Source organism: Marinovum sp. PR37, assembly GCF_028807375.1.
Classification (GTDB): Bacteria; Pseudomonadota; Alphaproteobacteria; order Rhodobacterales; family Rhodobacteraceae; genus Marinovum; species Marinovum algicola.
In genome coordinates this window covers 1-54,819 of the sequence record NZ_JARAML010000031.1, presented here as the reverse complement: position 1 = coordinate 54,819, position 54,819 = coordinate 1, and the positions used below count along the sequence as shown (strand labels likewise).

49 protein-coding genes and 1 tRNA gene are annotated in these 54,819 nt (G+C 65.5%); 29 read left to right on the top strand and 21 right to left on the bottom strand.

The features are described 5' to 3' along the window. Positions 1 to 148: 148 nt before the first annotated feature. The 4 genes from PVW49_RS20635 to PVW49_RS20620 form a co-directional block, all read right to left on the bottom strand. On the bottom strand, positions 149 to 1,000 hold the full coding sequence (locus PVW49_RS20635; protein WP_074837526.1) for an SMP-30/gluconolactonase/LRE family protein: 852 nt from the start codon (positions 998 to 1,000) through the stop codon (positions 149 to 151). 186 nt (positions 1,001 to 1,186) lie between these two features. After that, positions 1,187 to 2,026 carry a fumarylacetoacetate hydrolase family protein gene (locus tag PVW49_RS20630; RefSeq protein WP_274591443.1) on the bottom strand — a complete coding sequence of 280 codons (840 nt, stop codon included), beginning with the start codon at positions 2,024 to 2,026 and terminating at the stop codon, positions 1,187 to 1,189. 126 nt (positions 2,027 to 2,152) lie between these two features. After that, positions 2,153 to 2,887 carry an SDR family oxidoreductase gene (locus PVW49_RS20625; RefSeq protein WP_074837524.1) on the bottom strand — a complete coding sequence of 245 codons (735 nt, stop codon included), beginning with the start codon at positions 2,885 to 2,887 and terminating at the stop codon, positions 2,153 to 2,155. Positions 2,888 to 2,952: 65 nt separating this feature from the next. Then, positions 2,953 to 4,734 carry an IlvD/Edd family dehydratase gene (locus PVW49_RS20620; protein ID WP_274591442.1) on the bottom strand — a complete coding sequence of 594 codons (1,782 nt, stop codon included), beginning with the start codon at positions 4,732 to 4,734 and terminating at the stop codon, positions 2,953 to 2,955. A 155-nt stretch (positions 4,735 to 4,889) separates the two neighbouring features. Here PVW49_RS20620 and PVW49_RS20615 point away from each other — a divergent pair, with 155 nt between their 5' ends. Both PVW49_RS20615 and PVW49_RS20610 read left to right on the top strand, forming a co-directional pair. Continuing rightward, entirely contained in the window at positions 4,890 to 6,269 is a 1,380-nt protein-coding gene (locus PVW49_RS20615; RefSeq protein WP_274591441.1) for an FAD-binding oxidoreductase, read from the top strand. A 194-nt stretch (positions 6,270 to 6,463) separates the two neighbouring features. Then, positions 6,464 to 7,381: a sugar kinase gene (locus PVW49_RS20610; RefSeq protein WP_074837521.1), complete on the top strand. Its 918-nt coding sequence runs from the start codon at positions 6,464 to 6,466 to the stop codon at positions 7,379 to 7,381. Between the two features lie 33 nt (positions 7,382 to 7,414). Here the strand turns inward: PVW49_RS20610 and PVW49_RS20605 are convergent, their stop codons facing one another. The 5 genes from PVW49_RS20605 to PVW49_RS20585 form a co-directional block, all read right to left on the bottom strand. Next, complete coding sequence (locus PVW49_RS20605; protein WP_274591440.1) at positions 7,415 to 8,353, bottom strand: 2-hydroxyacid dehydrogenase; 939 nt, start codon at positions 8,351 to 8,353, stop codon at positions 7,415 to 7,417. Positions 8,354 to 8,375: 22 nt separating this feature from the next. Next, positions 8,376 to 9,479 carry a THUMP domain-containing class I SAM-dependent RNA methyltransferase gene (locus PVW49_RS20600; RefSeq protein ID WP_074837520.1) on the bottom strand — a complete coding sequence of 368 codons (1,104 nt, stop codon included), beginning with the start codon at positions 9,477 to 9,479 and terminating at the stop codon, positions 8,376 to 8,378. Between the two features lie 102 nt (positions 9,480 to 9,581). Further along, on the bottom strand, positions 9,582 to 10,061 hold the full coding sequence (locus PVW49_RS20595; protein WP_048529173.1) for a DUF2948 family protein: 480 nt from the start codon (positions 10,059 to 10,061) through the stop codon (positions 9,582 to 9,584). After that, positions 10,058 to 11,326 carry a UDP-N-acetylglucosamine 1-carboxyvinyltransferase gene (murA, locus tag PVW49_RS20590; protein ID WP_048529171.1) on the bottom strand — a complete coding sequence of 423 codons (1,269 nt, stop codon included), beginning with the start codon at positions 11,324 to 11,326 and terminating at the stop codon, positions 10,058 to 10,060. The genes PVW49_RS20595 and murA overlap by 4 nt, the downstream gene beginning before the upstream one ends. A gap of 4 nt (positions 11,327 to 11,330) precedes the next feature. After that, entirely contained in the window at positions 11,331 to 11,504 is a 174-nt protein-coding gene (locus tag PVW49_RS20585) for a hypothetical protein (RefSeq protein ID WP_170850568.1), read from the bottom strand. A gap of 108 nt (positions 11,505 to 11,612) precedes the next feature. Between PVW49_RS20585 and PVW49_RS20580 the strand changes: the two genes are divergently transcribed. Further along, a tRNA-Thr gene (locus PVW49_RS20580) sits at positions 11,613 to 11,687 on the top strand. Between the two features lie 299 nt (positions 11,688 to 11,986). Beyond that, positions 11,987 to 13,303, top strand: coding sequence for an MFS transporter (locus PVW49_RS20575; protein WP_274591439.1), 1,317 nt, complete (start codon positions 11,987 to 11,989; stop codon positions 13,301 to 13,303). A 3-nt stretch (positions 13,304 to 13,306) separates the two neighbouring features. Here PVW49_RS20575 and kduD read toward each other — a convergent pair whose 3' ends face one another. Together kduD and kduI are read right to left on the bottom strand one after the other, a co-directional pair. After that, complete coding sequence (gene kduD, locus PVW49_RS20570; protein ID WP_274591438.1) at positions 13,307 to 14,053, bottom strand: 2-dehydro-3-deoxy-D-gluconate 5-dehydrogenase KduD; 747 nt, start codon at positions 14,051 to 14,053, stop codon at positions 13,307 to 13,309. Further along, positions 14,050 to 14,871 carry a 5-dehydro-4-deoxy-D-glucuronate isomerase gene (kduI, locus tag PVW49_RS20565; protein WP_274591437.1) on the bottom strand — a complete coding sequence of 274 codons (822 nt, stop codon included), beginning with the start codon at positions 14,869 to 14,871 and terminating at the stop codon, positions 14,050 to 14,052. Before kduI ends, kduD begins: the two co-directional genes overlap by 4 nt. Before the next feature lie 247 nt (positions 14,872 to 15,118). Between kduI and PVW49_RS20560 the strand changes: the two genes are divergently transcribed. The 5 genes from PVW49_RS20560 to PVW49_RS20540 all read left to right on the top strand — a co-directional run bounded on the left by PVW49_RS20560 (position 15,119) and on the right by PVW49_RS20540 (position 18,525). Further along, positions 15,119 to 15,739: a TIGR02466 family protein gene (locus PVW49_RS20560; RefSeq protein ID WP_074837505.1), complete on the top strand. Its 621-nt coding sequence runs from the start codon at positions 15,119 to 15,121 to the stop codon at positions 15,737 to 15,739. 73 nt (positions 15,740 to 15,812) lie between these two features. Then, a complete protein-coding gene (locus tag PVW49_RS20555) occupies positions 15,813 to 15,995 on the top strand; it encodes a hypothetical protein (RefSeq protein ID WP_048529165.1) in 183 nt (60 codons plus the stop codon). Between the two features lie 94 nt (positions 15,996 to 16,089). Then, on the top strand, positions 16,090 to 17,016 hold the full coding sequence (locus PVW49_RS20550; protein ID WP_074837504.1) for a bifunctional riboflavin kinase/FAD synthetase: 927 nt from the start codon (positions 16,090 to 16,092) through the stop codon (positions 17,014 to 17,016). Continuing rightward, a complete protein-coding gene (locus PVW49_RS20545; RefSeq protein WP_274566102.1) occupies positions 17,013 to 17,483 on the top strand; it encodes a YcgN family cysteine cluster protein in 471 nt (156 codons plus the stop codon). The genes PVW49_RS20550 and PVW49_RS20545 overlap by 4 nt, the downstream gene beginning before the upstream one ends. A gap of 1 nt (position 17,484) precedes the next feature. Continuing rightward, on the top strand, positions 17,485 to 18,525 hold the full coding sequence (locus tag PVW49_RS20540; RefSeq protein WP_274591436.1) for a threonine aldolase family protein: 1,041 nt from the start codon (positions 17,485 to 17,487) through the stop codon (positions 18,523 to 18,525). 39 nt (positions 18,526 to 18,564) lie between these two features. On the opposite strand, the gene PVW49_RS20535 is transcribed toward PVW49_RS20540, so the two are convergent. From PVW49_RS20535 to PVW49_RS20520, 4 genes are all read right to left on the bottom strand, one after another. Next, positions 18,565 to 19,935 (bottom strand): glutamate--cysteine ligase, encoded by a 1,371-nt coding sequence (locus PVW49_RS20535; protein ID WP_074837501.1) that lies wholly within the window; start codon positions 19,933 to 19,935, stop codon positions 18,565 to 18,567. A gap of 62 nt (positions 19,936 to 19,997) precedes the next feature. After that, complete coding sequence (locus PVW49_RS20530) at positions 19,998 to 20,519, bottom strand: hypothetical protein (RefSeq protein WP_274591435.1); 522 nt, start codon at positions 20,517 to 20,519, stop codon at positions 19,998 to 20,000. Further along, on the bottom strand, positions 20,516 to 21,370 hold the full coding sequence (locus PVW49_RS20525) for a GNAT family N-acetyltransferase (RefSeq protein WP_274591434.1): 855 nt from the start codon (positions 21,368 to 21,370) through the stop codon (positions 20,516 to 20,518). Before PVW49_RS20525 ends, PVW49_RS20530 begins: the two co-directional genes overlap by 4 nt. Then, on the bottom strand, positions 21,367 to 22,107 hold the full coding sequence (locus PVW49_RS20520; RefSeq protein ID WP_274591433.1) for a 16S rRNA (uracil(1498)-N(3))-methyltransferase: 741 nt from the start codon (positions 22,105 to 22,107) through the stop codon (positions 21,367 to 21,369). The genes PVW49_RS20525 and PVW49_RS20520 overlap by 4 nt, the downstream gene beginning before the upstream one ends. 12 nt (positions 22,108 to 22,119) lie before the next feature. Here PVW49_RS20520 and ubiA point away from each other — a divergent pair, with 12 nt between their 5' ends. Genes ubiA through PVW49_RS20505 form a run of 3 tightly spaced genes read left to right on the top strand, consistent with a single transcriptional unit; the run spans position 22,120 to position 25,384 of the window. Beyond that, positions 22,120 to 23,094 carry a 4-hydroxybenzoate octaprenyltransferase gene (gene ubiA, locus PVW49_RS20515; RefSeq protein ID WP_274566106.1) on the top strand — a complete coding sequence of 325 codons (975 nt, stop codon included), beginning with the start codon at positions 22,120 to 22,122 and terminating at the stop codon, positions 23,092 to 23,094. A 60-nt stretch (positions 23,095 to 23,154) separates the two neighbouring features. Continuing rightward, on the top strand, positions 23,155 to 25,059 hold the full coding sequence (locus PVW49_RS20510; protein WP_274566107.1) for an OmpA family protein: 1,905 nt from the start codon (positions 23,155 to 23,157) through the stop codon (positions 25,057 to 25,059). Continuing rightward, complete coding sequence (locus tag PVW49_RS20505; protein WP_048529148.1) at positions 25,052 to 25,384, top strand: hypothetical protein; 333 nt, start codon at positions 25,052 to 25,054, stop codon at positions 25,382 to 25,384. The genes PVW49_RS20510 and PVW49_RS20505 overlap by 8 nt, the downstream gene beginning before the upstream one ends. A 170-nt stretch (positions 25,385 to 25,554) precedes the next feature. On the opposite strand, the gene PVW49_RS20500 is transcribed toward PVW49_RS20505, so the two are convergent. Continuing rightward, a complete protein-coding gene (locus PVW49_RS20500) occupies positions 25,555 to 28,059 on the bottom strand; it encodes a GcvT family protein (protein WP_274591432.1) in 2,505 nt (834 codons plus the stop codon). 502 nt (positions 28,060 to 28,561) lie between these two features. On the opposite strand from PVW49_RS20500, the gene PVW49_RS20495 reads away from it, so the two are divergent. The 6 genes from PVW49_RS20495 to PVW49_RS20470 all read left to right on the top strand — a co-directional run bounded on the left by PVW49_RS20495 (position 28,562) and on the right by PVW49_RS20470 (position 35,180). Next, positions 28,562 to 29,608, top strand: coding sequence for a rod shape-determining protein (locus PVW49_RS20495; protein WP_048529144.1), 1,047 nt, complete (start codon positions 28,562 to 28,564; stop codon positions 29,606 to 29,608). Positions 29,609 to 29,719: 111 nt separating this feature from the next. After that, positions 29,720 to 30,640: a rod shape-determining protein MreC gene (gene mreC, locus PVW49_RS20490; RefSeq protein WP_274591431.1), complete on the top strand. Its 921-nt coding sequence runs from the start codon at positions 29,720 to 29,722 to the stop codon at positions 30,638 to 30,640. Further along, entirely contained in the window at positions 30,633 to 31,169 is a 537-nt protein-coding gene (locus tag PVW49_RS20485; protein ID WP_048529142.1) for a hypothetical protein, read from the top strand. Before mreC ends, PVW49_RS20485 begins: the two co-directional genes overlap by 8 nt. After that, on the top strand, positions 31,166 to 33,106 hold the full coding sequence (gene mrdA / locus PVW49_RS20480) for a penicillin-binding protein 2 (RefSeq protein ID WP_274591430.1): 1,941 nt from the start codon (positions 31,166 to 31,168) through the stop codon (positions 33,104 to 33,106). Before PVW49_RS20485 ends, mrdA begins: the two co-directional genes overlap by 4 nt. Beyond that, complete coding sequence (rodA, locus tag PVW49_RS20475) at positions 33,106 to 34,254, top strand: rod shape-determining protein RodA (protein WP_048529139.1); 1,149 nt, start codon at positions 33,106 to 33,108, stop codon at positions 34,252 to 34,254. The genes mrdA and rodA overlap by 1 nt, the downstream gene beginning before the upstream one ends. Further along, positions 34,251 to 35,180, top strand: a complete 930-nt coding sequence (locus PVW49_RS20470) for a 2-hydroxyacid dehydrogenase (RefSeq protein ID WP_274591429.1) — start codon at positions 34,251 to 34,253, stop codon at positions 35,178 to 35,180. Before rodA ends, PVW49_RS20470 begins: the two co-directional genes overlap by 4 nt. A gap of 70 nt (positions 35,181 to 35,250) precedes the next feature. On the opposite strand, the gene PVW49_RS20465 is transcribed toward PVW49_RS20470, so the two are convergent. Next, the gene (locus PVW49_RS20465) at positions 35,251 to 37,032 is read right to left on the bottom strand and encodes a capsule biosynthesis protein (RefSeq protein ID WP_274566109.1); all 1,782 of its coding nucleotides are present in this window, start codon (positions 37,030 to 37,032) and stop codon (positions 35,251 to 35,253) included. Next, positions 37,010 to 37,669 carry an ABC transporter ATP-binding protein gene (locus PVW49_RS20460; RefSeq protein ID WP_048529134.1) on the bottom strand — a complete coding sequence of 220 codons (660 nt, stop codon included), beginning with the start codon at positions 37,667 to 37,669 and terminating at the stop codon, positions 37,010 to 37,012. Before PVW49_RS20460 ends, PVW49_RS20465 begins: the two co-directional genes overlap by 23 nt. A 194-nt stretch (positions 37,670 to 37,863) precedes the next feature. Between PVW49_RS20460 and PVW49_RS20455 the strand changes: the two genes are divergently transcribed. Further along, complete coding sequence (locus PVW49_RS20455) at positions 37,864 to 39,507, top strand: hypothetical protein (protein WP_048529132.1); 1,644 nt, start codon at positions 37,864 to 37,866, stop codon at positions 39,505 to 39,507. Positions 39,508 to 39,559: 52 nt separating this feature from the next. Here the strand turns inward: PVW49_RS20455 and PVW49_RS20450 are convergent, their stop codons facing one another. Further along, complete coding sequence (locus tag PVW49_RS20450; RefSeq protein ID WP_074837489.1) at positions 39,560 to 40,942, bottom strand: Na+/H+ antiporter NhaA; 1,383 nt, start codon at positions 40,940 to 40,942, stop codon at positions 39,560 to 39,562. Positions 40,943 to 41,107: 165 nt separating this feature from the next. After that, positions 41,108 to 41,767, bottom strand: a complete 660-nt coding sequence (locus PVW49_RS20445; RefSeq protein WP_274591428.1) for a GntR family transcriptional regulator — start codon at positions 41,765 to 41,767, stop codon at positions 41,108 to 41,110. A gap of 172 nt (positions 41,768 to 41,939) precedes the next feature. Here PVW49_RS20445 and PVW49_RS20440 point away from each other — a divergent pair, with 172 nt between their 5' ends. Both PVW49_RS20440 and PVW49_RS20435 read left to right on the top strand, forming a co-directional pair. Further along, entirely contained in the window at positions 41,940 to 43,199 is a 1,260-nt protein-coding gene (locus PVW49_RS20440; protein ID WP_274591427.1) for a malonyl-CoA decarboxylase, read from the top strand. Between the two features lie 3 nt (positions 43,200 to 43,202). Continuing rightward, positions 43,203 to 44,717 (top strand): malonate--CoA ligase, encoded by a 1,515-nt coding sequence (locus PVW49_RS20435; RefSeq protein ID WP_274591426.1) that lies wholly within the window; start codon positions 43,203 to 43,205, stop codon positions 44,715 to 44,717. 22 nt (positions 44,718 to 44,739) lie between these two features. Here the strand turns inward: PVW49_RS20435 and PVW49_RS20430 are convergent, their stop codons facing one another. Continuing rightward, complete coding sequence (locus PVW49_RS20430) at positions 44,740 to 45,504, bottom strand: DeoR/GlpR family DNA-binding transcription regulator (protein WP_274566113.1); 765 nt, start codon at positions 45,502 to 45,504, stop codon at positions 44,740 to 44,742. Between the two features lie 260 nt (positions 45,505 to 45,764). On the opposite strand from PVW49_RS20430, the gene glpD reads away from it, so the two are divergent. The 8 genes from glpD to PVW49_RS20390 form a co-directional block, all read left to right on the top strand. Then, on the top strand, positions 45,765 to 47,360 hold the full coding sequence (gene glpD, locus PVW49_RS20425; RefSeq protein ID WP_274591425.1) for a glycerol-3-phosphate dehydrogenase: 1,596 nt from the start codon (positions 45,765 to 45,767) through the stop codon (positions 47,358 to 47,360). Between the two features lie 122 nt (positions 47,361 to 47,482). Further along, complete coding sequence (locus PVW49_RS20420) at positions 47,483 to 48,571, top strand: ABC transporter ATP-binding protein (RefSeq protein ID WP_048529119.1); 1,089 nt, start codon at positions 47,483 to 47,485, stop codon at positions 48,569 to 48,571. 12 nt (positions 48,572 to 48,583) lie between these two features. Further along, a complete protein-coding gene (locus PVW49_RS20415; protein ID WP_274566115.1) occupies positions 48,584 to 49,660 on the top strand; it encodes an ABC transporter ATP-binding protein in 1,077 nt (358 codons plus the stop codon). Then, positions 49,660 to 50,529 carry a carbohydrate ABC transporter permease gene (locus PVW49_RS20410; protein ID WP_048529116.1) on the top strand — a complete coding sequence of 290 codons (870 nt, stop codon included), beginning with the start codon at positions 49,660 to 49,662 and terminating at the stop codon, positions 50,527 to 50,529. Before PVW49_RS20415 ends, PVW49_RS20410 begins: the two co-directional genes overlap by 1 nt. 115 nt (positions 50,530 to 50,644) lie before the next feature. Next, positions 50,645 to 51,532, top strand: a complete 888-nt coding sequence (locus tag PVW49_RS20405; protein WP_074837483.1) for a carbohydrate ABC transporter permease — start codon at positions 50,645 to 50,647, stop codon at positions 51,530 to 51,532. Positions 51,533 to 51,671: 139 nt separating this feature from the next. Then, the gene (locus tag PVW49_RS20400) at positions 51,672 to 51,944 is read left to right on the top strand and encodes a DUF2160 domain-containing protein (RefSeq protein WP_048529114.1); all 273 of its coding nucleotides are present in this window, start codon (positions 51,672 to 51,674) and stop codon (positions 51,942 to 51,944) included. 91 nt (positions 51,945 to 52,035) lie between these two features. Beyond that, a complete protein-coding gene (locus PVW49_RS20395) occupies positions 52,036 to 53,757 on the top strand; it encodes an ABC transporter substrate-binding protein (protein WP_274566116.1) in 1,722 nt (573 codons plus the stop codon). A 711-nt stretch (positions 53,758 to 54,468) separates the two neighbouring features. After that, a partial coding sequence (locus PVW49_RS20390; RefSeq protein WP_274591424.1) for a hypothetical protein occupies positions 54,469 to 54,819 on the top strand: 351 nt, incomplete at its 3' end.

Below are 54,819 nucleotides of genomic sequence, written 5' to 3'. Positions count from 1 at the left end.
TTCTAACACATATACAAAAAATGACACAAAATCATAAGGTTACTGTTACAAAAATCGGCAAGATTTTTGCCGGACAGCGCTTTCCTTGGCGGTCCGGGCCGCCGGATTCCCCGGATTTCACCGGAAAACCCGACTCGCCCCCCGCGATTCACCCCAAAATCACCCGCGATTCAGCCTGTCCGGCGATTCCGGGCCGGGTTTCGAAGGTGGTTCCCTGGTGATCCTCCGGACTGGAGAGGCCCTCAGCGGCACTTGTGACGAACATTTTCTCGAGATTCGCGCCACCAAAGGCCGGACAGGTGGTCTGACGGCCGGAAATCGCGATCGCCCGGTCGAATCTGCCGTCGGAATCGTAGCACGCCACCCGGCCCGCGCCCCATTGCGCATTCCAGAGGCCGCCGGCGCTGTCGACAACCGACCCGTCGGGGTTGAGCCCTTCATCGCGCAGGTCGACAAAGACTTCGGGCTTGCCCGCAGGCCATCCCTCGCGGTCGAGCGCCTGTACCATGATCTGGCGGGTCGGGGTGTCGGCATAATAGGCATGACGCCCGTCGGGGGCGAAACAGATCGAATTGGAAATGCTGATTTCGGGAAAGAGCACCTCGAGCGCGCCCCGGTAGTAGCGATAGATCGCCCCTGCCCCGGGTTCGGCCTCAATCCCCATGGTGCCGATCCAGAAACCGCCGGCCGGGTCGGCGCGTCCGTCGTTCGACCGGGTCAACCCGTTGTCGGCCTCGAGCGGCAGGATCACCTCATGATCGCCGCTGGGGATGTCGAAGCGCAGCAGCGCGCTCTGCGAGGCGATCATCAGGGTGTCGCGGTCGATCCAGCCGGCAGCCGAGACATATTCATCGAACTCCCAGGCCAGGGCGGTGTCGCCATCGCGGCTCATCAGCCGCTTGCCGAGGATGTCGAACCAGAAGAGCTGCTGCCGCTCGGGGTGCCAGAGCGGCCCCTCTCCAAGCTGGCAGGCGCGGGCGTCATATATGTCTGTGGTCATGTCAGGGTCTTTCTTGCTGGCAGAGACAAGACGCGCAGGTCCATCACACTGCGCGCCGCCTGGAGGCCTGTCGGGTCTGGCGATTTGATCCCATCCGCCATGCCCATGCGTCAAGCAAAGATCGGGGCCGGCGGCGCGGCCCGCCCCGATCATAAAAAAGGGGCGCCCGATGAGCGCCCCCTTCCGTTATTCTGCGGCCACCGCCTCTTGCCGCTGGCTGCCAAGCCCCGCGACCGTCACCTCCATGACGTCGCCGGGCCGCAGGAAGCGTTGCGGCGACATCCCCATGCCGACGCCGGCCGGGGTGCCGGTGGCAATGATGTCGCCGGGCTGAAGCTTCATGAACTGGCTCATGTAAGACACGATCTCGCGCACCGAAAAGATCATGTCGGAGGTGTTCGAGGATTGCACCGTCTCGCCATTGAGCGCCAGGCTCACATCCAGCGCCTGCGGATCGGGCACTTCGTCGGCGGTCACCAGCCAGGGGCCGATCGGGGCAAAGCTCGGTGCCGACTTGCCCTTGATCCACTGACCCAGCCGTTCGATCTGATAGGCCCGCTCGGACACGTCATTGACGGTACAATAGCCCGCGACATGCTCCAGCGCCGTTTCCTCCGAGACATAATGCGCCTCGCGGCCGATCACGACGCCCAGTTCGACCTCCCAATCGGTCTTTTCCGAGCCGCGCGGGATGATCACCGGGTCGAAGGGACCGGACAGGGCCGAGGTCGCCTTGGAAAACAGAACCGGTTCGCTGGGCGCGTCGAGACCGGATTCCTTGGCGTGCAGCGCATAGTTCAGCCCGACGCAAAAGAAGTTCGGCACCGACGACAGGCAGGCGCCGATCCGCCCCGGCGCGGCGACCAGCGGCAGCTGCGCCGGGTCGATCCCGCGCAGCTCGTCCAGGGTGGCCAGCGCCGCGCCCGACAGATCGGGCAGATGCGCGCTCAGATCGCGGACATTGCCCTTGGCGTCGAGCATACCGGTCTTTTCGGCGCCGATCTCGCCGTATCGCAGGAGTTTCATCTCACATCATCCTTCTTGCCTGAAAATGGGTCTTTTGCCCCGGCGCCCGCACCGCCATCGCCAATCGCGGGCCGGCCGGAGCTTTGTCTTCGGGTCACATATGTCTTGCGACGGAGGGGCCGCGCCTCAGCCCCGTCCGATATAAGGCATGCCGCTGGCCATCACCGTCATGAATTGCACATTCGCCGCCAGCGGCAGCCCGGCCATGTGCAGCACCGACTCCGCCACATGCGCCACGTCCATCACCGGCTCCACCGCGATTTCGCCATCGGCCTGGGGCACGCCCCGCGTCATCTTTTCGGCCATCTCGGTCAGCGCATTGCCGACGTCGATCTGGCCGCAGGCGATGTTGTAGGGCCGCCCGTCCAGCGAGATCGACCGCGTCAGCCCGGTGATCGCATGTTTCGAGGCAGTATAGGGTGCCGAGCCCCAGCGCGGCACATATGCCGAAACCGAACCGTTGTTGATGATCCGGCCGCCCTGCGGATCCTGCGCCTTCATCCGGGCAAAGGCGGCGCGGGCGCAGATGAAGCTGCCCGTGACATTGATGTCGATGCAGCGTCGCCAGTCGGCAACCGGGACGGCGTCGATAGTGGCCCCCAGCGCCGAAACACCGGCGTTGTTGAACAACACGTCGATCTGGCCCCAGGCCTCCTGCGCGGCGTCAAAAGCCGCGTCGACCGCCACCTCGTCGGTCACGTCGCAGGGCAGCGCCAGCACCCCGTCGTATCGGTCGGCCAGCGCCTCCAGCGGCTCCGGCCGGCGCCCGATCACCGCGACCCGCCAGCCCGCCTCGGCGAACGTTTCGGCGCAGGCCTTGCCAATGCCGGCGCCCCCGCCGGTGATGATGATGCTCTTCATGGTCTCTCCCTCCCCTGCGGCGCGACCGAAGTCGTCAAGCCCACTCGGCCGGGCTGGCCGAACCGTCAGTGATTGTCGCGCGGCAGGTCTTTCCTGATCCGCTGATAGGCCGTCGCCAGCTCCAGACAGCCGCCCTCGGCCAATTGCCCGACGTGCCGGCGATAGATTTCCTGCCACGGTGTCTGGCTGCGGATCTCCGGCGCCTCCCAGGCGTCGCGCCGCGCCTGCCACTCGGCTTCGTCAACCAGCGCGTCCATCCGCGAGGCATTGAGATCGAGCCGCACCCGGTCGCCGGTCTGCAAGAGCGCCAGCCCGCCGCCCACCACGGCCTCGGGCGAGGCATTGAGGATCGAGGGGCTTTCGGATGTGCCCGATTGCCGGCCGTCGCCGACGGTGGGCAGATGGTTGATCCCCTGTTTCAAGAGCGCATCGGGCGGCTGCATGTTCACCACCTCGGCCGAACCGGGGTAACCGACACAGCCGACATTGCGGACAAAGAGAATGCTGCGCTCGTCGATCTCGAGCCCGGCATCGTTGATCCGGTCGTGATAATCCTCGGGGCCTTCAAAGACCACGGCGCGCGCCTCGTAGATGCCTTCCTGGCCGGGCTCGGACAGGAAGCGCTGGCGGAAATCCTCGGAAATCACGCTGGTCTTCATCAGCGCCGAGTCAAACAGATTGCCCGACAGCACCTTGAACCCGGCCTGCTCGCGCAGCGGCCGGTCATACGGACGGATCACATCCGTATCGACGCTTTCCACCCCGGCGAGATTGACGCCCATGGTGTTGCCGGTCGCCGTCATCGCGGCCTCGTGCAGCTTTCCGGCCTTGAGCAGCTCGCCCATGACCGCCGGCACCCCGCCGGCGCGGAAAAAGCTCTCGCCCAGGTATTCGCCGGCGGGCTGCATGTTGACCAGCAGCGGCACGTCAAAGCCGATGGTTTCCCAATCGGTCACATCCAGCGCCACCTCGGCATGACGGGCAATCGCCTGAAGATGCGGCGGCGCATTGGTGCTGCCACCGATGGCGCCATTGACGATGATGGCGTTCTCAAAGGCCGCGCGGCTCAGGATGTCGGAGGGTTTCAGATCGTCATAGGTCATCCGAACGATGTGCTTGCCGGTCTCATAGGCCATCGCCATGCGCTCGCGGAACGGCGCGGGGATGGCGGAACTGCCGGTCAGGGTCATGCCCAGCGCCTCGGCCATGGCGTTCATGGTCGAGGCGGTGCCCATGGTGTTGCAATGCCCGAGCGACGGCGCCGAGGAACAGACCCGGCTCATGAACTCCTCGTAATCGATCTTGCCTTCCGCCAGCAGACGGCGGCTCTCCCAGACGATGGTGCCCGATCCGGCCCGCTCGCCCTTCCACCAGCCATCCAGCATCGGCCCACCGTTGAGCGCGATTGCCGGCAGATCCACCGTCGCCGCGCCCATCAGCATGGCGGGTGTGGTCTTGTCGCAGCCGGTGGTCAGCACCACGCCGTCAATCGGATAGCCGTGCAGCACCTCGACAAGGCTCAGGTAGGCGAGGTTGCGGTCCAGCGCGGCGGTGGGCCGCTTGCCGGTCTCCTGAATCGGATGCACCGGAAATTCCATCGGAATGCCGCCGGCGGCGCGGATGCCGGCCTTGATCCGGTCCATCAGAAAGACGTGGATCTTGTTGCAGGGGGCCAGATCGCTGCCGGTGTTGGCGATGCCGATCACCGGCTTGCCGCCCTGAAGCTCTTCGCGGGTGTATTCCTGGTTCTGATAGCGCTCGAGGTAGAGTGCGGTCATGCCCGGGTTGTTGGGGTTGTCGAACCACTCCTGCGACCGGAATTGCTTGTTGGCACGCGTGTCACTCATGGCTGTCTCCGGCTGTTGTCCCGCCTCTGGGTCAGCGTTGGAATGGCACAGCGCGGACCCGAGGGCAATCACCGAGGCCCCGGCCCCCATGGTACCGCTCCCAAAAGCGCGATACGACAGGAGCCAGACATCAGGCCGGGCAAGGGAGAGATCGCATGGCACATGAGGCTGCAATCGAGGCGCTGCGCGCGCTGCTGGGCGACAGGCTCGCCACCTCCGACAGCCACCGCGAGCTGCATGCGCAGAACGAGGCCTATTTCGCGCGCGCGCTGCCGGATGCCGTGGCCTATCCCGAGACCACCGAGGAAGTCTCGCGCATTCTGGCGATCTGCCACGAGGCGCGTTGCCCGGTCACGCCCTTTGCCGCCGCCTCCTCGCTCGAGGGCCAGCATCTGCCGATTGCGGGCGGCGTCAGTCTCGACATGGGCCGAATGACCCGGGTGCTGGCGGTCAATGCCGAGGATCTCAACTGCACCGTCCAGCCCGGCCTGACCCGCGAGGCGCTCAACACCGAACTGCGCGCCACCGGGCTGTTCTTTCCAATCGATCCCGGCGCCAATGCCTCGATCGGCGGCATGGCCGCGACCCGCGCCAGCGGCACCATGGCGGTGCGATACGGTACCATGCGCGAGGCGGTGCTGGCGCTCGAGGTGGTGATGGCCGACGGCACCGTCATCCGCACCGGCAGCCAGGCACGCAAATCCGCGACCGGCTATGACCTGACCCATCTCATTGTCGGATCCGAAGGCACGTTGGGCGTGATCACCGAGGTCACCCTGCGGCTTTATGGCCAGCCCGAAGCGATCAGCGCCGCCACCTGCCGATTCGAAAGCGTCGAGGATGCAGTCAACTGCGTGATCCTGACCATCCAGTCCGGCCTGCCGATGGCACGGATCGAGCTGGTGGACGAGATGATGGTGCGCGGCTTCAACCTGTCGGGCGATGCCGGCCTGCCGGAAAAGCCGCATCTCTTCCTCGAATTTCACGGCACCCCGGCCGGCGTTGCCGAACAGGCGGCGACCTTCGCCGAAATCGCCGAGGATTTCGGCGCAACCGGCTTTGCCAAGGCCGACAGGCCCGAGGACCGATCCCGGCTCTGGGCCCTGCGCCACGGCGCGCATTACGCCAATTCCGCGCTCGAGCCGGGCAAGCGGACGCTGGCCACCGATGTCTGTGTCCCGATCTCGAAACTCGCCGAGGCGGTGACCGCCGCGCAGCGCAAATCCCGCGATCTGGGCCTGACCTGCACCATCGTCGGCCATGTCGGCGACGGCAACTTTCACTGCGGCGTGCGGGTCGCTCCGGAAGACGCCGACGAGCTGAAAACGGTCAAGGGCTTCGTCAACGAGCTCAATGACCTGGCCCTGTCGCTGGGCGGCACGGTGTCGGGCGAACATGGCATCGGCATCGGCAAACAGGCCTATATGACGCGCGAGCACGGCGCGGCGCTGGGTTACATGCGGGCGCTGAAACAGGCCTATGATCCGCGCGGCATCCTCAACCCCGGCAAGCTGCTGCCGCCCGAGGAGGCCTGACCCGCGGCACTGCCTGGGTTCTGTACCTTTCGCCGCCCAGCGCATATTAACATACCAGCTCGCCGCCGGCCACGTTCCGGCCGGCCCCGGGCCACACAACATGAGGACGATACCGTGACCACCCCAGCTCTCGCGCCACGCGCAGCTCAGACCGCCTTGCCCCGCGCCCATGCGGCACAGGGAGGGCTGCGCTGATGCCCGATTTCCTCGCGCTCGGAGAATGCATGGTCGAGATCGGCCCGGTCGAGAATGGAAAATGCCGCCGGGGCTTTGCCGGCGACACCTTCAACACCGCATGGTACGCCCGCAGATTGCTGCCCGAGAGCTGGACCGTGGGCTATGGCTCCTGCATCGGCAATGACGCGATCTCCGAAGAGATGGCCGCCTATATGGAAAGCCACGGCATCGACACCAGCGCCATGCGCCGGCTCGCGGATCGCACCGTCGGGCTCTACATGATCTCGCTCCAGGACGGCGAGCGCAGCTTTTCCTACTGGCGCGGGCAATCCGCCGCCCGGGCGATGGCCGAAGACCCGGAGTGGCTGGAAGAAATCACCAGCGGCCGCGACATCATCCATTTTTCCGGCATCACCCTAGCGATCCTGCCGCCCGAACAACGCCAGACCTTCTGTGACGTGCTGAGCCGTGCCCGCGACGGCGGCGCGCAGGTGGCTTTCGACACCAACCTGCGGCCCAAGCTCTGGGGCAGCGAAGAGGCGATGCGCGCCGGGCTCACGCTCGGCGCCTCGGTGGCCGATGTGGTGCTGCCCTCGTTCGACGAGGAAACCGCGCTGTTTGGCGATGCCACGCCGGAAGACACGATCCGGCGCTACCGCGACGGCGGCGCAAAGCTGATCGCGGTCAAGGATGGCGGCGGGCCGCTGACGGTCTGGACCAAGGACAGCGGCAGCGCCACGCTGCAACCGCAAAAGGTCACCCCGGTCGACACCACCGCCGCCGGCGACAGCTTTGCCGCCGGCCTGCTGGCCTCGCTGGCCACCGGGCATGATCTGGAAGCGGCCGCCACCCGCGCCATGGCGCTGGCGGCCGAGGTGATCCAGGCGCCCGGCGCACTGGTGCCGGAGATCTTCGAAAACGGCCGCTTTGCCTGACGGGCCCCGGCGGCGACGACGCCGCCGGGCTGCTCAGTTCACCGGCGTCAGAAGAGCGGCGCCGGAAAGATGCGCCGCCAGGTTGTCGCGCTGAAGCCGGGCCATGGCGGCGCGGGTTTCCACCGAGCCGGAGCCCTGATGCGGCTGGATCACCACATTGGGCAGGGCGTAGAACCGCGGATCGATCTGCGGCTCGTTCAGGAACACGTCGAGCCCCGCTCCGGCCAGCTCTCCGGCCTCGAGCGCGTCGAGCATCGCCGCCTCGTCGATCGTCGAGCCGCGCGAGATGTTGATGATCACGCCGCGTGGCCCGAGTGCCGCGATCACCTCTTTCGAGACATACCCCTCGGTCGCCGGCCCGCCGACCAGCGCGATGAAAAGGACATCCACCGCCTCTGCCAGCGCCACCGGATCGGCGTGATAGCGCCAGCCCGGCGTCTCCTTTTCCGACCGCGCGTGGTAATGCAGCTCGCATTTGAAGGCAGCAAGCCGGTCGGCGATCTCGCGCCCGATGCGGCCGAGGCCGACGATGCCGACGCGGGCACCGCTGAGCTTGCGGTTGCGGCGGTACTCGCCCTCCTGCGCCCACCGCCCGGACCGCGCCCAGGCCGAGGCCTGCTCCATCTCGCGCCCCTGCATCAGCCAGAGCGCGATGGCCAGATCGGCCACATCGTCATTGAGCACATCCGGCGTATTGGTCACCGTGATGCCGCGTGCGCTGGCAGCCTCGATGTCGATCGAATCGTAGCCCACACCGTAATTCGCCACGAGCCGCAGGTTCGGCAGATGCGCCATCTCTGCGGCGCCGAATCCCTGATGGCCCTTGTAGGCGACACCGGTAATCTCCGCGCGCAGCGGGTGCGGCAGGTTGGCGATCTCGCGCTCATCGGCCAACGGGTGACACTCGAACGCCGCCGCCAGCGCCGCGCCTTCCTCTTCGGTATAGGCCCCGATGGCCAGAACTTTCGTCACAACACTTTCTCCTAACAAATTGTCAGCCGGCAATCCGGCCCTGATAAAGCCGCACGCGAATGCCGCCGTGATCGACCACCGGGCCGGGCTCGAGCTTGAGCCCGGTGGCCCGCGCCAAGCCGGCCTCGCTGGTCACGACGCCGACATGCCAGCCGGCGAATCGCTGTTTCAGCACCTGCCCGAAGCTGCCGTACAGCCCGTAGAGCAGCTTCTTGTTGCCGATCCGGCCGCCATACGGCGGATTGGCGATGACCAACCCCTTGGGTCCGTCGGGCGGGGTCAGGTCGCTGATCGCGTGATGGCGGAACCGGGCGATCTGATCGACGCCGGCGCGCGCGGCGTTTTCGCGGGCGTTGGCGATCGCGCCTTCATTGCGGTCGGAGCCGTGAAAGATCAGCGGGGTCTCGCGCGGCGTGACCGCCGCGCGCATCGCGGCCCAGGCGTCGGCGTCGAAACTGGCGAGCCGTTCGAAGGCAAAGCTGCGGCCACGACCGGGCGCGAGACCCATGGCCATTTCCGCCGCCTCGATCACGAAGGTGCCCGAGCCGCACATCGGATCGACCACCGGCGCACTGCCATCAAAGCCCGCGCCGCGCAGGAACAGCGCCGCCAGCGTCTCGCGCATCGGCGCCTTGCCGGTGCCGGTCTTGAACCCGCGTTTGTGCAGCAGCGCGCCGGAGGTATCGACGCTGAAGGTGCAGAGATCGTCCTCGATCCGCACCCGAAGCACCAGCTCGGCCTCGGCGCCGAGGGCAATGCCCGCCGCCTCCAGCGCGCCCTCGACCCGCTGGGTCGCGGCCTTGGCATGGTAGATCCGCGATTTGCGGCAGGTCGCCTCGACCTTGACCGGCACATCGGCGCGCAACACCGCGCGCCAGTCCATCTTGCGCGCGCGCTTGTCGAGCTGCGCCAGATGCAGGGCGCGAAATTCGCCGATCCGGGCCAGCACCCGGCTGGCGCCGCGCAGGACGAGGTTGGCGCGCCAGACTTCGGGCCAGCCGCCGCGGAAGGTGACGCCGCCGGGGGTGCAGACCGGCGCGGCAAACCCGGCCTCGCGGGCCTCGTCACGCAGCAGCGGTTCCAGACCCGGAGGACAGGCGAGGAAAATCTCGAAACTATCGGACATTTCGGCTCCGTCCGGGCTGGCGCGCGGGAATTGAGTGGGGGCATTGGCGGGCGTGGCCCCCGGACCCCCGGTGTTGATCGGGCAGGTTGAAGCAGGCGCGCATCACTCCGGATGCTTGGGCACCTTGCGCGAAGGCGCCGCATAGGGCCGCGTAACATCCTTGAGGGTGACCTCCAGCGCCTCGACCTCGAGCCGGACGGCGCCATCGCCGGCCAGCGTCAGCAGCACCTCGCCGGTGCCGTCCTCACCGGGGGTGAAGCTGACGGCGAGAAGCGAAAGGATCAGATCGCTGTCACTGCGGTCGATGCCCTGGCTCGCCACCTTGAGAACATTGTCGATCACCAGCAGCGATTGCACCCGCTCCGGGGTCCGCTGCCGGCGTTCGGCGGCGGTCAGGTCTTCCCAGCGGAAGCGGTTGGCCAGCAGGGCAAAGCGGCGGGCCCTGGGCTGCCAGCGCATTTCGGTGATCGGAAACACCGCGTCCTGCGCCAGCGCCGAGAGGATTTGCAGATCGTCGGGATCGAGCGCCGCCAGGTAGAGCGGCGCCTCGCGGCCCTCTTCGAAGGTTGCGTCCTGGCTCATGCCTCCTTGACCCTCTCGATCCTGGCGCCGACGGCGCTCAGCTTGTTCACCACGTTTTCATAGCCCCGATCCAGGTGGTAGACCCGGCTGACCCGGGTTTCGCCCTCGGCGGCCAGTCCGGCCAGGATCAGCGACACCGAGGCGCGCAGATCGGTGGCCATCACCGGCGCCCCCTTGAGCCGCTCGACCCCGTTCACCCGGGCCTGACCGCCATGCACCTCGATGTCGGCGCCCATGCGGGTCAGCTCCGGAGCATGCATGAACCTGTTTTCAAAGATGGTCTCGTCAAGCACCGCAGATCCTTCGGCGGTGCACATCAAGGCCATCATCTGCGCCTGAAGATCGGTTGGAAAGCCCGGAAAGACCTCGGTTTTCACGTCCACCGCCCGGACCCGGCCATTGCGGCGGGCGACCTTGAGGCCGGTGTCGGTCTCTTCCACCGAGATGCCGGCGGCGTCGAGCTTTTCGGCAAAGGCCTGCACCAGCTCCAGCTTGCCGCCGAGGCACTCGACCTCGCCGCCGGCGATAGCCGGGGCGATCATATAGGTGCCAAGCTCGATCCGGTCGGTCACCACCGGGTGGGTGGCGCCATGCAGCCGGTCGACGCCCTCGATGGTGATGGTTGCAGTGCCCTCGCCCTCGATCTGCGCGCCCATCTTGCGAAGGCAGCGCACCAGATCGACGATCTCGGGCTCGCGGGCGGCGTTTTTCAGCACCGTGGTGCCCTTGGCCAGCGTCGCCGCCATGACCGTGTTCTCGGTGGCGCCGACGCTCGCAAAGCGCAGCTCGTGCACTGTGCCCTTGAGCCCGCCAGGCGCCTTGGCGTGCAGGTAACCGTCCTTGAGCTCGATCTCGGCGCCCAGCGCCTCCAGCGCGGAGATATGCAGATCCATCGGCCGCGCACCGATCGCGCAACCGCCGGGCAGCGACACCACCGCCTGCCCCAGCCGCGCCAGCATCGGGCCGAGCACGAGGTTCGAGGCGCGCATCTTGCGCACGATGTCGTAATGCGCGGTATGATTGTCGAGATCGTGGCTCGACATCGCGATCACCTGGCCATCCTGAAGCTGCGACACCTCGGCGCCGAGCGATTGCAGCAGCGTTGTCATCGTCTTGATGTCGGACAGCCGCGGCGCATTGGTCAGGGTGAGCGGTTCTTCGCTCAACAGCGTCGCCGGCATCAGCGTGAGGCAGGCGTTCTTGGCGCCAGCAATCGGGATCTGCCCGCTCAGCGGGCCATTGCCCGTCACGATAATCGAATCCATGCCTCTATTCGTCCTTTTGCTCGATCTGGTCGTCGGATGCGTCGTCCTGCGCCGCCCGGGCCCGGGCCTGCGCCTTCCTGCGCCCCAAGTTCGCTTTCAATGCCGCCTTGAGCCGCGCATCGCGGCCTTCATCGCGGGGCTTTTTTCCGGGTGTTTCGGTGTCGCTATCACGGGTCATGGCGCTGTGGTACCGCAAGTGCAAAAAAGGGTCCAGATTGCCCTTGCACTGCTGCGCGTTTGCGTCTAATCACCCGCCACGCCGCGGCTGATGCCGCAGGCCCCCGGCGCTGCTGTAGCTCAGAGGTAGAGCACTCCCTTGGTAAGGGAGAGGTCGAGAGTTCAATTCTCTCCAGCAGCACCATCTCTCCAAAGACCACGACGACAAAACACCGGGCTGCGCGTCGTGTGCCCGGCAGAGAAGCTTCCTCGCCCGGCCTGCGACTTCGCCGGAGAGGCCGCCGGCGCGAACCGCTTGCCTAATCGCCCACGAGGAATATCCTCGCCTCATGTTCCCGCACCGCCATGCACGCCCGCCGTTCCTGATTGCCCGGAAGCGCCCGGCGGTCGAATATGCGGCCGCTGGCGCCATAGGCGCGCTGTATCTCGATGGCATGAATCAAAGCCGCGCGCCCCGGGCCGCGCGGCAACTCTGAGGGCATCATGCTGGCCATTCTCGCGGATCGCAGCTACCGGCACCTGTTTCTGGCTCAGGTCGTGGCGCTGCTCGGCACCGGGCTGGCCACGGTGGCGCTGGGGCTTCTGGCCTATGATCTGGCCGGAGAGCGCGCCGGGCTCGTGCTGGGCACGGTCTTTACCATCAAGATGGTGGCCTATGTCGGCGTCGCGCCGATTGCCGGCGCCTTTGCCGACCGGGTGCCGCGCCGGGCGCTGCTAGTGACGCTCGATCTGCTGCGCGCCGGCGCAGCGCTGGCCCTGCCCTTCGTCACCGAAGTCTGGCAGGTCTATGTGCTGATCTTCGCCCTGCAATCGGCCTCGGCGGCCTTTACGCCGCTGTTTCAGGCGACGATTCCCGACGTCCTGCCCGAGGAAGACCGCTATACCCGCGCGCTGTCGCTGTCGCGGCTGGCCTATGACCTCGAGAGCCTGGTCAGCCCGCTGCTGGCCGGGCTGCTGCTGGCGGTGATGTCCTACAATGCGCTGTTTCTCGGCACCGTGGCGGGGTTTGTCGCCTCGGCCGCGCTGGTGATCTCGGTGCTGCTGCCGCGTCCGAAACCCGCCGCGCCGCGCGGCATTTACGACCGGATGACCCGTGGCCTGCGCATCTATCTCGCCACCCCCCGGCTGCGCGGGCTGCTGGCGCTGAACCTTGCGGCGGCCGCCGGGGGCGCGATGGTTCTGGTGAACACCGTTGTGCTGGTGCGGGGCGATCTGGGGTTGGGCGCCAGCGCGCTGGGCTGGACGATGGCGGCCTTCGGCGCCGGCTCGATGCTGGCCGCGCTCGGCCTGCCGCCGCTGCTCGACCGGCTGTCGGACCGGCCGGTGATGCTCGCCGGGGCGGGCCTGCTTACCTCGGTGCTGGTCGGGCTGGCGGCGGTGCTGCTCTCGGCCGGATTGTCATGGGGCCTGCTGCTCGCCGGCTGGCTGCTGGCCGGGATCGGCTATGCGGCGGTGCTCACCCCCTCGGGCCGGCTCTTGCGCCGCTCGGCCCACCCCGAGGACCGCCCGGCGGTCTTTGCCGCGCAATTCGCGCTGTCGCATGCCTGCTGGCTGGTCACCTATCCGCTGGCCGGCGTCCTGATGACCGGTGCCGGCGCGCCGGCCACGCTTGTGAGCCTGAGCCTGCTGGCCGGGCTTGGCCTCCTCGCCGCACGCAGACTCTGGCCGGCCGAAGACCCGCAGGTGTTGACCCATCGCCACGACGACCTGCCGCTCGATCATCCGCACCTCGACGGAAGGCGCACCCATGCCCATACCTATATCATCGACGACTATCACCGCAGCTGGGAGCGGGGCTGACGCCTAGCGGGCCAGCCAGCCGCCATCGACGTTGAGCACGGCGCCGGTGACGTAATTCGACGCCGGCATGCAGAGGAAGGCCACCGCCCCGGCGATATCGGCCGGATCGCCCCAGCGGCCCGCCGGGATGCGGCCGAGGATTTCGGCCGCACGCTCGGGGTCGTCGCGCAGGGCTGCGGTGTTGTTGGTGGCGATATAGCCCGGCGCCACGGCATTGACGTTGATATCGTGCGCCGACCATTCGTTGGCCAGCAACTTGGTCAGCCCGGCCACGCCATGTTTGGACGCGGTATAGGCCGGCACGCGGATGCCGCCCTGAAAGCTCAGCAGCGAGGCGATATTGACGATCCGCCCGCCGGTGCCGCGCGCGATGGCGGCCTTGCCGAAGGCCTGGCACATCAGGAAGACCGCCTTGAGGTTCACATCCATCACGTCATCCCAATCGGTCTCGGTATAATCCTGCGACTCGGCCCGGCGGATGATGCCGGCATTGTTGACGAGGATATCCAGGTGACCCGCCTCGCCCAGCCGCGCCGCCCCCGCCGCCGGATCCGAGAGATCGAGCAGCAGCGCTGTGCCGCTGCCGCCTGCCGCCTCGATCTGCGCCACGGTCTCGTCGCAGGAGCGGCGGCCGGCGGCCACCACATGCGCGCCGGCCTCGGCCAGCCTCAGGGCAATCGCCTGGCCGATGCCGGTGTTGGCGCCGGTCACCAGCGCCCGCTTGCCGGTGAGCTGGAAGGCGCCGCTCATCGCAGCTCCTCCATCGCCACCATGTCCATGTCGGTGAAATCGACATTGTCGCCCGCCATCGCCCAGCAAAAGGTGTAAGACGCCGTGCCCGCCCCGCAATGCACCGACCAGGGCGGCGAGATCACCGCCTCCTCGTTGGCCATGACGATATGGCGGGTTTCGTCGGGCCGGCCCATAAAGTGGAACACCCGCGCGTCCTCGGGCACGTCGAAATATAGATAGGCCTCCATCCGCCGGTCGTGGGTATGCGCCGGCATGGTGTTCCAGACCGAGCCGGGGGCGAATTGGGTATAGCCCATCAGGAGCTGGCAACTGTCGCAGACCTCCGGGTGCAGGAACTGGATGATGACCCGCTCGTTGGCGCTCTCGCGCGCGCCCATCTCGACACGGCGTGCGTCTTCCAGCCGGATCAGCTTGGTCGGACAGCGGCGGTGCGCCGGGGCCGAGAGCACGTAGAACCGGCCGCCCGAAAAGGTCACCGCACCGGCGCCCATACCGATATAGAGCACCTCGCCGCGCGCCAGGGGGTAGCGCTCGCCGCCGACCGCGACCTCGCCGGTTTCGGCCAGGTTCAGGATTCCCATCTCGCGCCGGTCGAGGAACGAGGGCGTCCCGGTCTCGGGCACAGTGTCGAGCGTCAGGGCGCTGCCGTCAGGCACCACCGAGCCGAGGATCAGCCGGTCGTAATGCGAATAAACCAGCTTGATTTCGCCGGGCGCGAACAGCCCGCCGACGTGGAAATGCTCGCGCAGCTTGGCGGTGTCAAAGCTCTTGGCGGTCTCGGGATCAACCGCATATCGGGTTTCGGCGGACGTCATGGAAATCCTTTCGGCATCAGTATGTGTGGGCGTCCCAGGCAAGGCGGCAGTTCCGGTCGCGGGCCGCGCAGGGCTGGCCTGCACCGCTCCGGGCCGCGCCATCTGCGACCCCTGCGCCTGCCCCTCCTGCAAACGCGACACCCAGCTAATATTCTAGACTCCCAGTTCTGTCAAACCCCGGTCATGGCAGGCGGCGCGGCTCCGAATGCACCTCGCCAAACGGCGCCACACGCGCTAGATCGGCGGCATGGCTCATATTCGCTCTCTTTTTGTCACCCGCCTCTATCGCGCCGCCCTTGCCGAACAGGGCCCCAGGATCGACGCCGGTCAACTCGAAGCCTCCTGTCTCTCGATTGCCGAGGATGACGAGGCCGGCCAGGATTGGTGCGAGGCCAATGATTACCCGGGCTACACCTCTTATGCGTCGCTCAGCGATCTGCCCTGGCGCTTTCCGATCTTTGCCGATCTGGTCAGCGCGCTGGATGCCCATGTCGCGGCCTTTGCCGAGGATCTGGAGTTCAATCTCGACGAACGCCAGCTCAAGCTCGAGGATCTCTGGATCAACATCCTGCCCGAAGGCGGCTTCCATTCATCGCACCTGCACCCGCATGCGGTGATATCCGGAACCACCTATGTGGCGATGCCCGAGGGCGCCTCGGCGCTCAAGCTCGAAGATCCGCGCTCGGCCCGGATGATGGCGGCCCCGCCGCGGCGCAAGCAGGCGCGCGAGGAACTGCGTACATTTGTATACGAATCCCCCGCGGTCGGCGAAGTCTTGCTCTGGGAGAGCTGGCTGCGCCATGAAGTGCCGATGAACACCTCGGAAAACCACAGGATCTCGATCAGTTTCAATTACAGCTGGAGCTGACGGTCGCATTTTCGCGGGAATCTGGTATGGTGGGCGCCCCGAGTGAGTCCGAGCAACAGCGGGAGACACCACCATGGACGCCATTCAAGTCACCGACTACGCCAGCCGCCTTGTTTCAGCCCATGGCGACAAGGCCATCCTCGAAGTGTCGCAGAAAATGCGCGACTGCGAGGCCAGCGGCAAGACCGACGAAGCCAGAGATTGGGCGCGCGTGCGCGAAACCATCCACCGGATGCGCGGCCCGCGCCAGAAATAGACGGCCGTAGGCACCGGGATGTGACGCAACGCCGAGGGGCGGCAGGTCTACTCCGCCTCTTGTCAGCGGGAAGCCGCAAGGCTACCCCTGCGCCATGCGTATCATCCGCGACTATCAGTTCACCCAGGCCCCCGATCGCGGCGCCAGCGTTGCCATCGGCAACTTCGATGGCGTGCATCGCGGCCACCTGTCGGTGATCGATCTTGCCCGCCGGTCGGATGCGCCTCTGGGCATTCTCACCTTCGAGCCGCATCCGCGCGAATTCTTCGCTCCCGATGCGCCGCCGTTCCGGCTGATGTCGCCCGAGGCGCGCGCCGCGCGGCTCGAAAAACTGGGCGTCGATGTGCTCTATGAGCTGAACTTCAACCACGCGCTGGCCGGGCTGTCGCCCGAAGAGTTCTGCGGCCGCGTTCTGCGCGATGGGCTCGGGCTGCGGCATGTGGTGGTGGGGGCGGATTTCTGTTTTGGCCGCAAGCGCGCCGGCACCGCCAACGATCTGGTGCGCTTCGGCCGAGAGATGGGCTTTGACGTCACCATTGCGCCGCTCTTGCAGGAGGGCACGGCGCAGGTCTCCTCCACCGCGATCCGCCAGGCGCTGAGCGACGGTCGACCGGAACTGGCGGCCGAGATGCTGGGCCATTGGCACCGCATCGCCGGCCCGGTGGTGGGCGGCGAACAGCGCGGCCGGACGCTGGGCTTTCCCACCGCCAACATGGATCTGACCGGGCTGCACCTGCCGGCGTTCGGTGTCTATGCGGTGCTGGTCGATGTCACCGACGGGCCGCACAAGGGCAGCTATCGCGGCGCTGCCTCGCTGGGCGTCCGGCCGCAATTCGGCGGTGCGGTGCCCAACCTCGAAACCTTTCTGTTCGATTTCTCCGGCGATCTCTACGGCGCGCATCTCTCGGTCGGACTGGTCTCCTATCTCCGCCCGGAGGCGACCTTTGCCAGCCAGGAGGCCTTTATCGCCCAGATGCAGGCCGATTGCACCCGCGCCCGCGAGATACTGGCCACCACATGAGCGATCCGATCGACCGCAAGGGCCTGCCGCCCCGCTTCTGGGAGAAAAAGCCGCTCAAGGCGCTGACCCCGCAGGAATGGGAAGCGCTCTGCGACGGCTGCGGCAAATGCTGCCTCAACAAGCTCGAGGACGAGGACACCGGACAGGTCGAGCTGACCTGCGTTGCCTGCCGGCTGTTCGATGATGCGAGCTGCCGCTGCTCGCAATACGAGATCCGCCACCAGTTCGTGCCGGAATGCATCGTGCTGACGCCCGAGAACATCGACAGCCACGCCTATTGGATGCCGAAGACCTGCGCCTATCGCCTGCTCTGGCAAGGCAAGCCGCTGCCCGACTGGCACCCGCTGATTTCCGGCACCCCTGAGAGCGTCCATGCCGCCGGCGTGTCGATGCAGCACAAGACGGTGCCGGAATTCGAGATCGACGACGACGATTGGGAAGACCATATCATCGAGGAGCCGACCTGAGATGTTCTTTGCCTCCGACAACACCGGCCCGGTCCACCCCCGCGTGATGGAGGCGCTGGCCGAGGCCAATGCCGGCCACATGCCCTCTTACGGCAGCGACGACCTGACCCGGCAGGCCGAAGACCGCATCCGCGAGATCTTCGAAGCGCCCGAGGCCGCCGTCTACCTCGTTGCCACAGGCACCACGGCCAATGCGCTGGCGCTGGCCTGTCTGACGCGACCCTGGGACACCGTGTTCTGTACCCCTGAAGCGCATGTTCAGGTGGACGAATGCAATGCGCCGGAGTTCTACACCGGCGGCGCCAAGCTCACCCTGGTGGGCGAGGCCGACCGGATGACGCCCGCCGCGCTGGATGCCGCGATGACGCATCATGGCTCCGGCGACGTGCATATCGCCCAGTCCGGCCCGGTGTCGCTGACCCAGGTGACCGAAAACGGCCGGCTTTATGCGCTGGACGAGCTGCGCGCGCTGACTGAGGTGGCGAAACGCCACGCCAGCCCGGTGCATCTTGACGGTGCGCGCTTTGCCAATGCGATTGCCGCGCTGGGATGTACCCCGGCCGAGATGACCTGGCGGGCCGGCGTCGACGTGGTGAGCTTTGGCGGCACCAAGAACGGGCTGATGGGCGCCGAGGCGGTGGTGCTCTTCGACCCGGCCAAGGCCCGCGAATTCGAGCTTCGGCGCAAGCGCGGGGCGCATCTCTATTCCAAGCACCGCTATCTTGCCGCGCAGATGCTGGCCTATCTCGACGACGGGCTCTGGCTCGAGATGGCGGCAGCGGCCAATGCCAATACGGCGCGACTGGCCGAAGGATTGCGTGGCTGTTCCGAGGCGGCGTTGCTTTACGAGGTTCAGGCCAACATGATCTTCTGCACCCTGCCACGCGGGCTGCACCGCAGTCTGCATGCGGCCGGGGCAAGGTACACGCTCTTCGGTTCGCTGGACGGCCCGGAGGACGAAGCGGTGCGGGCGCGGTTTGTCTGCGATTGGTCGGTGAGCAAGACGGATATCGACCGCTTCACCGGCCTGCTGGGCGCATAGGGCCAGGCCGCCACTTGCGTTCGCGCCCCGCGGTCCTGCTCAATACGAATGCGCCGCGTAGATCCGCGAGAGATCGCCACCCCAATCGCCCTCGAATTGCTCGACAAGCTCATCCGCCGGCACCTTGCCGCTCTCGACGCTTTCGCGCAGCGCATTGAGGAAATGTGTCTCGTCCGGCACCAGCCCGCCCGAGCCGGCGCGCCCGCGCGCCACCAGACCAGCCTCGGAGATCGCCAGCACCTCGCGCGCCAGATCGTGCATCTTCACCCCGCCGGCCTCGGCCGCCAGCCCCCCGACCGAGGCGGCAACCCGCAGCGCTTCGCGGGTCTCGGCATCCCAGTCTTTCACCAGATCCCAGGCGGCATCCAGCGCGCCCTGATCATAGGTCAGCCCGACCCAGAAGGCCGGCAGCGCGCAGAGCCGGCGCCACGGGCCGCCATCGGCGCCGCGCATCTCGATGAATTTTTTCACCCGCGCCTCGGGGAACAGCGTGGTCAGATGATCGGCCCAGTCGCTCATCAAGGGCTTTTCCCCTGGCAGCGCCGGCAGCTCGCCTTTCAGGAAATCGCGGAACGACTGGCCCAGCGCGTCGATGTATTCGCCATCGCGGTAGACAAAATACATCGGCACATCGAGCGCATATTGCACCCAGCGCTCGAAACCAAAGCCGTCATCAAAGACAAAGGGCACCATGCCGGTGCGGGCATCGTCCAGATCGCGCCAAATGCGCGAGCGCCAGGATTTATGGCCGTTTTTCCGCCCCTCGAAGAACGGCGAATTGGCAAAGAGCGCGGTGGCCACCGGTTGCAGCGCGATCGCCACCCGCATCTTCTGCACCATGTCGGCCTCTGAGCCGAAATCGAGGTTGACCTGCACCGTGCAGGTCCGTCGCATCATCGCCCGGCCCATGGTGCCGACCTTGCCCATGTAGGCATCCATCAGCTTGTAACGGCCCTTGGGCATCAGCGGCATCTGGTCGTGCTGCCACTCCGGCGCGGCGCCAAGGCCGATAAAGCCGACGCCGATCTCGTCGGCGATATCCTTGACCTCGCGCAGGTGCACATTCACCTCGTCGCAGGTCTGGTGAATGGTCTCCATCGGCGCGCCCGAAAGCTCCAGCGCGCCGCCGGGTTCCAGGCTGACGTTGGCGCCGTCCTTTTCAAGACCGATCAGCTTGCCGCCCTCGGTTACCGGTGCCCAGCCATGCCGGTCGCGCAGCCCCGAGAGCACCGCCTCGATCGAGCGCGCGCCCTCATAGGGCAAGGGCTTCAGCGTGTCCTTGCAATAGCCGAACTTCTCGTGCTCGGTGCCGATGCGCCAGTTTTCCTTGGGTTTGCAACCCGCTGCGAGGTACTCCGCCAGTTGCTCGTGGCGTTCGATCACACCGCCGCCGGATTGAGGAATGGACATGGGCGCAGCTCCGATCGTGGCCTTCAAGGGTGTGCAAGGGATGGGCGGAAATTTCCCGGCTGTCAATGCAGGGCGGGGGCGATCTGCCGGCGCTGCCAGATCACGACTTCGCGCGACGTATCGCTGCCGAGTTCGCGCAGCATGTACTCGGTACGCAGGCCGGGCAGGCTGGTGAAGGCGTCAAACAGCTGGTCCGCGCCCTTGGCGGTGACGGGAATGTGAAGCGGGTCGTGGCCCGGCTGGGCGAGGATCCAATGCGCCGGATGCATCCGCCGGTCGAGGCTGAGACGAGAAAGGTCGGCCATGTCCACCGCGCCGCCGGTGAGTGGGCCGAAATAGGCCACCCGGCCTTCGACGATCTGCACCACGCCCGGCCCGTCCGCGCCGTCGCGGAACCGCCCCCGTTGCAGGCCCAGCACCACCAGCGCGCCGGCCATAGCAGTGAGCACATAGCCCAGCCCGTTGATCATCCAGCCGACGGCCCCGAAGCCCCACCAGAGCCCCAGCGCCAGCAGCCCGACCCCGGCCAGCACCTCGCGCCAGCGCCAGAGCGCCCGACGCACTTCGGGGCGGACAAAGCTCATGTCGCCGCACCCAGAATGTGGCCCTGTTTCAGCAGGGCGACCCGGTAATCGCCCCGACGCCGAAAGCCGATGCGCTCATAAGCCTTGGCTGCCGTGGGCGAGGCGGCAAACAGGATCGCGTGCACGATGCCCCGGGCGCGCCATTGCCGCAGCTGCGCCGCCACCATACGCCCGCCCAAGCCCTGTCCGCGCAGCGCCCGCGGCACAAAGACGCCGCCGACCTGCACCGCCTGGCCGGCGCGGGCGGTAATCGAACTCATCGCCACGGGCTGGCCTGCTTCGGACAGAAAGGCAAAGCGCTCGCTGCCGATGGCCGCCATGGCGCGGGCCGCGCCCTGCTCCCTGGCGGCGGGGCCGGCGGCCATCCCGGTGTCGAGGAGGAGCGCGGTGAACCATTCCGCCAGCAGCGCTTTGTCATCCTCCTGCGCCGGCCGCAGGGCATCGGCGCTCTCTGGCAGACCGGCGCAGTCGAGCCCGTAAAGCGGCTGAACCTCGTTGACCTGCCACAGGGACGTTGGCAGGGCGAAGACATCGAGCACCCGCTGCACCTGATCGGCCGTCCCGGTCATGCCAAGTATCGGCGTCCCCTCCAGAGCCCGGGCAAAGGCCCCCGCGGCCGCAACCGTCATGGCCGGCATCTGGCACATCAGGTATCCGCTGCGCGTCACGCCGAACGCGCCGGTGATCTCGCCGGCTTCCTGCCAGAGGAAATACCGCGTGGCATGATCATGCGCCGATCCTTCCACGCCATGCGCCTCGAGATTGCCGAGCAGGAACATCGAGGTCTCGATATGCGTCTCAAGAAAGCCGCGCAGGGCGGCAACATCGGCGGGGCCGGCCGGCCGCATCATTGCCAGTCTCCCAGCACCGACTGCCACAGCGTCAGCGCCGCCACCGCCGCGGTTTCGGCGCGCAGGATGCGCGGCCCGAGCGCCACCGGATGGGTGAATTCAAAGCCATGCAGCCGGGCACGCTCGGCCTCGGAAAAGCCACCTTCGGGGCCGATCAGGATGGCCCAGGGACCGGCAGGGCCATCCTTCAGCGCCGCAAGCCCGGCCTGCGCCGAGGCGCCGCCCGCCTGCGCCTCGTCACAGAACATCAGCCGCCGGCCCGCCGGCCAGCCATCCAAAAGGCGCGAAAGTTTCTGCAAATCGGCCACCTCGGGCACGAAGGTGGCGCCGCATTGCTCGGCCGCCTCCACCGCATGGGCGCGCTGCTTTTCGGCGCGGATACGCTCGGAATTGGTGAAATCGCTCTGCACCGGCAGGATGCGCCGCACCCCCAGTTCCACCGCCTTTTCGACGATGAAATCGGTGCGTGCCTTCTTGACCGGGGCAAAGATCAGCCAGAGGTCGGGCGGCACTTCCTGCGGCTTGCTCTGCACCCGGCAGACCAGTACGCCGCCGCGTTTGCCCGCCTGCGCCACCTCGGCGCGCCATTCGCCATCGGAACCGTTGAACAGCAAAAGCTCGGCACCCGCCTCCAGCCGCATCACCCCGAAGAGGTAATGCGCCTGCGCCCGTTCCAGAGGAATGGTTTGCCCCTGCCCCAGCGGGTGATCTACATACAGCCTGACCGTGCCACTCATGGGATGACAGATATGACAGAGCAGAGCCCGACACCAGAGCCCCCGCAGGCCGCCGGGCAGGTTTCCGACGCGGTGCGCGGCAATTGGGTCGACCGGCTGGCACCCGCCGCCACCCGGCCCTACCTGCGGCTGAGCCGCGCCGACCGGCCGATCGGCACCTGGCTCCTGCTGCTGCCCTGCTGGTGGGGGCTGCTGCTGGCGATGTTGCACACCGACACCGCGCGCTGGCACGATCTCTGGATTTTCGTCGGCTGTGGGCTGGGCGCGCTCCTGATGCGCGGCGCCGGCTGCACCTGGAATGACATCACCGACCGTCACATCGACGGCTCGGTCGCGCGCACCGCCAGCCGGCCGATCCCCTCGGGGCAGGTCAGCGTCACCGGCGCGCTGCTCTGGATGGCGGCGCAGGCGCTTGTGGCCTTTGCCATCCTGCTGACCTTCAACGCCGCCGCCATCCTGCTGGGCGTTGCCGCGCTGGTGCCGGTGGCGATCTATCCCTTTGCCAAGCGCTTTACCTGGTGGCCTCAAATCTTTCTCGGCTTCGCCTTCAACTGGGGCGCGCTGCTGGCCTGGACGGCACATACCGGGCGTCTGGAATGGCCGGCCGTCGTGCTCTACTTCGCGGGCATGGCCTGGACGCTGTTCTATGACACGATCTATGCCCACCAGGACAAGGAGGACGACGCGCTGATCGGGGTGAAATCCACCGCCCGGCTGTTCGGCGATGCGACGCCGAAATGGCTCGGCCGCTTTCTGGTGGCCAGCGTCAGCCTGATGGGGCTGGCAATCATCCTGGCGGTGCCGAAAGCGATGATCCTGGCGCTGGTGATCGCGCTTGGCGGGCCTTGGGCCTTTGGCTGGCACATGGTCTGGCAGATGCGCATGCTCAAGATGGACGACATGGACCGGCTGCTGATGCTGTTCCGCTCGAACCGCAACGCCGGGCTGCTGCCTGTGCTGTTTTTCGCCGCCGCGCTTCTGGCGTGATTGAAACCGCCCGGCGACCGGCGTATCCCAACGCAACCGTTCACAGCCCGGACCCGCCGAATGCGCCTTTCGACTTATGTGCTGCCCGCCTCTTCATTCGCCCTTGCGGCGGTTCTGTCGGTCGTCGCTGCCGGTTCTGCCGTCACCCTGGTGGAAGACGCCTCGGAACAGGCCGTCACCGAACAATTCCAGATCGCCGGGCTGAGCTGGGCCTCGGTCGATGCAACCGGCCTTCAGGTCTTTCTCTTCGGCACCGCGCCGACCGAGGCCGACCGGTTCCGCGCCCTGTCGAACGCCGGCCAGGTGGTCGATGCCGCAAGGGTGATCGACCAGATGGACGTGGTCGACACCCAGGACCTCGCGCCGCCGAAATTCTCGGTCGAGATCCTGCGCAACGATTCCGGCGTCTCGCTCATCGGGCTGGTGCCCAAGGGCGACAAGCATGACGCCATGGTCACCCGAATGGGCAAGATCGTCGGCCAAGAGAATGTCTCGGACCTGATGGAGACCGCCGAACACCAGGTGCCGCCGGGCTGGGACGACGCCATGCGCTTTGCGCTCGAGGCGCTGACCCGCCTGCCGCGCTCGAAGATCTCGGTCGAGCCGACGCAGGTGCTTGTCACCGCCATGACCGACAGCGAAGACGAGCGCGTCAAGACCGAGGCCGCGCTGCTCAAGCTCGCGCCCGAGGATGTGCGTGTGCAACTGGCGATCTCGGCGCCGCGACCGGTGATCACCCCCTTCACCCTGCGCTACGTGATCGAGGAAGGTGCCGGCCGCTTCGACGCCTGTTCGGCCGATACCGACGAGGCGCGGGCGCGCATCCTTCAGGCCGCCGAGGCGGCGCAGGGCATGGCGCCCGACACCGAATGCCGGATCGGGCTGGGCGTGCCGACCAAGCGCTGGGCCGAGGCCGCGGAACTGTCGATCGCGGGGCTGGGCGCGCTGGGCGGTGGCACCGTGACGATGACCGACGCCGAGATTTCGATGATCGTGCCCGAGGGCACCGATCAGGCGCTTTTCGATCAGACCGTGGGCACGCTGGAAAACGACCTGCCGCCGGTCTTCGATCTGACCGCCGTTCTGCCGGAAACCCCGGAGGCCAACGACGACGGCCCGCCGGAATTCGTCGCCACCCTGAGCCCCGAAGGCCAGGTGCACCTGCGCGGCCGGGTGTCGAGCGAGATGACTCGGCAGACCGCCGAGAGCTATGCCAAGGCGGCCTTTGCCAGCGCCGCGGTGCGCACCACCGCCCGGGTCGACGATACCCTGCCCGGCGGCTGGCCGGTGCGGGTGCTGGCGGCGATCGAGGCGCTGTCCTACCTTGCCAATGGCGCGGTCACCGTCACCCCCGACGACATGCACATCGCTGGCCGGACCGGCGACCAGTCGGCCAGCGCCGCGATGGCGGCGCTGATGGCCGAGAAGCTGGGCGAAGGCGCCGAATTCACCATCGAAGTCGAATATGCCGAGGCGCTCGACCCGCAGGCCGCGCTGCCCACCCCCGAGGAATGCCTGGGCCGCATTCAGACTGTCCTCGGCGACCGCAAGCTGAGCTTCGAGCCGGGGTCCGACACGCTCGACGCCGCCGGCAAGGACATCCTCGACGACATTGCCGAAGTGCTATCGGGCTGCGACCAGATCGATCTCGAGATCGCCGGCCACACCGACAGCCAGGGCCGCGAGAGCATGAACCTCGATCTCAGCCAGTCCCGCGCCAATGCGATCCTGACCGAACTGCGCAACCGCCGGGTGCTAACCTCGACCTTCCGGGCCAAGGGATATGGCGAGACCCAGCCGATCGAGAGCAACGACACCGAAGCGGGGCGCGAAGCCAACCGCCGGATCGAATTCCGCCTGCTGCTGCCCGAGAATGACGAGACAGCCGAATCCGAGCTTGAAAGCCCTGACGATTCCGTAGAAGAAGACGGCGCTTCTGGCACGGAGGACGCTGCGGATGAGTAGGACCGAATTTGTCATCGCGACGGCGATCATCCTGTTTGTGGCCTTCTGCCTGGGATGGTTCGCAAACTGGCTGCTGCACCGGTTCACCGCGGTGTCGAAATCCGACGTCGGCGAGCTCGAGCGGATGAGCCAGGAGCTGCACGAGGCCGAAGAGACCCGCGATCAGGCAATCACCTACCTTCAGCAGCGCGAGGCCGAGCTGACCAACCAGCTGGCCCAGACAGAGGCCGAGTTGTCCGCCGCGATGGAAGGCCTGCGCGACGCCCGCCACGAGGCCGAAGAGCTCCGCGCCTACGCCGAACGCCTGCAACAGAACGCCGGCTGAGGCGCCGCGACGGCCCCCGGTCAAGCCCGGGCTGCGCGTATCCCGCCACGGCTTGATCCGCCTCCCCGCGCGCCGGGGCCTCGCCGTCCGCCGCGGCCGAAAGACCCCGGGTCAGGCCCGGAGCGCGAACCCCGTGCCTGACTCGCGGCGCGCCACCGGCCCCGCCCGGATCACCCGTCCTTGCGGATCGTCTCGTTCTTCGGGTCATAGGGCGCGTCGCAGGTCACCACCGCATCCCAGAGCTGCCCCTGCATCCGCACCTTGAGCCGCGTGCCCTCCGCCGCCAGATCGGGCCGCACATATCCCATGCCGATCGATTTGCCGAAGGTCACCGAATAGCCGCCCGAGGTCAGCCGGCCGATCTTTTCACCGTCAAGATAAAGCGCCTCGCGGCCCCAGGGATCGGCGTCCTCCGGCCCGTCGATCAGAAGCGTGCAGCACTTTGACCGGACGCCCAGCGCCTGCATCGCCGCCTTGCCGCGGAATTCCTTCTCCTGATCGACAAATCGTGGCAGATCGGCCTCCAGCGGCGTCGCGTCGCGGCCCAGCTCGGTGCCGAAGGCACGATAGCTTTTCTCCTGCCGCAACCAGTTCTGCGCGCGCGCGCCCACCAGCTTGAGCCCATGCGCCGCGCCGGCCTTTTCCAGCAGGTCGAAAAGATAATTCTGCATCTCGATCGGGTGGTGCAGCTCCCAGCCCAGCTCGCCGGTATAGGCCACGCGGATTGCCATCACCGGGCACATGCCGAGCTCGATCTCGCGCGCCGACAGCCAGGGGAAGCGCTTGTTCGAAAGCGCCGTGTCAGGTTCCGCATCCTTGATCACGTCGCGCAGCAGGGCCCGCGCCTTTGGCCCCGCCACCGCGAAAACACCCCATTGCGTCGTCACGTCATGCACCAGCACCAGCTTGCCGGTGCGTTCCATGAAATCCTCGGCGGATTTGCGCAGGTAATCGCCGTCATACTCGGTCAGCGCCCCGGCCGAGACCAGGTAATAGCCGTTCTCCTCGCGCCGCACGATGGTGTATTCGGTGCGTGTCGTGCCTGCCTCGGTCAGCGCATAGGTCAGGTTGATGCGGCCGACCTTAGGCAGCTTGTTCGTGGTGAACCAGTCGAGAAACTCGGTCGCCCCCTTGCCCGACACCCAGTGCTTGGTGAAGGCCGAGGCGTCGATTAGGCCGACGCCCTCACGCACCGCCTTTGCCTCGTCGACCGCATACTGCCACCAGCCGCCGCGGCGGAAGCTGCGCGCGTCGTGGTCAAAGCTCTCGGGCGCGTCCAGCGGGCCGAAGTAGTTCGGACGCTCGAAGCCGTTGACGCAGCCGAACTGCGCGCCCCGCGCCTTCATCCGGTCATAGCAGGGCGCGGTGCGCAGCGGCCGGCAGGCCTCGCGCTCCTCATCCGGGTGGTGCAGGATGTAGACGTGCTCGTAACATTCCTCGTTCTTGCGCGCGGCGTATTCCGTCGTCATCCAACGGCCGTAGCGCTTGGGGTCGAGCGCCGCCATGTCGATCTCGGCCTCGCCCTCGACCATCATCTGCGCCAGGTAATACCCGGTGCCACCGGCGGCGGTGATGCCGAAACTGAAGCCCTCGGCCAGCCACATGTTGCGCAGCCCCGGCGCCGGGCCGACCAGCGGGTTGCCGTCAGGGGTGTAGCAGATCGGGCCGTTGTAATCGTCTTTCAGCCCCACCGTTTCCGACGACGGAATGCGGTGGATCATGCTCATGTATTCCTCTTCGATCCGGTCGAGATCGAGCGGGAAGAGATCGGCGCGGAACGACTCCGGCACATCGTAGAGGAAACGCGCCGGCGCATTGCGCTCATAGGGGCCGAGGATCCAGCCCTTGCGCTCTTCGCGCACATACCATTTGGCATCGGCATCGCGCAGTACCGGGTGTTCGGCGTTGCCGGCGGCACGCCATTCCGCCAGCGCCGGGTCGGGCTCGGTGACGATGTACTGGTGTTCGACCGGGATCGCCGGGATCTTCAGCCCCAGAAGCCGCGCGGTGCGCTGCGCATGGTTGCCGGTGGCGGTGACGACATGTTCGGCTGTGATGACCTGCTGCTCGTCCGACGGCACCAGGTTGCCGCCTTTCTCGACCATCTTGGTCACCGTGACCTGCCACTCCGCGCCGGTCCAGTGATAGCCGTCGACCTGCCAGCGCCGCTCGACCACCACGCCGCGCTGGCGGGCGCCCTTGGCCATCGCCTGGGTGACATCGGCCGGATTGATGTAGCCGTCGGTCGGATGATAGAGTGCGCCCTGCAAATCCTCGGTGCGCACCAGCGGCCAGCGTTCGCGGATCTGGTCGGGGCTCATCCATTCGTAGGGAATGCCCACGGTCTCGGCGGTCGAGGCATAGAGCTCAAATTCGTCCATCCGCGCGCGGCTCTGCGCCATGCGCAGGTTGCCGACCACATAGAAACCGGCGTTGAGCCCGGTCTCTTCCTCGAGCGTCTTGTAGAACTTGACCGAATAATCGTGGATATGGCTTGTCGCATATCCCATGTTGAACAGCGGCAGAAGCCCGGCGGCATGCCAGGTGGACCCCGAGGTCAGCTCGTCACGTTCGAGCAGCATCACATCCTGCCACCCGGCACGCGCGAGGTGATAGGCAATCGAGGTGCCGACGGCACCACCGCCGACGACAAGCGCTTTTACATGGGTCTTCATAGCGGGCTCACTCCAGAGGGCTTTGACCCGTGGATAACGCCCCGCGCCGGGCCGCTGCAAAACCAGCCCGACCAGTGAAGCAATGAAAGCGACATTCGCCACCGGCGGGGCGGGGCGATACGGGCGGCCCCCGGGACGTCGCGGCGCTGGCGCGCCCGAGACCCGCATTCGGCATCACCGCCGGTGCCGCCCGCTTCGGTCAAATGGCCGGCGAAGCGCCCGGATCAGCCTCCGGCCGAAAAGCGCAATCTTCTCATGCGCTTCGCCCGAAGGCGCCGCCGACCGGCCGGCCGCGCCCGTGGCGGGGCCCGGGCAGATGAGCGCATCACACCGTTTATTAAGGGTCTCATGCGGCGGAAACGTGCTGATTTGTCCGCCCCCCCCTCTTTCGTCCGGTTGCGCGGCTCCGTATAAGTGCCCGTGGCCGGGCTCTGGTGCAGAGTCGCGGCCCATATTTATGGCAGACTCCGACTTGCAGCACCAAGCGAAGGGCGCATCCTGAATGTTTTCACTGTCCGACCTGACTGGTATGTTCTCCGCCGATATGGCCATCGACCTCGGCACGGCCAATACGCTGGTCTATGTCAAAGGCAAGGGCGTGATCCTGTCCGAACCCTCGGTGGTGGCCTATCACGTCAAAGACGGCGTCAAGAAGGTGTTGGCGGTGGGCGAGGATGCCAAGCTGATGCTGGGCCGGACGCCGGGCAGCATCGAGGCGATCCGCCCGATGCGCGAAGGGGTGATCGCCGATTTCGACACCGCCGAAGAGATGATCAAGCATTTCATTCGCAAGGTGCACAAGCGCTCGACCTTCTCCAAGCCCAAGATCATCGTCTGCGTGCCCCACGGCGCCACCCCGGTGGAAAAACGCGCCATTCGCCAGTCAGTGCTCTCGGCGGGCGCACGCAAGGCCGGGCTCATCGCCGAACCGATCGCGGCGGCCATCGGTGCCGGCATGCCGATCACCGATCCCACCGGCAACATGGTGGTCGATATCGGCGGCGGCACAACCGAAGTTGCGGTGCTGTCGCTGGGCGACATCGTCTATGCCCGCTCGGTCCGCGTCGGCGGCGACCGGATGGACGAAGCCATCGTCAACTATCTGCGCCGGCAACAGAATATCCTAGTGGGCGAGAGCACCGCCGAACGCATCAAGACCTCGATCGGCACCGCGCGGATGCCCGACGACGGGCGCGGCGCCAGCATGCAGGTGCGCGGACGCGACCTGCTGAACGGCGTGCCGAAGGAAACCGAAGTGACCCAGGCCCAGGTGGCCGAGGCGCTTTCCGAGCCGGTGCAGGCGATCTGCGAGGCGGTGATGACCGCGCTCGAGACCACGCCGCCGGATCTGGCTGCCGACATCGTCGACCGTGGCGTGATGCTGACCGGTGGCGGCGCGCTGCTGGGCGATCTTGACCTGGCGCTGCGCGAGCAGACCGGGCTGGCGGTGTCGATTGCCGACGAGAGCCTGAACTGCGTGGCGCTTGGCACCGGCAAGGCGCTGGAATACGAAAAGCAGCTGCGCCACGCGATCGATTACGACAGCTGAGCCGGCGGTGGGGAGCGCCCCCACCCTTCGCCAATCGTGAAGCGGCCGCGTCTGGATTGCGCCGGCCCGGCCGTGATATGACGGACTGACCCAGAGACCGGAGACGCCGCGTTGGCCCGAGATCGCGCGCATCAGGAGGATTACGCAGGCCCGCTCCGGCGGCTGGTGACCTTTGTCATCCTGCTCTGTCTGATCGGGGTTTTCATTTTCTGGCGGATCGACAGCCCACGGGTCGAACGGTTTCGCGCCCAGGTGGTCGACCGGGTGATGCCGGGCTTTTCCTGGGCGATGGCGCCGGTCACCGCCACGGTCAACCTGATCCGCGATTTCCAGTCCTATCAATCGCTCTACGCCCAGAACCAGGAGCTGCGCCGCGAATTGCAGCAGATGAAGAGCTGGAAGGAAGCCGCGCTGCAACTCGAACAGGAGAACGCCCGCCTGCTCGATCTCAACAATGTGCGCCTTGATCCGCAGCTGACCTATGTCACCGGCGTGGTTCTGGCCGACAGCGGCTCGCCCTTCCGGCAGTCGCTGTTGCTGAACGTCGGCAACCGCGACGGCATTCAGGATGGCTGGGCGGCGATGGACGGGCTGGGGCTGGTCGGCCGCATCTCCGGCGTCGGCGAACGCACCAGCCGGGTGATCATGCTCACCGACACCTCGTCCAAGGTGCCGGCGCTGATCCAGCCGTCGGGGCAAAAGGCGCTGGTGGTGGGCGACAATTCCATGGTGCCGCCGATCGACTTTCTCGAAGACGCCGACCAGGTGCGCCCCGGCGACCGGGTGATCACCTCGGGCGATGCCGGCGTGTTGCCGCCGGGGCTGGTGATCGGGCAGGTCGCCAAGGATCCGGGCGGCCGCCTGCGGGTGCGCCTCTCGGCCGATATCGAGCGGCTCGAATTCCTCCGGGTGCTGCGCGATCACGGCACGCCTGCGGTCGACACCGCCGGCGATCTGGTGGTGCCCCCCGAGACAGAGGAGAACCTGGCCGAAGAGGCGCCGCAGGACACCGGGGAGGCGGTCGATGGCTGACAACACCGCCTCGCGGCTCTGGCTGATGCGCCTCACCTTCCTCGCCCTGGCGCTGACCACGGTCTTTTTCCGGCTGCTGCCGCTCGAAACCGGGCCGGTGCGGTGGCCCGCGCCCGACGTGCTGCTGGCGCTCTGCCTGGCCTGGTCGCTGCGCCGCCCCGATTATGTGCCGGCGGTCTTTGTCGCCGCCGCGATCCTGCTGACCGATTTCTTTTTCCAGCGCCCGCCGGGGCTGATGGCGGCCATTGTCGTGCTGGCCTGCGAAGCCATGCGCAAGCGCGGCCCGGGACTGCGCGACGCCGGGTTCCTGGCCGAGATGATCCTTGTCGCGCTCACCATCCTTGCGGTGGCGCTGGCCTACCGGGTGGCGCTCACTCTCTTCATGCTGCCGCGGCCGCTTCTGGGGCTGTCGCTCTTGCAGGTGCTCTTTACCGTGGCCATCTATCCCGTCGTGGCGCTGGCCTCCGAGTGGCTGCTCGGCGTGCGCGCCCGCAGCAACGCCGAACTCGCCGCCGGGAGGATGACATGAGACGCCCGCCCAAGGACACGCTGGAAAGCGCCCGCAAGATAAGCCGCCGGGGCCTCGTGGTCGCCGGGCTTCAGGCCGGGTTTGTCGGCCTGCTGGGCTGGCGGATGCGCCACATGCAGGTCGATCAGGCCGATCAGTTCCGCTTTCTGGCGGAAGAAAACCGGATCAACATCCGGCTGATCCCGCCGGCGCGCGGCGAGATTTTCGACCGCAACGGCGTGGCCGTGGCGGCCAATGCGCCGGCCTATCGCATCACCATGGTGCGCGAGGACGCCGGCGACATCGACGCCGTGCTCGACAGCCTGGGCCAACTAGTCGATCTCGATCCCGAAGAGGTCGAACGGGCCCGCGCCGAGATGAAGCGCTCGGCGCCGTTCCTGCCGGTGACCGTGGCCGACCGGGTAAGCTGGGAAGACATCTCGCGCGTCGCCGTCAACGGCCCCGCCCTGCCCGGGGTCACCCCCGAGGTGGGCCTGTCGCGGCATTACCCTCTGCGCCACGATCTGGCACATGTCGTGGGGTACGTCGGCCCGGTTTCCGAACGCGATCTTGCGCATTACGCCGATCCGCCGCCGCTGCTGCGCATTCCGCGGTTTCAGATCGGCAAGGTCGGCGTCGAGACCAAGCTCGAAGAGGTGTTGCGCGGCAAGGCCGGGGCCAAGCGGGTCGAGGTCAACGCCGTTGGCCGCGTCATGCGCGAACTCGACCGCCGCGAAGGCACCAGCGGCGCCTCTGTGCAGCTTACCATCGACAGTCAGTTGCAGAACTACACCGCCGCGCGGCTGGGCGAGGAAAGCGCCAGTGTCGTGGTGCTTGACCTCGAGCATGGCGATGTGCTCGCCGCCTGTTCCTCGCCATCCTACGACCCCAACAAGTTCGTGCGCGGCATTTCCGTCTCCGATTACAGCGTCCTGCGCGAGAACGACCACCGGCCGCTGGCCTCAAAGATCGTGCAGGACGCCTATCCGCCGGGCTCGACCTTCAAGATGGCTGCCGCCCTGGCGGCGATGGAGGCCGGGCTGATCACCCCCACCGAAACCGTCTGGTGCCCCGGATATCTCGAGGTCTCGGGCCGGCGATTCCACTGCTGGAAACGTGCCGGTCATGGCCACATGAACCTCGAGAAAAGCCTGCGCGAAAGCTGTGACGTCTATTACTACGACCTCGCCATCAAGGTCGGCATCGAAAAGATCGCCGAGATGGCCCGCAGGCTCGGACTGGGCGAGGTGCATGACCTGCCGATGTCGGCGGTGACCAAGGGGCTGGTGCCGGACAAGAACTGGAAATTCGTCAACCGCGGCGCCGACTGGGTGGTCGGCGACACGGTGAACGCCGTGATCGGCCAGGGTTTCGTGCTGACCTCGCCGCTGCAACTGGCGGTGATGACGGCGCGGCTGGCCACCGGCCGCAGCGTCGCGCCACGACTGATCAAGCGGATCGATGGCGTCGAAGAGCCCTCGCGCGGGGGCGAAAGCCTCGGCATCAACGAGAACCACCTGCGCCAGATCCGCAAGGCGATGTTCGAGGTCTCGAACAATCGGCGCGGCACCGCCTATCGCTATCGGTCGGTGGCCGAAGACGTGCGGATCGCCGGCAAGACCGGCACCAGCCAGGTGCGCAACATCACCGCCGCCGAACGCGCCCGCGGCGTTACCCGCAACGAGGACTTGCCCTGGGAGCGGCGCGACCACGGTCTGTTTGTCAACTTCGCCCCCGCCGAGGCGCCGCGCATCGCGGTGGCGACCGTGGTCGAACATGGCGGCGGCTCCGGCGCCGCCGCGCCGATCGGCCGTGACGTGACGCTTCAGGCGCTTTACGGCGGCGATCCGCCGCTTGACGCCTATCCCAGCGCCGACCGGGGTCGCATCAAGACCCAGCAAGAGCGGCTGGCGCGCGAGCGCCGGACGCCAGCCGCCCCGGGCCAGGAAGAGGCCTGATGTCGTATCTCGAGTACAACGTCAAACATGTGCCCTCGGGGCCGCGCAAGATATTCTACCTGAACTGGCCGCTGGCGATCCTGCTGGCCTCGGTTGCCGCGATCGGCTTTCTGATGCTCTATTCCGTGGCCGGCGGCTCTTTCTCGCCCTGGGCGGAACCGCAGATGAAGCGCTTCGCACTGGGGTTCGTGCTGATGCTGATCGTGGCGCTGGTGCCGATCTGGTTCTGGCGCAACATGGCGGTGGTGGCCTATTGCATCTCGGTGGTGCTGCTCCTGGCGGTGGAATTCGTCGGTGTCACCGGCATGGGCGCCCAGCGCTGGATCGACGTCGGCTTCATGCGGCTGCAACCCTCGGAACTGATGAAGATCACCCTGGTGATGCTGCTGGCCGCCTATTACGACTGGCTGCCGATCAAGAAGACCTCGCGCCCCTTCTGGGTGATCCTGCCGGTGCTCATGGTGCTGTTTCCGACCTTCCTGGTGCTGCGTCAGCCCGATCTCGGCACCGCCATTCTGCTGATGACCGGCGGCGGGCTGGTGATGTTCATGGCAGGCGTGCACTGGGCCTATTTCGCCGCCGTCCTGGCCGCCGCGGGCGGGCTGGTGACGGCAGTGTTCCAGAGCCGGGGCACCGACTGGCAATTGCTCAAGGACTACCAATTCCGCCGCATCGACACCTTTCTCGATCCGTCGACGGATCCGCTGGGCGCGGGCTATCACATCACCCAGTCCAAGATCGCACTGGGATCGGGCGGCTGGACCGGGCGCGGCTTCATGCAGGGCACGCAGTCGCGGCTGAACTTCCTGCCCGAGAAGCATACCGATTTCATCTTTACCACCCTGGCCGAGGAATTCGGCTTTGTCGGCGCCTTTTCTCTGCTCGGGCTCTATGCGTTGATCATCGCCTTCTGCGTCACCTCGGCCTTGCAGAACCGTGACCGTTTCGCGGCACTGCTGACGCTGGGCATCGCGACGACCTTCTTCCTGTTCTTTGCCGTCAACATGTCGATGGTCATGGGGCTGGCGCCGGTGGTGGGCGTGCCGCTGCCGCTGGTGAGCTATGGCGGCTCTGCGATGCTGATCCTGATGATCGGCTTCGGGCTGGTGCAATCGGCACATGTTCACAGACCACGCGGGGCCATATGACCAACATCCTTTTCGCCGCCGGACCCGATCGCTGGGACGATTGGGCGCCACCGTTGCGCGCCGCGCTAGATCAGGCCGGGCTCGGCTATGCGCTGGCGCAGGACATGGCGCCGGAGGTGGTGGATTACATCGTCTATGCGCCGGATTCGGCGTTGCAGGATTTCACGCCCTTCACCCGCTGCAAAGCGGTGCTGAACACCTGGGCCGGGGTCGAGGCGGTGGTCGGCAACCAGACCCTGACCCAGCCGCTGGCGCGGATGGTCGGCGGCGGGCTGACCGAGGGGATGGTGGAATATGTGCTGGGCCACAGCCTGCGCCATCACCTCGGCATGGACGCCCATATCGTGAACCCCGATCACGACTGGCACTGGGCGCCGCCGCCGCTGGCCTCCGAGCGCCGGGTGACGGTGCTGGGGCTCGGGGCCCTGGGGGCCGAGGTGGCACAGAAACTGGCCGGCGTGGGCTTTGCCGTCACTGGCTGGAGCCGCCGGCCGAAAGAGATCGACGGGGTCCGTACCCTGAACGGCGATGACGGTCTGGCCGAGGCGCTGCGCGGGGCCGAGATCCTGGTGCTGCTGCTGCCCGACACGCCGGCGACCGAGAACATCCTCGATGCCGACGCGCTGGCGCTCCTGGCCAGGGACGCATTCGTGGTCAACCCGGGGCGCGGCCCGCTGATCGATGATCAGGCACTTCTGGCGGCGCTGGACAGCGGGCAGATCGGCCATGCCACGCTCGACGTCTTTCGCGAGGAGCCCTTGCCCAAGAACCATCCGTTCTGGGCGCATCCCGGTGTCACCGTCACGCCGCATGTGGCCTCGGAAACCCGGGCCGCAAGCGGCGCCGGGGTGATCGCCGAGAACATCCTGCGCGGTGAGGCGGGGCAGCCCTTCCTGCATCTGGTGGATCGCACCGCCGGGTATTGACCGGCGGTTGGTTCCAAAGCGCGGGAATCGCGGATTGCGAGCCCGCCACGCATCGCCGGGACTGGCGCGCTTAGCTCGACACCTGTTCACGCAGAATCGACGCGGTCAGCGAGATCAGCAGGTAGATGCCGCCGAAGATCAGGAACGCCAGGATGGTGTTCTCGAACTTGCGCGGATAGCTCGGATCCTGCGACGGCACCGGCGCGACCGCGGTCTGAAGATAACGCACCTGGGCATTGGCCTCGCGCCGGGTCTGGCTGAGCGAGGTCAGCGCTTCCTGCAACATCAGGTCGCGCGTCGCCAGATCGGCCTGCGCCATCTGGATTTCGGAGGACAACTGCGCCAGAGAATTTTCGCCTTCGGAGGCCTGCGTCATGTCGGATTGCAACCGCTCGAGCAGCCCGCGAAGCCGGCGGATATCGCCGCGCGCGCCTTCGACCTTGGCCTGGTTGGGCCGGGCATTGTCCAGCAGCGCCTGCAATTGCAACTCGCGCTCCTGGATCTGCACCTCGACATTGCCGATCTGCTGCCGCAACGAGGCGATCCGTCCCTCGGGGTCGAGCACCTGCGACACCTGCTGCAACTCCACCAGCCGCAACTGCGCTTCGCGGCGCGCGGTTTCAGCCTCTTCCAGCGCTTCGGTGGCGCCCTTGAGCTGATCCTCGCGCTTGCGCTGCGACAGGCTGTCGACCCGATCCTCGGCGTATTCGATCAACGCACCGGTATATTGCGCGCTGACCGAGGGGTTGGCCGCGACGATCTCCATCCGGATCACGCCTTCGGTCGGGTCATAGCCGATCTCGATGTTCTTCTTGTAAAGCTTGTAGGCGTCCTCGTTCGAGGCGGTGTCATCAAGCCGCTGGATCGGGTCGATCCAGTCCTGGCTGAAATGGCTGCGAAAACCGACATCCTGATCGAGCCGCAGCATCGCGTCCTTGGACATCAGATAGCTCTGCACCGCGATGGCGTCCTGGTTGGTGGCAAACTGCGTGCCCGAGAGCAGCCCGCCCATCCCGGAAGAGCCTCCGCCATCATTGGCGATGATCAGGAATTCCGACTTGGTGGCATACATCGGCGTCGCCACATTGTAGAAATACCAGCCACAGATCAGCGTCGGCAGGCCGACAAAGAAGGCCAGCCGCGACAGCAGCAATATGGACTTGCGGCGCCGGCGTTTGGCGATGTCTTTCTGGATATCGCCGATTTCGCGAATGCGGCGGTCCATCGGGTTGCTGGTTTCGGTTGAGGGCAGGTTCTTGCCCGGGGCCGGGACGGTCTGCGGCAATTGCACCTTGGTGTCCTTGCCCGGTGCCGGCTCATTCCCCTGCGCCGGCACCACCAGCTCCAGCATGTTGGAGCGCTGGAACGGGTCGATTCCCCGCTGGCGAAGCTGGCGCACGGCGTCGAAATCGCTGGTCACCGCCAGCCCGTGCTTCTGCGACATGCGCCGCGCCATGCGCAGTTGGCGCCCGGTCAGCCCTTCCTTGCGGATCGCCTCCATGTCGGTCTCGCCGGCGACCTGGGCCGCCGATGAGACCTCGCCCTCGCGCGAGAGCGCCGCCGGATCGGCGCGCTTGCCGCCGGTGATCCGGGCAATGGTGGCGCCGGTCCTGATATTGCGACTGGTCGCGGCATCGGCCGTGTCCTCTGACCGGGGCTCTGCCTCGGTTTCATCACCAGAGGGTTCCTCCTGCCGGAGGGCGCGGATCTGGCCGATCAGGGTGTCGGTCTCGGACGCGCCGGGCCGCGCGGGAGGCGGCGAAGAGATACCTTCCGGCCCCACCATCTCCTGCGCTCCGCCGGGGCGTGCGCGCCGAACCCGAAATTTCTTAGCCTTGGGTTTCGTAGTCATAGAGCTGCTTCGCTTCCTCCAAGGTTTCAAACATATGCAACTGGCCATTCAACAAAACACCGGCCTTGCGGGCGAACTTTTCTAGCACCTTGGGCTGGTGCGAGACAATGATGATGGTCGTGGTGCGCAGCCGTTCCGCGAGGATCGCGGCGGCTTTCTTGTTGAACTCCACGTCCGTCGAATTTGGCATGCCTTCGTCGATCAGATAAATATCGAAATCGAGCGCCAGCATCAGCGAGAATGTGAACCGCGCTTTCATGCCCGACGAATAGGTGCCGAGCGGCTGGTCGAAATATTCGCCCAGCCCGCAAAGCCAGCGGCAATAGGCCTCGACATAATCGGGATCGAGACCATAGAGCCGGGCAATGTAGCGGGCGTTCTCATGCGCCGAATGCTTCGACACCACGCCCCCCATGAACCCCAGCGGAAACGAGATGCGGCAGCCGCGGCGGATTTCGCCTTCGTCGGGCTTTTCCAGCCCCGCCATCATCTTGATCAACGTCGTCTTGCCGGTTCCGTTGGGGGCGAGGATGCCCAGCGACTGGCCCAGGTCCACGCGAAAGCAGGCGCGATCAAGGATCACCTTGCGCTGTGTTCCAGTCCAGAAGGACTTGCTCACGTTATCGAATTCCAGCATCTGATCTGGCCCCGGCGTCTGCTCGCCTCAAATTAATAGAGGTTGGTTAAAGCACTGTTAGACACCGATTTTGGTCATATTATGACCCAGATGGGCCAATTGTATCAACTCCCCGCATGGGGTATCGCGCCAAGCACCCGGCCCTGCGGCGAAAATTGTCGCCGGAACGGCGCGGAATCGCCTATTGTTGTTCCATGCCCACAACCGCCACAGCCTCGGTCCTGCACCTGACGCTCACCGGCACCTTTGCCGCGCGCGCCGACGGCGACGCGCTGGCCGGGCTGTCGCGGCGCGGCCAGGCGCTTCTGGCCTATCTGTCGCAACAACGTGACATGCGGGCCGAACGCGGGTTTCTGGCCGATCTGCTCTGGAGCGACCGATCCGAGGAACAGGCCCGCGCCTCGCTGCGGCAGGAGCTGTCGGTGCTGCGGCGGACCCTGCCTGACGGTCTGCTCGAGGCCAGCCGGCAGCATGTCTGGCTCGATCCGGCCAGGGTCGAGATTGCGTCGGGCGGCGGCGCGTTTCTCGCCGGATTCGATCTTGCGTCCGAAGGCTTCGAGGACTGGCTTCGCCAAAGGCGCCGCGCCGATCCTGCGCCCGCGACGCCCCCCGACCGGCGGTTCCTGACCCGCCCGGCTGTCCTGCTCTTTGCCTTCGAGGCTCTGTCGCAAGGCCCGCAGGACGCCATGATCGCGCTTGGCTTGGCCGACGATCTGCGCACTACGCTGTCCTACTGGCGCTGGTTTCCGGTGATCGGGCCAGAGGCCATCGGCTGGAAAACCGCGCGCGAGATCGATCTGCGCACGGCGGCGGCCCAGGTCGAGGCCGCCTATGCGGTCAGCGGCACCCTGCTCTGCCTCGGCAATCGGGTGAAAATCTCGGTCGGCCTGACCGAAACCGAGACCGGCCGCACCTGCTGGTCGCGTAATGTGGATGGCCAGCTCGACGATATCTTCACCTTTCAGGAAGAGGCCAGCCGCGCCATCGTCGCCCAACTCGAGCCAGAGATCGCCCATGCCGAGACCAGCCGCATCGCCCGCGTTCATCCCGTGTCGATCGGGCCATGGCAGGTCATGGCGCAGGCCGACGACATCAACCGCACCGGCGGCGAAGGCTATGGCACGCCCGAGAGCAACGCCGCGCAGGAACAGCTGATGCAGGAGGTGCTGCGCCAGCACCCGGAATTTTCTCCGGCGCTGGCGCGGCTGGCGCGGGTCTGGTTTCGCCGGGCGCTGCTGGGCTGGACCGACGACCGCCCCGCCGCCTATGACACCACGCTCGACTTTGCCGGCCGCGCACTGGCCGCGGATCCGACCAACTGGGAGGCGCATGCCTATTTCGGGCTGGCGCGCATTTTCGGCCACCACGACTATGCCTCGGGCGAATATCACAGCGCCGAGGCCGTGCGGCTCAACCCGTCTGCCTCGCTGGCGCGGCACGGGCTGGCCTGCGCGCTGGAGTGGCTCGACCGGCCCGAGGAGGCGCTGGAACACATCGGCCTGATCTTTCGGCTCAATCCCGAATATCCGGCCCGCGCGGCGGCCCTGGGCCAGCTTGCCAGCTGCCGGTGCTTTACCGGCGACCGCGACGGCGCGGTCGAGGCGGCAAAAAGCCTTTTGGCCATCGCTCCCGATTATGCCCGCGGATTGCAGCGGTGCGTGACGACCTTCGGCGCCTGCGGCGAACCAGAGCTCGCCGCCCAGGCTCTGGCCCTTTTGCGCGAGGTCCAGCCAGAATTTTCCGAGGCCTATGTCCGCGAGACCTACCCCTATGCCGGCCCGCGAAACCTCGAGATCCTGATCGATGGCTGGCGCCGGGCCGGGGCCTTCAGCGAATAAAAAACCGGCGCGGAGACCCGCGCCGGTGTTCTGTCCCTAGCCAGCCGCCGGCTCAGAGGTTCTGCTTTTCCACCCGGAAGATCTTGCCCGAGGCAATCGCCACCAGCGCGGCGGCAAAGCTGAACAGCGCGCCCATCTTGGCGGCATCCTGCACCGGCCCGGCATTGAAGGCGACCGAGGCGACAAAGAGCGAGACGGTAAAGCCGATCGCCGCGACAAAGCCGATCACCACCAGATCGATGATCCGCATACCCTGCGGTATCCCCAGCTTGAGCGGCTTGGCCGCGACCCAGCCGAACAACAGGATGCCCACCGGCTTTCCGATCAAGAGCCCGGCCAGCACCAGCCAGGTCGCCGGCCCGATCGACGAGAATTCGACCCCGGCGTTGAACAGGCCAAAGAAGAACAGGACGATCTCGACCGGGTGCTTCAGCGCATGTTCGATCATGTTCAGCAGATCGGTGAGATATTGCTCGGCCTCGGAAAAGATGCCGAAGGCGCGATCGGCATGCGGGATCGTCGGCACGATGGGCAGCAGCCCAAGCGCCGGGTGCAGGCCGGACATCATGAAACCGTACCAGCTGGCACAACCGGCCAGCAGATAGGGCCAGAACGACAGGGTTTTGCGCACCCAGGTCGAGGCCGGCCGGTCCTGATTGCCCTGGTCGAGCCGGCGCGGCAGCCAGTTGGCCAGCAGAAAGACCGCCAGCGCGGCGCCAAGCGACAGCAGCAGCCATTCCGGCGCCAGCTCGCCCGACGGATAAAAGACCGCGAGAATGATCAGCCCGGCGGCATCATCGGCGATGGCCAGAAGCAACAGGAACCGCACCGCCGGGTGACCGGCGCCAAAGACCAGCCGCCCGATCAGATAGGAAAAGGCGATGTCGGTCGCGGTGGGAATCGCCCAGCCATTGGCCACGGCACTGTAGGTCTCCGACCCCATGACGGCCGCAAGACCCAGATAGACGGCAATCGGCCCGAACATGCCCCCGGCGGTGGCAAAGAGCGGCGTGGCGGCCTTCTTGCCGCGCAGGCTGCCGTTCTCGAGGATCACCGCTTCCCAGACTTCCTTGGCGGCGATGGCAAAGAAGAAGGCCATGAGCAGATCGTTGACCAGATAGTGCAGCGTCAGGGTGCGACTGCCCTCGCCAAAGACGAATTGCGCGCCATCCGCCCCGGTGTACACCTCGGCGCCGGCGGCCACCATTTCGGCAAAGGCCGGATCACTCGCGGCGATTTCGGCGGCGTGATATTCCCCGATGGGCGCGTGATCCCAGATCACGAAATCGACAAAGTAGTGGTAGGTGTCGGCCCAGTAGTGCGGATCGCCCGCCACCGGGGCGATCAGGTCCAGATTTGCCCAGACCAGCGCAATCAAGGCGCCAAAGATCAACAGCAGCGAATAATTGGTCAGAAAATTCCAGACGCGATACATGTCTTCCCCGGCCCTTCCCCTGTTTGTGGTTTTCGACGTACCTCAAATACCCCCGCGCCGCAACGCAAGCCGGGCGAAATCGGCCTGCAAGCCTTTCAAATGCGTTTTGACAATCCGAGCCATTGCATCGAACAGGCACGTTCCAGCTTCGGGGTCACCATTGGCCTAAACTTCGGTGACACGCTTGAGCGTGGCCATCAGGCTGTGAAACTTTTCGCCCTGAATCGCCACATGGCCGCGCAGCGTCTCGGCCGCCGCCACCGGGTCGCCGGCCTCCAGCGCGTCGAGGATGGCCTTGTGTTCGGCCATGGACTGCGCCATGCGGCCGCGCAGCCGCAACTGTTGACGACGAAAGGGTTTCAGGCGCCGGTGCAACTCGTTGGCCTCTGTGGTCAGGTAGCTGTTGCCGGATTGCTCATAGATGACCCGGTGGAACCGCTCGTTCTCGGTGTAATAGCCATCCGGGTTCTGACAGTCGACGGCGGCCTCGCATTTCACATTGGCATCCTGCAACGCCGCCAGGGCCTCGTCGGAAATGCGCATCGCGGCAAGGCGGCCGCAGACCGCCTCGATCTCGGCCATCGCCTCGAACATTTCGATCAGCTCGACAGGCCCCGGCTGGCGCACAAAGGCGCCCCGACGCGGCACCAGTTCGACCAGCCCGGAACGGGCCAGCCGCTGCAAGGCCTCTCGGAAGGGCGTGCGCGAGACCCCGAATTGCTCGGCCAGACGCACCTCGTCCAGACGGTCGCCATCGGAATAGGTCCCGTCGAAAATCCGCTCTTCGAGCGCTTCCGCAATGGTATCGGCACGCCGTTGCTCCATGTTATCTGTATAGGCGCGCCGGCACGTCGAACGCAAGAATGCCCGTCTTGTATACAAAAATCTTGACCTGAAATACATCGTATGGTTGGCTGCGGCTGTCCCGGCCCTGCCGGGTCCGACATCCATGGCCGGCTGCCCCGCGTCCGGCCGGCCGCGTGAGGGGAGTTGTGGCATGACCCTGCTGGCGGACCTTCTGTCCACCGTCTTTGAACGACGCTACCGCCGTGACGCGCCGATAGCGGCCGAGGATGGCCGTCCGCTGACAGACCTGGCCATGGCGCTGGTCGGATCGGCCAGCGAGACCTCGGGGCTGGCGCTGGCGAGCGAAATCCTGGCCCGCTTCGGCGCGCTCGACGACAATCGAAAGCTCGAGTTCTTCCGCTTTCTCGCCAGCTCGATGAACATCGATCCCGAAGCGGTCCGCACCCGGCTCGACGCGTACGAACGCGCCCCGTCAAAGTCCAGCTATCGCGCCTTTGCCGAGGCGGCCGAACCGCGCCGGCAGGAGCTGATCCGGCGCCTGAACCGGGTTCAGGGCGCTACCGGCGAACTGGTCAAGATGCGCGCCGATCTCTTGCGGCTCGGGGGGACCGAACCGGAGCTTGCGGCACTGGATCTGGATTTCCGCCACCTCTTCGCCTCTTGGTTCAATCGCGGCTTCCTGGTCCTACGGCCGATCAGCTGGGAAAGCCCGGCGCATATTCTGGAAAAGATCATCGCCCATGAGGCGGTGCATGCCATCGACAGCTGGTCCGAGCTGCGCCGCCGGCTCGAGCCGACCGACCGGCGCTGTTTTGCCTTCTTTCACCCGGCGATGCCGGATGAGCCGCTGATTTTTGTCGAAGTGGCGCTGACAACCGGCATCCCCGGTTCGGTGCAGGCGCTGCTGGCCGAAGATCGCCTGCCCCTGCCAGCAGCCGAGGCCGACACCGCAGTGTTCTATTCGATCTCCAATTGCCAGGCGGGGCTGGCCAGCATTTCCTTCGGCAATTCCCTGATCAAGCAGGTGGTCGCCGATCTGGCGGCAGAACTGCCGGGGCTCAGGACATTTGTCACCCTGTCGCCGATCCCCGGCCTGACCCGCTGGCTCGACCAGGAAAGCCTGAGCTGGAGCGTCGACGACCCGACGCGGATGAAGACGCTGGCTGCGCATTACCTGCTTCACGCCAAATCCCGCGGCGGCCTGCCCTCTGATCCGGTCGCCCGCTTTCACCTTGGCAATGGCGCCATCGTTCAGGCGGTCCATGCCGATGCCGACACCTCTGACAAGGGCCGCGCGCAATCCGGCGGCGCAATGGTGAACTACCTCTACGATCTCGCCCGCGTCGAAGCGAACCACGACGCCTATGTCATCTCCAGAGAGGTCATGGCGGCAAAAGACGTCAGGGCGCTGGCAGATGCCGCAGATCTTACTACGACCCAAGAAAGCTGACCCATGGCGAACCCCCTTTACGATGGTCTGTTCGGCGCGCATGCCGGCAAATCCACCCCTTTCCTTCGGCTTGCCGACGGGCAGGTCATCACGCACGGCGCCTTTCTCGAGAGCGCCGCGCGGATCGCCAATGTCATGGCCGATCTGGGGCTGGCGCCCGGCGACCGGGTGGCGGCCCAGATCGAGAAATCCCCCGAGGCGCTGGCGCTCTATGCCGCCTGCGCGCAGGCGGGGCTGGTGTTTCTTCCGCTCAACACCGCCTATACCGCCGATGAGATTCAGTATTTCATCGAAAACAGCGGTGCTTCGCTGATCGTTTGTGACGGCAGGAGCGACGCGACCCTCGCCCCGATGGCCGGACAGTTCGGCGCCCGGATCGAGAGCCTGAACGGCGACGGCAGCGGCAGCCTGATGGATAAGGCCCGCACCATGCCGGCAGAATTTGCCACGGTGCCGCGCACGGCCGACGACCTCGCCGCCTTTCTCTATACCTCGGGCACGACCGGGCGCTCGAAGGGGGCGATGCTGACCCAGGCCAACCTGCTGTCGAATGCCCGAACCCTTGTGAAGGAATGGCGTTTCACCGCCGATGACGTCCTGCTGCATGCGCTGCCGATCTTTCACACCCATGGTCTTTTCGTGGCCACCAATGTCGCTCTGGCGGCGGGCAGCAGCATGATCTTTCTGCCGAAATTCGATCTCGACCAGGTGATCGCGGGTCTGCCCGAGGCCACGGCGATGATGGGCGTGCCCACCTTTTACACCCGCCTGTTGAACGACGATCGTTTCACCCGCGATCTTACGGCGCATATGCGGCTGTTCATTTCCGGCTCCGCGCCCCTGCTGGCGGAAACCCACGTCCAGTTCGAGAGCCGCAGCGGCCACCGCATCCTCGAACGCTACGGCATGACCGAAACCAACATGAACACCTCGAACCCCTATGAGGGCGAACGCCGCGCCGGCACCGTGGGCTTTCCGCTGCCGGGCGTCGAGCTCAAGATCACCGATCCCGAGACCGGCAAGACCCTGCCCGACGGCGAGATCGGCCAGATCGAGGTGCGCGGCCCGAATGTCTTCAAGGGCTATTGGCAGATGCCGGAGAAAACCGCGGCAGAGCTGCGCGACGACGGGTTTTTCATCACCGGCGATCTCGGCCGGATCGACACTGACGGCTATGTCCACATCGTCGGCCGCAACAAGGATCTGATCATTTCCGGCGGGTACAATATCTACCCCAAGGAAATCGAACTGGTGCTCGACGACCAGCCCGGCGTGCTGGAAAGCGCGGTGATCGGCGTGCCGCATCCCGATTTCGGCGAAACCGTGCTGGGGGTGATTGTGCCCGAGAAAGGCGCCGCCCCCGACACCGAGGCGATGATGCAGGCGGTGCAGCAGGCACTGGCGCGGTTCAAGCATCCGCGGGCCCTGGTCATGCTAGACGACCTGCCGCGCAACACTATGGGCAAGGTGCAGAAAAACCTGCTGCGCGACAGCTACAAGGACATGTTCGCCGGCTGAGTCTTGCCCTGCCCCGGTGCCGTCAGGCCTGGGCCACCACCACTTCGGTGCCCCAGCTGCGGCAGGCGGCGGCAAGATCGCGCGGCAGCGCCTTGTCGGTAAAGAAGCTGTCGACATCCGCCAGCGACGCGATCCGGGCCGGGGCGGTGCGGGCGAACTTGGTGTGATCGGCCACCAGAAAGGTCTTGCGCGACTGGCGCAGGATGGTGCGGCTCACGCTCACCTCCTGGATGTCGAAATCCATCATGTCGCCATCGGCATCCAGCGCCGAACAGCCGACGACGGCCAGGTCGAACTTGAACTGGCTGATGGTGTCGGTGGCGAGATTGCCGACCAGCCCGCCATCGGTGCGGCGCAGATGGCCGCCAGTGACGATGATCTCGCAATCGGGGTTGGCCGCGAGGATATTGGCGACATTCATGTTGTTGGTCACCACCATCAGCTTGGTGTGATGCAGCAGCTCCTGCGCCACCGCCTCGGTCGAGGTGCCGATGTTGAGAAACAGCGAGATGTCGTTGGGAATGCGCGCGGCACAGGCGCGGGCGATGGCGAGTTTCGCCGCAGGGTTGAGTGAGCGACGTTCCTCGTAAACGATATTTGTGGTACTTGAGGGCAGCACTGCCCCGCCATGCACCCGTTCGAGTCGCCCGGCATCGGCCAGGTCGGACAGGTCGCGCCGAATGGTCTGCAAGGTGACGCCGAAATGTTCGGCCAGATCTTCGACGGTGACCTTGCCTTCACGACGGGCGATTTCAAGGATTTCCGGATGCCGAAAAGTTTGCGACATTCTTTTCGTTTCCTTTCGATATGCCTCAATCGAATGCCGACCGGAGGACATCTACGTAACATACCGTCAAAACCGCAAGACTGACAACAACAAAGCCCAGGATTCGACCGGATACCGGGGCCGTTTTCGCTTTGACATGGGGAAGATCCCCATGTTTGACAGAGCTTTGCGCGAAATCGAACACTAACGAAAACAAAACCGTTGAAAAACGCGCATCCCTGTGTCAGAACTGAGGCAACAAGCGTGAAGGGAGAACCGCGTTGTCGCATCACGACACAGATGGCCCGACAGACCTGTTCGTCATCGGCGGCGGCATCAATGGCTGCGGCATTGCCCGCGACGCCGCCGGCCGCGGGCTGAGCGTCACCCTGGCCGAGATGAACGATCTCGCCTCGGCCACCTCGTCGTCATCGACCAAGCTGTTTCACGGCGGCCTGCGCTATCTGGAATACTTCGAGTTTCGGCTGGTACGCGAGGCGCTGATCGAACGCGAGACCCTGCTGCGCGCGATGCCGCACATCAGCTGGCCCATGCGTTTTATCCTTCCATATCATAAGGATATGCGGTTTGAATCGGAAACGCCGACGTCCCGGCTGCTCGGGCTTTTCATGCCCTGGATGAAAGGTCGCCGGCCGGCCTGGCTCATCCGTCTCGGGCTTTTCATGTATGATCATCTGGGCGGGCGCAAAATCCTGCCGGGCACCAGAACCCTGTCGCTGAACGACAGCAAGGAAGGCGCGCCGCTTCAGGATCGGTTCGACAAGGCCTATGAATATTCCGATTGCTGGGTCGAGGATTCGCGGCTTGTCGTGCTCAACGCCCGCGATGCCGAAGCCCGGGGCGCCCGGATCCTGACCCGGACCAAGGTGCTTTCTGCGGTGCGCGAGGGTGACCTGTGGCGCGTGGAAACGCAAAACACCGAAAACGGCGAGATTCAGACCCACCTCGCCCGCATGCTGATCAATGCGGGCGGCCCCTGGGTCGGCGATATCATCCAGACCAAGGTGCGGATCAATTCGCGCGAGGGCGTGCGCCTGGTGCGCGGCAGTCATATCGTGACCAGACGGCTCTATGACCACGACAAATGCTATTTCTTCCAGGGCACCGACGGACGGATCATCTTTTCGATCCCCTATGAGACCGATTTCACCCTGATCGGCACCACCGATGCCGATCACCCCGATCCGTCGCAAAAACCGGTCTGCACCGAGGAAGAACAGCGCTACCTGATCGACTTTGCCAACCAGTATTTCGCCAAGGCCCTCAGCCGGGACGATATCGTCTGGACCTATTCCGGCGTGCGGCCGCTTTATGATGATGGCGCCTCGAGCGCCACGGCGGCGACGCGGGATTACACGCTGAAGGTCGATGCCGAAGGCGGCGCGCCGGTGCTCAACGTCTTTGGCGGCAAGATCACCACCTATCGCCGGCTGGCGGAAAGCGCGCTGGAGCAGATCGACAGCCACCTGAACGTCGGCAAAGGCCCCTGGACGGCGGGCGTGCCGCTGCCCGGCGGCGATTTCCCGGTCGATGGCGTCGAACGCATGATCGCCGACCTGCAATCGCAATACGGCTTTCTCACCGATTTCTGGGCGCGCCGGCTGGTGCGGGCCTATGGCACCGACGCGGCCGTCATGCTGGGCGCGGCGCAGACGGCCCAGGATCTCGGCCGCGACTTCGGTGCCACGCTGACCGAAACCGAGGTGGTCTGGCTGATGACCCGTGAATACGCCCGCACCGCGGAAGACGTGGTGTGGCGGCGCAACAAGCTTGGCCTGCGCATGAGCGAAGCCGAGATTGAAAACCTACACGACTGGATGGCGGAAAACCGTCGATCCAGCACGGCTGCCGCTTAACATTCAAAGAGCCGGACGGCGGACCCCGCCCAACCGGCCACAAGCGGCACGACAGATTACCGGGCTGAGCGGATACCGCCAGTCCGCCGCCACCACGGCGAACCAGGGAGGAGACAAGCGCTATGACGCTGGAATTGAAAGGCGTGTCTAAATCGGTTGAGGGTCAGGTCCATATCCACCCCACCGATCTCACGCTGAAAAACGGCACGATGAACGTACTGCTCGGGCCGACATCATCGGGCAAGACCTCGTTGATGCGGCTCATGGCCGGTCTTGACGTGCCCAACACCGGTCAGATTTTCTGGGAGGGCAAGGACGTCACCGGCATGCGGGTGCAGGACCGCAAGGTCGCGATGGTCTATCAGCAGTTCATCAACTACCCGTCGATGACCGTCTACGACAATATCGCTTCGCCGATGAAGCTGATGGGCGCCGATGCCAAGGAGATCGACCGCCGGGTGCGCGAAAGCGCCGAGCTGATGCAGCTTACCCCGATGCTCGACCGCAAGCCGCTGGAGCTTTCCGGCGGCCAGCAGCAACGCTGCGCCCTGGCCCGCGCGCTGGTCAAGAACGCCGGCCTGGTGCTGCTCGATGAGCCGCTGGCCAACCTCGATTACAAGCTGCGCGAAGAGCTGCGGGTCGAGATTCCGAAGATCTTCGAAGCCTCGGGCTCGATCTTTGTCTATGCCACGACCGAGCCGGAAGAGGCGTTGCTGCTCGGCGGCAACACCGCGACGCTGTGGGAAGGTAGGGTGACACAGTTCGGCCTGACCCCCGAGGTCTATCGTCAACCGGTCGATGCCACCACTGCGCGGGTGTTCTCGGACCCGCCGATGAACTTCCTCGATGTCACCAAATCCGGCAACGAGCTGCAATTCGGCGAAGGCCAGAGCGCGCAGGCCAGTGGCCAACTGACGCAATTGCCCGATGGCCGCTATACCGCCGGCTTCCGCCCCAACCACTTGGAAATCAGGAAACATTCCGACAATGCGATGCAATTCGCGGCGCGGTTGTCAGTGACCGAGTTGACCGGTTCGGAAACCTTTGTGCACCTCGATCACTTCGACGAGCGCTGGGTCGGGCTGATCCACGGCGTGCACGATCTGCAACGCGGCGAAAGGCTCGATGTCTGGCTCGATCCGCGTCACGTCTACATCTTTGGCGAAGACGGCAAGCTGATCGCGCCTGCCGCCTATGCCTTGGCAGCCTGAGGAGATCGACCCATGGCCAAGATCACGCTCGACAACCTCGCGCATTCCTATCTACCGAAACCGCAATCCGAAGACGATTACGCGTTGAAGGAGCTCAACCACGATTGGCAGGACGGCGCCGCCTATGCGCTGCTCGGCTCGTCCGGCTGCGGCAAGTCCACCCTGCTCAACATCATTTCCGGCCTGCTGCGCCCCAGCCAGGGCCGCATCCTGTTCAACGACCGCGACGTCACCGACGCGCCGACGGCAGAGCGGAATATCGCGCAGGTGTTCCAGTTTCCGGTGGTCTACGACACCATGACGGTGCGCGACAACCTGGCCTTTCCGCTGCGCAACCGCGGACGAGACGAGGCCTATGTGGCCGAACGCGTGCAGGAAATCGGTGCGATGATCGGCATGGAGCACATGCTCGACCGCCGCGCCCGAGGCCTGACCGCCGATGCCAAGCAGAAGATCTCGCTCGGCCGCGGCATGGTGCGCAAGGACGTCAACGCGCTGCTCTTTGACGAGCCGCTGACGGTGATCGACCCGCATATGAAATGGGAGCTGCGGACCCAGCTGAAAAAGCTGCACCACGATTTCGGCCACACGATGATCTATGTGACCCACGACCAGACCGAGGCGCTGACCTTCGCCGACAAGGTGGTGGTGATGTATGACGGCCGCGTGGTGCAGATCGGCACCCCGGAAGAGCTGTTCCAGACGCCGGAGCATACTTTCGTGGGCTATTTCATCGGCTCGCCGGGGATGAACGTGATCCCGGCCGAGGTCAACGGCGCCACCGCCCATATCGAGGGCACCGAACTGCGGCTCAAGCGTGGTTACGGCGATCTCAGCGGCAAGGTCGAGCTGGGCGTGCGCCCGGAATTCGCCCGCCTCAGCCGCACCGAGGGCCTGCCGGTCACGGTGCGCCGGGTCGAGGATGTCGGCCGCCACAAGCTGGTGCGGGCCGAGGTCTTTGGCCATGACATCAACATCATCGCCGACGAGGATGACGACGTCAGCGCCGACATGACCCACGTGGTCTTTGATACCGATTTCGTGAACGTCTACGCCAATGACTGGCGGGTGCCGGGGGAGGCCGCATAATGGAAAAGACAGTCAACCAAAAGGCCTGGTTTCTCGTCCTGCCAGTGCTGATCCTCGTGGCGTTCTCGGCGGTGATCCCGTTGATGACCGTCGTCAATTATTCGGTGCAGGACACGTTCGGCAACAACCAGTTCTTCTGGGCCGGGCTCGAATGGTTCGCCGAGATGCTTGAATCCGAACGGATGTGGAACGCGCTGGGCCGGCAGCTGATGTTCTCGGCCATCATTCTGGCGATCGAGATCCCGCTGGGCATCTACGTGGCGCTGCATATGCCGAAAAGCGGCTTCTGGTCGTCCTTCTGCCTGGTGCTGATGTCGCTGCCGCTGCTCATCCCGTGGAACGTGGTCGGCACCATCTGGCAGATCTTCGGCCGCGTCGATATCGGCCTGCTGGGCTATACGCTGGATGCGCTCGGCATCTCCTACAACTACACGCAGGACACGCTGGACGCCTGGATCACCATCATCGTGATGGATGTCTGGCACTGGACCTCGCTGGTGGCCCTGCTGGCCTTTGCCGGGCTGAAATCGATCCCCGACGCCTATTATCAGGCGGCCAAGATCGATCAGGCCAGCCGCTGGAAAGTTTTCCGCTTCATCGAGCTGCCCAAGATGATGGGCGTGCTGATGATCGCCATCCTGCTCCGGTTCATGGACAGCTTCATGATCTATACCGAGCCTTTCGTCGTCACTGGCGGCGGCCCCGGCAATGCCACCACGCTCTTGTCGATCGACCTGGTGAAAATGGCGCTGGGACAGTTCGACCTCGGTCCGGCGGCGGCCTTCTCGATCATGTATTTCCTCGTGATCCTTCTGGTCAGCTGGGTGTTCTACACCGTGATGACCAACCTCGACAAACAGGAGGGCTAAGGATGGGTTTTCCCGACAGAGTCACCGTCATCCTCGGGCCTGACCCGAGGGCCTCCCAGCCAAGAGTTCCCCGGGTCAAGCCCGAGAACGCCGCAAGCAACAAGGGACCGCTGCAATGACCGATACCACCTCTGCCCCCGGCGCGGCCTCGATCCCCGGCAACGTCACCGACAGCACCGCCACCAAGACCCGCCGCAAGTTCCGGCCCAACGGCTCGCTGATCGTCATGACGCTCTATCTGCTGTTCATGCTGCTGCCGATCTATTGGCTGCTGAACATGAGCCTGAAGACCAACTCGGAGATCCTGAACACCTTCACCCTCTGGCCGCGCAACCTGACGCTGGCCAACTACCAGACCATCCTGACCGATCCGGCCTGGTATCTGGGCTACGTCAACTCGATCATCTACGTGACGATCAACACGGTGATCAGCCTCGTTGTGGCCCTGCCCGCAGCCTATGCCTTCAGCCGCTATCACTTCATGGGCGACAAGCACCTGTTCTTCTGGCTGCTGACCAACCGTATGGCGCCGCCGGCGGTCTTCGCCCTGCCCTTCTTCCAGCTCTACAGCTCGGTCGGGCTCTTCGACACCCATATCGCCGTGGCGCTGGCGCATACGCTGTTCAATGTGCCGCTGGCGGTCTGGATCCTCGAAGGCTTCATGCGCGGCGTACCCAAGGAGATCGACGAAACCGCCTATATCGACGGCTACAGCTTTCCGAAGTTCTTCGTGAAGATCTTCATGCCGCTGATCGCCTCGGGCATCGGTGTGGCGGCCTTCTTCTGCTTCATGTTCTCCTGGGTCGAGCTGCTTCTGTCGCGGACGCTAACCACCGTCGACGCCAAGCCGATCGCCGCCATCATGACCCGGACGCAGGGCGCCGCCGGGATCGACTGGGGCGTGCTGGCCGCCGCCGGGGTGCTGACCATCGTGCCCGGCGCCTTGGTGATCTACTTCGTGCGCAACTACATCGCCAAGGGCTTTGCCCTGGGGAGGGTGTGATGCAAAGTTTCCTTAACCCTTCGCATGTCACCCCCGGGTCCAGCGGGTGGATGATACCCGCGCGGGCGGCCAAATGCCCCCAGATCATACCCGGGAACGAAGGCGCAATTCTCAAATCTATCGCAGGGGAGGACAACTAATGGACTGGATGGCATGGACCTGGCCGACGGCGATCTTCTTTATGGTCATCGCCTCGCTGCTCATCACCTTCACGATCCTCGCGATCAAGTTTCCCGAGACGCCGCGCACCGGCATCCTCAGGATCGAAACCACACGGGGCGACCGCCTCTTCATCACCCTTCTCGGCTCGGCCTTCATCAATCTGGCCTGGCTTGGATTGGTCGGCGCAAACCAACCTTATGCGCTGATCGTCTGCCTGATCTATGCCGCAGCGGTGTTCCGCTGGGTGTAACAGGCAACCGGCGACGCCCCGAGGGGACCTGAGAAACCCCACAGGGCGCCGTCTTCGAAGCAACCAAGTTCCTACAATTGGGAGGAAAATTATGAACTTGAAGTTGAAATCAACCACATCCCTGGCAATGGCCCTGTCATTGCTCGGGAGCGCCGCCTTCGCCGGCATGGAAGAGGCAACAGCCTTCCTTGACAGCGAAATCGGTGATCTGTCGTCGCTGAGCCGCGCCGATCAGGAAGCCGAGATGCAGTGGTTCATCGATGCCGCCGCACCGATGGCCGGCATGGAGATCAAGGTGGTGTCGGAAACCATCACCACCCATGAATACGAAAGCCAGGTGCTGGCCCCGGCCTTTACCGCGATCACCGGCATCAAGGTCACCCATGACCTGATCGGCGAAGGCGACGTCGTGGAGAAGCTGCAAACCCAGATGCAATCGGGCGAGAACATCTACGACGGCTACATCAACGATAGCGACCTGATCGGCACCCACTGGCGTTATCAGCAGGCGCGCAATCTGACCGACTGGATGGCCGGCGAAGGCGCGGATGTGACCAACCCCGGTCTCGATCTCGACGATTTCATCGGCACGCAGTTCACCACCGCGCCCGATGGCAAGCTCTATCAGCTGCCCGACCAGCAGTTCGCCAACCTCTACTGGTTCCGCTACGACTGGTTCAACGACGAGAAGAACAAGGCCGATTTCCAGGAACAGTTCGGCTACGAGCTTGGCGTTCCGGTCAACTGGTCGGCCTATGAGGACATCGCCGAATTCTTTACCGGCCGTGACCTGAGCCACATGGGTGTCGATGGCGAAGTCTTTGGCAACATGGACTACGGCAAGAAAGACCCGAGCCTCGGCTGGCGCTACACCGATGCCTGGATGTCGATGGCCGGCATGGGCGACGTCGGAGAGCCCAACGGCCTGCCGGTCGACGAATGGGGCATCCGGGTGAACGAGAACTCGCAGCCCACCGGTTCCTGCGTCGCACGCGGCGGCGCCACCAACGCGCCTGCCGCCGTCTACGCGGTGACCAAGGCGATCGAATGGCTCGAGAAGTACTCGCCCCCGGCCGCCGCCGGCATGACCTTCTCCGAGGCCGGCCCGATCCCGGCGCAGGGCAATGTCGCGCAGCAGATGTTCTGGTACACCGCCTTCACTGCCGCCACGGTCGAGCCCGACCTGCCGGTGATGAACGAGGACGGCACGCCGAAATGGCGCATGGCCCCCTCGCCGCATGGCGTCTACTGGAAAGACGGCCAGAAGGTCGGCTATCAGGACGTGGGCTCCTGGACGCTGATGAAATCGACCCCGGTCGACCGTGCCAAGGCGGCCTGGCTCTATGCCCAGTTCGTCACCTCGAAAACCGTGGACGTCAAGAAGGCGCATGTCGGTCTGACCTTCATCCGCGAGTCGACGATCCAGCACGACAGCTTCTCTGAACGTGCCGACAAGCTGGGCGGTCTGGTGGAATTCTACCGGTCGCCCGCACGTGTCGCGTGGTCGCCCACCGGCACCAACGTGCCGGATTACCCGAAGCTGGCACAGCTCTGGTGGCAGAACATCGGTGACGCCATGTCCGGTGCGAAAACCCCGCAGGAAGCGCTCGACAGCCTCTGCGCCGACCAGGAGCGCGTGCTCGAGCGTCTGGAACGTGCCGGCATCCAGGGCGACATCGGCCCGGTCATGAACGAGGAAATGGAACCGTCACACTGGCTGAGCCAGGATGGCGCGCCCTATGCCAAGCTTCAGAACGAGGACGAAGAGCCCGAGACGATCGCTTATGACGAGCTGATCAAGTCCTGGCAGTAACCTGACTCTCCGGCCGGGGCCCTTCGGGGCCTCGGCCAATTGCCTGCGGCCGGACCGGCCCGAATGGACATGGCCCCGCCGACCTGTCCGGCGGCGCCTCGCGTGTATTCCGGCGATACCCGCATGTATTCACCATCCGCACCGAAGCGGCATATGGCGGTGAAACAGAACTATCCAAAATCGTGACCGGCAAAGGCGAGCGGGTGATTTACGGGCACGCGCTCAGCAGAAGCACATGCTTCGATAGCTGGTGGATTCTCGATCTGCGCGCCTTCCGCGCAGCGCTGATTCGGCAGGCCACCAACAGCCAGCCCATTCGCTGCGGCGACAAGCGCAACGCGGAGGGGACCGCATTCAAGTGCTCTGATATCCGCTCGTTTCCTGCTAGCCCGCCTTTGGTGGTGGCGAGTTCGGGTTTCTGGTAGCGGGCGAGAGCGTAACCATTCGTGAACACATTTCTGTCATGCCTTGGCTAAAGGTGGGGTTTAATCCTATATTGAGGAAAAGCATGAAAATGCGGGGTGGAGAAAATGTCGGTTACACTTAGCAGGAAGCACTTCAAGAAGGGTTTTGATGACACTCTAACCCTTAAGCACCTGCGCAACGCTGCGGGATCAATGTTCGGAGACCGTAGCCAAGTGCGCGTCGAAGGCCAAGATATGAAGAGTGAAAAGCGGTCCGTAGTTTTGGTGCGCTGCAACAAGACTTGGCATGTCAAACGAGCCTCTTGACCCCGAAAATTCGACGGACAAACAAGAGGGCGCAGGCGAAACCCGCGTCCTCAACATAGACAATCTTCACCTTCACGCCAATGAGATAGACTCCTTGCGGCGACTTGCTGATAAAGACCCCGAGCTTGCCAGAATTGTAGTCAATCAGAAGGACAGATTCAGCCGCAGGGACCATGGGTCGTACCGGTTCGGCGTTGTTGCTGCAGTTGTATTTATCCTAGGGCTAATGGTGACACTCTCCTTTGTGCTTGTCGAGCTAGGGTTGCTGCTTTCGCTCATCATGTTGGTCATGACCTGCCACGGAACTTTCATCCAACCGCGACCGGAGCCC

Coding starts and splice junctions, on each gene's coding strand:
- PVW49_RS20620 (WP_274591442.1), bottom strand. CDS start 4,734: ATGAGTGACACGCGTGCCAACAAGCAATTCCGGTCGCAGGAGTGGTTC.
- mrdA (WP_274591430.1), top strand. CDS start 31,166: ATGAGACGCCCGCCCAAGGACACGCTGGAAAGCGCCCGCAAGATAAGC.
- PVW49_RS20410 (WP_048529116.1), top strand. CDS start 49,660: ATGGAAAAGACAGTCAACCAAAAGGCCTGGTTTCTCGTCCTGCCAGTG.
- PVW49_RS20525 (WP_274591434.1), bottom strand. CDS start 21,370: ATGATGCGGCCGGCCGGCCCCGCCGATGTTGCCGCCCTGCGCGGCTTT.
- PVW49_RS20485 (WP_048529142.1), top strand. CDS start 30,633: ATGGCTGACAACACCGCCTCGCGGCTCTGGCTGATGCGCCTCACCTTC.
- PVW49_RS20585 (WP_170850568.1), bottom strand. CDS start 11,504: ATGACCCGTGATAGCGACACCGAAACACCCGGAAAAAAGCCCCGCGAT.
- PVW49_RS20530 (WP_274591435.1), bottom strand. CDS start 20,519: ATGAGCTTTGTCCGCCCCGAAGTGCGTCGGGCGCTCTGGCGCTGGCGC.
- PVW49_RS20630 (WP_274591443.1), bottom strand. CDS start 2,026: ATGAAACTCCTGCGATACGGCGAGATCGGCGCCGAAAAGACCGGTATG.
- PVW49_RS20455 (WP_048529132.1), top strand. CDS start 37,864: ATGCCCACAACCGCCACAGCCTCGGTCCTGCACCTGACGCTCACCGGC.
- PVW49_RS20540 (WP_274591436.1), top strand. CDS start 17,485: ATGTTCTTTGCCTCCGACAACACCGGCCCGGTCCACCCCCGCGTGATG.
- PVW49_RS20635 (WP_074837526.1), bottom strand. CDS start 1,000: ATGACCACAGACATATATGACGCCCGCGCCTGCCAGCTTGGAGAGGGG.
- PVW49_RS20470 (WP_274591429.1), top strand. CDS start 34,251: ATGACCAACATCCTTTTCGCCGCCGGACCCGATCGCTGGGACGATTGG.
- PVW49_RS20435 (WP_274591426.1), top strand. CDS start 43,203: ATGGCGAACCCCCTTTACGATGGTCTGTTCGGCGCGCATGCCGGCAAA.
- PVW49_RS20440 (WP_274591427.1), top strand. CDS start 41,940: ATGACCCTGCTGGCGGACCTTCTGTCCACCGTCTTTGAACGACGCTAC.
- PVW49_RS20575 (WP_274591439.1), top strand. CDS start 11,987: ATGCTGGCCATTCTCGCGGATCGCAGCTACCGGCACCTGTTTCTGGCT.
- PVW49_RS20465 (WP_274566109.1), bottom strand. CDS start 37,032: ATGACTACGAAACCCAAGGCTAAGAAATTTCGGGTTCGGCGCGCACGC.
- PVW49_RS20415 (WP_274566115.1), top strand. CDS start 48,584: ATGGCCAAGATCACGCTCGACAACCTCGCGCATTCCTATCTACCGAAA.
- PVW49_RS20610 (WP_074837521.1), top strand. CDS start 6,464: ATGCCCGATTTCCTCGCGCTCGGAGAATGCATGGTCGAGATCGGCCCG.
- PVW49_RS20420 (WP_048529119.1), top strand. CDS start 47,483: ATGACGCTGGAATTGAAAGGCGTGTCTAAATCGGTTGAGGGTCAGGTC.
- PVW49_RS20505 (WP_048529148.1), top strand. CDS start 25,052: ATGAGTAGGACCGAATTTGTCATCGCGACGGCGATCATCCTGTTTGTG.
- PVW49_RS20520 (WP_274591433.1), bottom strand. CDS start 22,107: ATGAGTGGCACGGTCAGGCTGTATGTAGATCACCCGCTGGGGCAGGGG.
- murA (WP_048529171.1), bottom strand. CDS start 11,326: ATGGATTCGATTATCGTGACGGGCAATGGCCCGCTGAGCGGGCAGATC.
- PVW49_RS20395 (WP_274566116.1), top strand. CDS start 52,036: ATGAACTTGAAGTTGAAATCAACCACATCCCTGGCAATGGCCCTGTCA.
- PVW49_RS20560 (WP_074837505.1), top strand. CDS start 15,119: ATGGCTCATATTCGCTCTCTTTTTGTCACCCGCCTCTATCGCGCCGCC.
- PVW49_RS20615 (WP_274591441.1), top strand. CDS start 4,890: ATGGCACATGAGGCTGCAATCGAGGCGCTGCGCGCGCTGCTGGGCGAC.
- PVW49_RS20535 (WP_074837501.1), bottom strand. CDS start 19,935: ATGTCCATTCCTCAATCCGGCGGCGGTGTGATCGAACGCCACGAGCAA.
- ubiA (WP_274566106.1), top strand. CDS start 22,120: ATGACAGAGCAGAGCCCGACACCAGAGCCCCCGCAGGCCGCCGGGCAG.
- PVW49_RS20625 (WP_074837524.1), bottom strand. CDS start 2,887: ATGAAGAGCATCATCATCACCGGCGGGGGCGCCGGCATTGGCAAGGCC.
- PVW49_RS20450 (WP_074837489.1), bottom strand. CDS start 40,942: ATGTATCGCGTCTGGAATTTTCTGACCAATTATTCGCTGCTGTTGATC.
- PVW49_RS20460 (WP_048529134.1), bottom strand. CDS start 37,669: ATGCTGGAATTCGATAACGTGAGCAAGTCCTTCTGGACTGGAACACAG.
- PVW49_RS20400 (WP_048529114.1), top strand. CDS start 51,672: ATGGACTGGATGGCATGGACCTGGCCGACGGCGATCTTCTTTATGGTC.
- PVW49_RS20405 (WP_074837483.1), top strand. CDS start 50,645: ATGACCGATACCACCTCTGCCCCCGGCGCGGCCTCGATCCCCGGCAAC.
- PVW49_RS20430 (WP_274566113.1), bottom strand. CDS start 45,504: ATGTCGCAAACTTTTCGGCATCCGGAAATCCTTGAAATCGCCCGTCGT.
- PVW49_RS20600 (WP_074837520.1), bottom strand. CDS start 9,479: ATGTCCGATAGTTTCGAGATTTTCCTCGCCTGTCCTCCGGGTCTGGAA.
- PVW49_RS20510 (WP_274566107.1), top strand. CDS start 23,155: ATGCGCCTTTCGACTTATGTGCTGCCCGCCTCTTCATTCGCCCTTGCG.
- PVW49_RS20595 (WP_048529173.1), bottom strand. CDS start 10,061: ATGAGCCAGGACGCAACCTTCGAAGAGGGCCGCGAGGCGCCGCTCTAC.
- PVW49_RS20500 (WP_274591432.1), bottom strand. CDS start 28,059: ATGAAGACCCATGTAAAAGCGCTTGTCGTCGGCGGTGGTGCCGTCGGC.
- kduD (WP_274591438.1), bottom strand. CDS start 14,053: ATGAGCGGCGCCTTCCAGCTCACCGGCAAGCGGGCGCTGGTGACCGGC.
- PVW49_RS20550 (WP_074837504.1), top strand. CDS start 16,090: ATGCGTATCATCCGCGACTATCAGTTCACCCAGGCCCCCGATCGCGGC.
- PVW49_RS20545 (WP_274566102.1), top strand. CDS start 17,013: ATGAGCGATCCGATCGACCGCAAGGGCCTGCCGCCCCGCTTCTGGGAG.
- PVW49_RS20445 (WP_274591428.1), bottom strand. CDS start 41,767: ATGGAGCAACGGCGTGCCGATACCATTGCGGAAGCGCTCGAAGAGCGG.
- PVW49_RS20495 (WP_048529144.1), top strand. CDS start 28,562: ATGTTTTCACTGTCCGACCTGACTGGTATGTTCTCCGCCGATATGGCC.
- kduI (WP_274591437.1), bottom strand. CDS start 14,871: ATGACGTCCGCCGAAACCCGATATGCGGTTGATCCCGAGACCGCCAAG.
- rodA (WP_048529139.1), top strand. CDS start 33,106: ATGTCGTATCTCGAGTACAACGTCAAACATGTGCCCTCGGGGCCGCGC.
- PVW49_RS20555 (WP_048529165.1), top strand. CDS start 15,813: ATGGACGCCATTCAAGTCACCGACTACGCCAGCCGCCTTGTTTCAGCC.